This is a genomic window from Nocardia sp. NPDC055002, assembly GCF_053608825.1.
This window is the reverse complement of sequence record NZ_JBSGWE010000003.1, coordinates 622,412-679,732: the sequence shown is the minus strand read 5'-3', so window position 1 is coordinate 679,732 and position 57,321 is coordinate 622,412. Positions and strand designations below refer to the sequence as shown.

Annotated in this window: 49 protein-coding genes and 5 tRNA genes (2 of these 54 only partly in view); 24 read left to right on the top strand and 30 right to left on the bottom strand. The window is 68.4% G+C overall.

Going from position 1 to position 57,321, the window contains the following annotated elements; genetic code table 11:
• A protein-coding gene (locus ACWF99_RS15300) for an ATP-binding cassette domain-containing protein (protein WP_452536621.1) crosses the window boundary here: on the top strand, positions 1–966 show its 3' portion. 729 nt of this gene lie to the left of the window's left edge; 966 of the gene's 1,695 nt are visible here — the last part of the coding sequence; its start codon lies beyond the left edge, outside the window; it ends in the stop codon at positions 964–966.
• A 330-nt stretch (positions 967–1,296) separates the two neighbouring features.
• Here the strand turns inward: ACWF99_RS15300 and ACWF99_RS15295 are convergent, their stop codons facing one another.
• The 6 genes from ACWF99_RS15295 to ACWF99_RS15270 form a co-directional block, all read right to left on the bottom strand.
• Positions 1,297–1,989, bottom strand: coding sequence for an FABP family protein (locus ACWF99_RS15295; RefSeq protein ID WP_378631803.1), 693 nt, complete (start codon positions 1,987–1,989; stop codon positions 1,297–1,299).
• A gap of 179 nt (positions 1,990–2,168) precedes the next feature.
• Positions 2,169–2,474, bottom strand: a complete 306-nt coding sequence (locus ACWF99_RS15290) for a DUF1416 domain-containing protein (RefSeq protein WP_056818727.1) — start codon at positions 2,472–2,474, stop codon at positions 2,169–2,171.
• A gap of 5 nt (positions 2,475–2,479) precedes the next feature.
• Positions 2,480–3,313 carry a sulfurtransferase gene (locus ACWF99_RS15285; RefSeq protein ID WP_056818725.1) on the bottom strand — a complete coding sequence of 278 codons (834 nt, stop codon included), beginning with the start codon at positions 3,311–3,313 and terminating at the stop codon, positions 2,480–2,482.
• A 29-nt stretch (positions 3,314–3,342) separates the two neighbouring features.
• Entirely contained in the window at positions 3,343–3,888 is a 546-nt protein-coding gene (locus ACWF99_RS15280; RefSeq protein WP_378631806.1) for a DUF4395 domain-containing protein, read from the bottom strand.
• 272 nt (positions 3,889–4,160) lie between these two features.
• A complete protein-coding gene (locus ACWF99_RS15275; protein WP_378631809.1) occupies positions 4,161–4,595 on the bottom strand; it encodes a thioredoxin family protein in 435 nt (144 codons plus the stop codon).
• Positions 4,592–5,440: an LmeA family phospholipid-binding protein gene (locus ACWF99_RS15270; protein ID WP_378631811.1), complete on the bottom strand. Its 849-nt coding sequence runs from the start codon at positions 5,438–5,440 to the stop codon at positions 4,592–4,594. Before ACWF99_RS15270 ends, ACWF99_RS15275 begins: the two co-directional genes overlap by 4 nt.
• Before the next feature lie 200 nt (positions 5,441–5,640).
• On the opposite strand from ACWF99_RS15270, the gene ACWF99_RS15265 reads away from it, so the two are divergent.
• The 6 genes from ACWF99_RS15265 (at position 5,641) to pstB (ending at position 11,517) form a co-directional block, all read left to right on the top strand.
• Complete coding sequence (locus ACWF99_RS15265; protein ID WP_101464573.1) at positions 5,641–6,405, top strand: winged helix-turn-helix transcriptional regulator; 765 nt, start codon at positions 5,641–5,643, stop codon at positions 6,403–6,405.
• A gap of 21 nt (positions 6,406–6,426) precedes the next feature.
• Positions 6,427–7,335, top strand: coding sequence for a mycothiol synthase (gene mshD / locus ACWF99_RS15260; protein ID WP_452536360.1), 909 nt, complete (start codon positions 6,427–6,429; stop codon positions 7,333–7,335).
• Positions 7,336–7,631: 296 nt separating this feature from the next.
• Positions 7,632–8,747: a phosphate ABC transporter substrate-binding protein PstS gene (gene pstS / locus ACWF99_RS15255; RefSeq protein ID WP_378631817.1), complete on the top strand. Its 1,116-nt coding sequence runs from the start codon at positions 7,632–7,634 to the stop codon at positions 8,745–8,747.
• A gap of 91 nt (positions 8,748–8,838) precedes the next feature.
• Complete coding sequence (gene pstC / locus ACWF99_RS15250; RefSeq protein WP_378631819.1) at positions 8,839–9,816, top strand: phosphate ABC transporter permease subunit PstC; 978 nt, start codon at positions 8,839–8,841, stop codon at positions 9,814–9,816.
• The gene (gene pstA, locus ACWF99_RS15245; protein WP_378631822.1) at positions 9,816–10,721 is read left to right on the top strand and encodes a phosphate ABC transporter permease PstA; all 906 of its coding nucleotides are present in this window, start codon (positions 9,816–9,818) and stop codon (positions 10,719–10,721) included. Before pstC ends, pstA begins: the two co-directional genes overlap by 1 nt.
• 19 nt (positions 10,722–10,740) lie before the next feature.
• Positions 10,741–11,517 carry a phosphate ABC transporter ATP-binding protein PstB gene (gene pstB, locus ACWF99_RS15240; protein WP_101464568.1) on the top strand — a complete coding sequence of 259 codons (777 nt, stop codon included), beginning with the start codon at positions 10,741–10,743 and terminating at the stop codon, positions 11,515–11,517.
• A 625-nt stretch (positions 11,518–12,142) separates the two neighbouring features.
• Here pstB and phoU read toward each other — a convergent pair.
• The 3 genes from phoU to dusB all read right to left on the bottom strand — a co-directional run bounded on the left by phoU (position 12,143) and on the right by dusB (position 16,386).
• A complete protein-coding gene (gene phoU, locus ACWF99_RS15235; RefSeq protein WP_378658005.1) occupies positions 12,143–12,808 on the bottom strand; it encodes a phosphate signaling complex protein PhoU in 666 nt (221 codons plus the stop codon).
• A gap of 89 nt (positions 12,809–12,897) precedes the next feature.
• On the bottom strand, positions 12,898–14,985 hold the full coding sequence (locus tag ACWF99_RS15230) for an LCP family protein (RefSeq protein ID WP_378631828.1): 2,088 nt from the start codon (positions 14,983–14,985) through the stop codon (positions 12,898–12,900).
• Positions 14,986–15,231: 246 nt separating this feature from the next.
• Positions 15,232–16,386 (bottom strand): tRNA dihydrouridine synthase DusB, encoded by a 1,155-nt coding sequence (dusB, locus tag ACWF99_RS15225; protein ID WP_379315294.1) that lies wholly within the window; start codon positions 16,384–16,386, stop codon positions 15,232–15,234.
• 204 nt (positions 16,387–16,590) lie between these two features.
• Here dusB and ACWF99_RS15220 point away from each other — a divergent pair, with 204 nt between their 5' ends.
• Entirely contained in the window at positions 16,591–17,160 is a 570-nt protein-coding gene (locus ACWF99_RS15220; RefSeq protein WP_452536358.1) for a hypothetical protein, read from the top strand.
• Between the two features lie 93 nt (positions 17,161–17,253).
• Here ACWF99_RS15220 and ACWF99_RS15215 read toward each other — a convergent pair whose 3' ends face one another.
• From ACWF99_RS15215 to ACWF99_RS15205, 3 genes are all read right to left on the bottom strand, one after another.
• On the bottom strand, positions 17,254–18,210 hold the full coding sequence (locus ACWF99_RS15215; protein WP_378631836.1) for an acyl-ACP desaturase: 957 nt from the start codon (positions 18,208–18,210) through the stop codon (positions 17,254–17,256).
• A gap of 230 nt (positions 18,211–18,440) precedes the next feature.
• Entirely contained in the window at positions 18,441–19,037 is a 597-nt protein-coding gene (locus ACWF99_RS15210) for a DUF937 domain-containing protein (protein ID WP_378657997.1), read from the bottom strand.
• Positions 19,038–19,175: 138 nt separating this feature from the next.
• Positions 19,176–19,251 (bottom strand) — tRNA-Lys (locus tag ACWF99_RS15205).
• Between the two features lie 733 nt (positions 19,252–19,984).
• Between ACWF99_RS15205 and ACWF99_RS15200 the strand changes: the two genes are divergently transcribed.
• The 4 genes from ACWF99_RS15200 (at position 19,985) to ACWF99_RS15185 (ending at position 21,036) form a co-directional block, all read left to right on the top strand.
• Positions 19,985–20,656 (top strand): TetR family transcriptional regulator, encoded by a 672-nt coding sequence (locus ACWF99_RS15200; protein ID WP_378657991.1) that lies wholly within the window; start codon positions 19,985–19,987, stop codon positions 20,654–20,656.
• Positions 20,657–20,747: 91 nt separating this feature from the next.
• Positions 20,748–20,820: transfer RNA gene (locus tag ACWF99_RS15195), tRNA-Glu, on the top strand.
• Positions 20,821–20,858: 38 nt separating this feature from the next.
• Positions 20,859–20,932, top strand: a tRNA-Asp gene (locus ACWF99_RS15190).
• 30 nt (positions 20,933–20,962) lie between these two features.
• Positions 20,963–21,036 (top strand) — tRNA-Phe (locus ACWF99_RS15185).
• Positions 21,037–21,098: 62 nt separating this feature from the next.
• On the opposite strand, the gene ACWF99_RS15180 is transcribed toward ACWF99_RS15185, so the two are convergent.
• The 7 genes from ACWF99_RS15180 to ACWF99_RS15150 all read right to left on the bottom strand — a co-directional run bounded on the left by ACWF99_RS15180 (position 21,099) and on the right by ACWF99_RS15150 (position 30,108).
• Positions 21,099–21,788 carry a TetR/AcrR family transcriptional regulator gene (locus ACWF99_RS15180; protein WP_378631844.1) on the bottom strand — a complete coding sequence of 230 codons (690 nt, stop codon included), beginning with the start codon at positions 21,786–21,788 and terminating at the stop codon, positions 21,099–21,101.
• Positions 21,789–21,795: 7 nt separating this feature from the next.
• Positions 21,796–22,782, bottom strand: a complete 987-nt coding sequence (locus ACWF99_RS15175) for an NADPH:quinone oxidoreductase family protein (RefSeq protein WP_452536354.1) — start codon at positions 22,780–22,782, stop codon at positions 21,796–21,798.
• 71 nt (positions 22,783–22,853) lie between these two features.
• Positions 22,854–23,900 carry a phosphotransferase family protein gene (locus ACWF99_RS15170; RefSeq protein ID WP_452536353.1) on the bottom strand — a complete coding sequence of 349 codons (1,047 nt, stop codon included), beginning with the start codon at positions 23,898–23,900 and terminating at the stop codon, positions 22,854–22,856.
• Positions 23,893–24,675 (bottom strand): SDR family oxidoreductase, encoded by a 783-nt coding sequence (locus tag ACWF99_RS15165; protein WP_452536351.1) that lies wholly within the window; start codon positions 24,673–24,675, stop codon positions 23,893–23,895. Before ACWF99_RS15165 ends, ACWF99_RS15170 begins: the two co-directional genes overlap by 8 nt.
• Position 24,676: 1 nt before the next feature.
• Positions 24,677–25,891, bottom strand: coding sequence for an acyl-CoA dehydrogenase family protein (locus ACWF99_RS15160; protein WP_378631855.1), 1,215 nt, complete (start codon positions 25,889–25,891; stop codon positions 24,677–24,679).
• Positions 25,892–25,906: 15 nt separating this feature from the next.
• Positions 25,907–26,728 (bottom strand): SDR family oxidoreductase, encoded by an 822-nt coding sequence (locus ACWF99_RS15155; RefSeq protein WP_452536350.1) that lies wholly within the window; start codon positions 26,726–26,728, stop codon positions 25,907–25,909.
• Positions 26,729–26,874: 146 nt separating this feature from the next.
• Positions 26,875–30,108 (bottom strand): carboxyl transferase domain-containing protein, encoded by a 3,234-nt coding sequence (locus ACWF99_RS15150; RefSeq protein ID WP_452536348.1) that lies wholly within the window; start codon positions 30,106–30,108, stop codon positions 26,875–26,877.
• A 333-nt stretch (positions 30,109–30,441) separates the two neighbouring features.
• Here ACWF99_RS15150 and ACWF99_RS15145 point away from each other — a divergent pair.
• Positions 30,442–30,515 (top strand) — tRNA-Asp (locus ACWF99_RS15145).
• A 62-nt stretch (positions 30,516–30,577) separates the two neighbouring features.
• Here the strand turns inward: ACWF99_RS15145 and ACWF99_RS15140 are convergent.
• The 3 genes from ACWF99_RS15140 to ACWF99_RS15130 are packed head-to-tail and all read right to left on the bottom strand — an operon-like array spanning position 30,578 to position 33,243.
• Positions 30,578–31,606, bottom strand: a complete 1,029-nt coding sequence (locus ACWF99_RS15140) for a hypothetical protein (protein WP_378657975.1) — start codon at positions 31,604–31,606, stop codon at positions 30,578–30,580.
• A gap of 9 nt (positions 31,607–31,615) precedes the next feature.
• Entirely contained in the window at positions 31,616–32,926 is a 1,311-nt protein-coding gene (locus ACWF99_RS15135) for a hypothetical protein (protein WP_452536346.1), read from the bottom strand.
• Positions 32,926–33,243, bottom strand: coding sequence for a hypothetical protein (locus ACWF99_RS15130; protein WP_378631867.1), 318 nt, complete (start codon positions 33,241–33,243; stop codon positions 32,926–32,928). The genes ACWF99_RS15135 and ACWF99_RS15130 overlap by 1 nt, the downstream gene beginning before the upstream one ends.
• 212 nt (positions 33,244–33,455) lie before the next feature.
• On the opposite strand from ACWF99_RS15130, the gene ACWF99_RS15125 reads away from it, so the two are divergent.
• Together ACWF99_RS15125 and ACWF99_RS15120 are read left to right on the top strand one after the other, a co-directional pair.
• Positions 33,456–34,142, top strand: coding sequence for a GAP family protein (locus ACWF99_RS15125; protein WP_378631870.1), 687 nt, complete (start codon positions 33,456–33,458; stop codon positions 34,140–34,142).
• Positions 34,143–34,265: 123 nt separating this feature from the next.
• Entirely contained in the window at positions 34,266–34,985 is a 720-nt protein-coding gene (locus ACWF99_RS15120) for a polyprenol monophosphomannose synthase (RefSeq protein ID WP_228536832.1), read from the top strand.
• Positions 34,986–35,043: 58 nt separating this feature from the next.
• Here the strand turns inward: ACWF99_RS15120 and ACWF99_RS15115 are convergent, their stop codons facing one another.
• The gene (locus ACWF99_RS15115) at positions 35,044–35,478 is read right to left on the bottom strand and encodes a DUF6069 family protein (RefSeq protein ID WP_378631873.1); all 435 of its coding nucleotides are present in this window, start codon (positions 35,476–35,478) and stop codon (positions 35,044–35,046) included.
• 152 nt (positions 35,479–35,630) lie between these two features.
• Between ACWF99_RS15115 and ACWF99_RS15110 the strand changes: the two genes are divergently transcribed.
• From ACWF99_RS15110 to ACWF99_RS15100, 3 genes are all read left to right on the top strand, one after another.
• Positions 35,631–36,179, top strand: a complete 549-nt coding sequence (locus ACWF99_RS15110) for a hypothetical protein (protein WP_452536344.1) — start codon at positions 35,631–35,633, stop codon at positions 36,177–36,179.
• A 93-nt stretch (positions 36,180–36,272) separates the two neighbouring features.
• The gene (locus ACWF99_RS15105; RefSeq protein ID WP_378631878.1) at positions 36,273–36,833 is read left to right on the top strand and encodes a copper chaperone PCu(A)C; all 561 of its coding nucleotides are present in this window, start codon (positions 36,273–36,275) and stop codon (positions 36,831–36,833) included.
• Positions 36,826–38,031, top strand: coding sequence for a Dyp-type peroxidase (locus tag ACWF99_RS15100; protein ID WP_378657964.1), 1,206 nt, complete (start codon positions 36,826–36,828; stop codon positions 38,029–38,031). The genes ACWF99_RS15105 and ACWF99_RS15100 overlap by 8 nt, the downstream gene beginning before the upstream one ends.
• 38 nt (positions 38,032–38,069) lie before the next feature.
• On the opposite strand, the gene ACWF99_RS15095 is transcribed toward ACWF99_RS15100, so the two are convergent.
• Entirely contained in the window at positions 38,070–39,482 is a 1,413-nt protein-coding gene (locus tag ACWF99_RS15095; RefSeq protein ID WP_452536342.1) for an HAD-IB family hydrolase, read from the bottom strand.
• Positions 39,482–41,899 (bottom strand): glycerol-3-phosphate 1-O-acyltransferase, encoded by a 2,418-nt coding sequence (locus ACWF99_RS15090; RefSeq protein ID WP_452536341.1) that lies wholly within the window; start codon positions 41,897–41,899, stop codon positions 39,482–39,484. Before ACWF99_RS15090 ends, ACWF99_RS15095 begins: the two co-directional genes overlap by 1 nt.
• A 248-nt stretch (positions 41,900–42,147) precedes the next feature.
• Between ACWF99_RS15090 and ACWF99_RS15085 the strand changes: the two genes are divergently transcribed.
• Entirely contained in the window at positions 42,148–43,449 is a 1,302-nt protein-coding gene (locus ACWF99_RS15085) for a salicylate synthase (RefSeq protein ID WP_452536339.1), read from the top strand.
• Positions 43,450–43,565: 116 nt separating this feature from the next.
• Here the strand turns inward: ACWF99_RS15085 and ACWF99_RS15080 are convergent, their stop codons facing one another.
• On the bottom strand, positions 43,566–45,203 hold the full coding sequence (locus ACWF99_RS15080) for a (2,3-dihydroxybenzoyl)adenylate synthase (protein WP_452536337.1): 1,638 nt from the start codon (positions 45,201–45,203) through the stop codon (positions 43,566–43,568).
• Between the two features lie 125 nt (positions 45,204–45,328).
• On the opposite strand from ACWF99_RS15080, the gene ACWF99_RS15075 reads away from it, so the two are divergent.
• The 3 genes from ACWF99_RS15075 (at position 45,329) to ACWF99_RS15065 (ending at position 50,608) form a co-directional block, all read left to right on the top strand.
• Entirely contained in the window at positions 45,329–49,105 is a 3,777-nt protein-coding gene (locus ACWF99_RS15075) for a non-ribosomal peptide synthetase (protein WP_452536335.1), read from the top strand.
• Between the two features lie 82 nt (positions 49,106–49,187).
• The gene (locus tag ACWF99_RS15070; RefSeq protein ID WP_378657949.1) at positions 49,188–50,051 is read left to right on the top strand and encodes an oxidoreductase; all 864 of its coding nucleotides are present in this window, start codon (positions 49,188–49,190) and stop codon (positions 50,049–50,051) included.
• 86 nt (positions 50,052–50,137) lie between these two features.
• Entirely contained in the window at positions 50,138–50,608 is a 471-nt protein-coding gene (locus tag ACWF99_RS15065) for a carboxymuconolactone decarboxylase family protein (protein ID WP_378631916.1), read from the top strand.
• Here the strand turns inward: ACWF99_RS15065 and ACWF99_RS15060 are convergent, their stop codons facing one another.
• Complete coding sequence (locus ACWF99_RS15060; RefSeq protein ID WP_452536334.1) at positions 50,609–51,418, bottom strand: NmrA family NAD(P)-binding protein; 810 nt, start codon at positions 51,416–51,418, stop codon at positions 50,609–50,611.
• A 313-nt stretch (positions 51,419–51,731) separates the two neighbouring features.
• On the opposite strand from ACWF99_RS15060, the gene ACWF99_RS15055 reads away from it, so the two are divergent.
• Positions 51,732–52,820, top strand: coding sequence for a 3-deoxy-7-phosphoheptulonate synthase (locus ACWF99_RS15055; RefSeq protein WP_378631921.1), 1,089 nt, complete (start codon positions 51,732–51,734; stop codon positions 52,818–52,820).
• A gap of 52 nt (positions 52,821–52,872) precedes the next feature.
• On the opposite strand, the gene ACWF99_RS15050 is transcribed toward ACWF99_RS15055, so the two are convergent.
• Positions 52,873–53,490 carry a LysE family translocator gene (locus ACWF99_RS15050; RefSeq protein WP_378631923.1) on the bottom strand — a complete coding sequence of 206 codons (618 nt, stop codon included), beginning with the start codon at positions 53,488–53,490 and terminating at the stop codon, positions 52,873–52,875.
• Positions 53,491–53,551: 61 nt separating this feature from the next.
• Between ACWF99_RS15050 and ACWF99_RS15045 the strand changes: the two genes are divergently transcribed.
• A complete protein-coding gene (locus tag ACWF99_RS15045; protein ID WP_452536332.1) occupies positions 53,552–56,212 on the top strand; it encodes an ATP-dependent RNA helicase in 2,661 nt (886 codons plus the stop codon).
• Positions 56,213–56,364: 152 nt separating this feature from the next.
• On the opposite strand, the gene ACWF99_RS15040 is transcribed toward ACWF99_RS15045, so the two are convergent.
• A complete protein-coding gene (locus tag ACWF99_RS15040) occupies positions 56,365–56,895 on the bottom strand; it encodes a class I SAM-dependent methyltransferase (RefSeq protein WP_452536331.1) in 531 nt (176 codons plus the stop codon).
• Positions 56,885–57,321, bottom strand: partial view of a GNAT family N-acetyltransferase gene (locus ACWF99_RS15035; RefSeq protein ID WP_378631931.1) — the 3' portion only. Its footprint extends 148 nt past the window's final position; the window shows 437 of its 585 coding nt (coding positions 149–585); the start codon falls outside the window, past its right edge — the gene reads right to left on this strand; the stop codon is at positions 56,885–56,887. The genes ACWF99_RS15040 and ACWF99_RS15035 overlap by 11 nt, the downstream gene beginning before the upstream one ends.

Here is a 57,321-nt window from a genome sequence, read left to right as displayed (position 1 = left end):
GTCGCGGGGCGGCTGGATGCGGCACTCTCGGTGGCGCACAGGGCTTCGCAGCGCGCGGTGATCGCCGAGGATTCGGCTGCCTCGCGGAGTGCGTGGGCGGCTGCGGCCACTCCGCTGTCGATCGGGGTGAGTGCGTTCGGTGCGCTGCTGGTCGGCATCGCCGCCTACGGTCCGACCGGTGGGCTACCGGGCGGCATGACCCCGATGGCTCTCACGATCCTCGTCCTGGTGCCGCTGTCCGCGTTCGAAGCCGTGGGTGCGCTGCCCGCCGCCGCGACAGCTCTCACCACCTCGAGGGCGGCTCTGCACCGGCTCCGCGGGATCTCGGCGGCGGCACCGGGTACGGGCAGCGACACCGGCGCGGACCGCGAGCGGATCGCCATGCGGGTACCGATGCCGGAAGGGCGCCGGGTGGTCGTTGTCGGACCGAGTGGGGCGGGGAAGACGACGTTGCTGATGGCATGGGCGGGGTTGTTCGATACGCCCCGGGACGGTGTCACGTTCTTCGCGGAGGACGCGCATCTGTTCGGCACCTCGATTCTGGAGAATCTGCGGGTGGCGCGTGGTGACCTCACCCTCGACGAGGCCGAAAGCGCCCTGCGCACAGTCGGTCTCGGGCCGTGGCTGGATACGCTGCCGGACGGTCTGCACACCTCGCTCACCGCGGGCGCGGCCGCCGTATCCGGTGGTCAGCGCCGCCGCATCCTGCTGGCCCGCGCCCTGGTGGCCCCGGCGCACACCCTGCTCCTCGACGAGCCGACCGAACACCTGGCCGCCGCCGAAGGCGATCAGCTGCTGCTCGACCTCCTCGACGCGGACAGCGGTCTCGTGGCTCCGGATCGCACTGTCGTCGTTGTCACCCACCAGCTCCCGCGCGGGCACGGTGCCGACACCGTCGTCACCGTCGATGCGAACGGCACCTGCCACATCGAGCATCATCACGCCACGACAGCTTCGGCGACCTGACGCATTCACCCAGGTCAGAACCGCAATTAAATCAATTGCCGAGCGCGCCGAGCGCGGATAGATTCATCAGTACACAAGAGAGGAGGTGGTCTGAAGAATGTATGTTCATCGGATGCGTGAGGTGGCTGCCCGCTAGCAGCTCCACTGCGGGAGATTCCCCAGCGGTGCGCTGAGCGAATCCCAGGCAGTCACCCGACCCCCGAGCCCCCGGAAGATCCAACCGGGACCATCGCGTTCACAGATCGCGGTGGAACGGCTCGGGGGTCGCTCCATTTCACAACGAGAACGGCCCGCCCAGAAGTGTTCTGGACGGGCCGTTCGCGAAGAATCTCAGCCGATGTAGCGGACCAGCCGCGCCGACAGGCGGGGGACGAGCGCGCCGTCGGGGTCCACGCGTTCTTCCACGTAGGCGAGATCGCCGTTGTCGACGATGCCGTAGAGGCGTTTGGCGCCGCCCACCACCGCGCCGGAGGTGCTGCGGATGGAGACGTCGGTCGCGAGCTCCCAGGACGCCTGGTTGCGGGCCTTGCCGTAGTACAGCTCGATGACGCCGTTACTGTGGGTGAGCAGGAGCTCGAGCAGCTCGTCAGTGCCCTCACCGCCGACCCGCCAGTAGCCGCTCTCGCGCAGATCCGGGCCGGTGTACTTGCCGTCCGCGTCGAGCTTCCAGGTCTGCGATTCCCAGGCCAGATAGTCGCCGCCGTCGTGGGAGACGATGATCTGCTGGCCGAAGCGGTAGTCGCCCTCGGCGGGGTGGTGGCCTTCGCCCTCGCCGCGCCACACGCCGACTAGCGGCAGCAGGGCCAGCATGGCGTGGTTCAGATCCGGGCCGAGCCGCAGATTGGCCGTGTCCTCGGGCAGGGGGAGGCCGGGCAGCACCGAAATGTTTCGGGCGCCGGTTTCCTTCGCCCGTTCGGCGGCGACGTTGACTGCCTCGTCGCCGCTACGACGCTCGGCCGGAGCGCCTTGCTCTGTGCTCGCTCGCTCGGCCGGTTCGTTACCTTCGCCAGCGAGCCCGCTCATGACTCGGTGAAGAGCCGGTAGAAGACGTACAGGCCGAACCAGCCGATGAGAATCGACACGGCGACAAGGAGTACCTCGAAGAAGATGACCACAATCGGAGTCTAGCCAGTCCTCGCAACAGATACGAAAACGGCCCTGGTAGTTCCCGCACAGGAACTACCAGGGCCGTTGTGAGCTTCTTACTTGGCGACCGCGACGTCGACGGCGTGAATGCCGGCGCCCTCGGGGCTGATCTCGGCGGAGCCGTTGCCCGACGAGCTCAGCGCGCGCAGGGTCCACGAACCCGGCGCGGCGAAGAAGCGGAAATCACCGGTGCCCGAGGCCACGACCTCGGCGGTGAAGTCACCGTTGCCGTCGAGCAGACGCACGAACGCGCCGCCGACGGGCTGGCCGTCGGTGCTCAGGACACGGCCGGTGATGACCGTTTCCTTCTCCACATCGACGCCGGCCGGAATGGCCTGTCCCTGGGTAGGTGCTGCACACATATTGATTACGCTCCCAACTCGATAGGCGCTCCGACGAGGGAACCGTATTCGGTCCAGCTGCCGTCGTAGTTCTTGACGTTCTGGTGGCCGAGCAGCTCCTGCAGCACGAACCAGGTGTGCGAGGAACGCTCGCCGATGCGGCAGTAGGCGATGGTCTCCTTCTCGCCGTCCAGGCCCGCGTCCTTGTACAGCTCGGCCAGGTCGGCGTCGCTGCGGAAGGTGCCGTCCTCGTTCGCGGCCTTGCTCCACGGCACGTTGATCGCGCCCGGGATGTGGCCGGGACGCTGGCTCTGCTCCTGCGGCAGGTGCGCGGGGGCGAGGATCTTGCCCGAGAACTCGTCGGGGCTGCGCACGTCGACCAGGTTCTTGGTGCCGATGGCCGCGATGACCTCGTCACGGAAGGCGCGGATGCTCAGGTCGGGAGCGGCGGCCTTGTACTGGGTGGCCGGGCGCGAGACCGCGTCACGCGAGAGCGGACGACCGTCGAGCTCCCACTTCTTACGGCCGCCGTCGAGCAGCTTGACGTCGTTGTGGCCGTACAGCTTGAAGTACCAGTAGGCGTAGGCCGCGAACCAGTTGTTGTTGCCGCCGTAGAGCACCACGGTGTCGTCGTTGCCGATGCCGCGCGCCGAGAGCAGGTCGGAGAACTGCTCCTGGTTCACGAAGTCGCGACGGACCTGATCCTGCAGGTCGGTCTTCCAGTCAAGGCGGATGGCGCCTTCGATGTGGCCACCCTCGTAGGCGGAGGTGTCCTCGTCGACCTCGACGAAGACGACGCCGGGGGCGTTGAGGTTCTCTTCGGCCCAGTCAACGGAGACCAGGACATCGGAGCGAGCCATGTTGTTCCTTTCAGAGACGTGCAAGGGGGTCAGTTCGGTGCCGGAGCGGCGGAGTTGGACTCAGGCCCGGAGGAGGCAGCTTGCGTAACCACGGAGGGCCGGCCAGTTCCGCCAATGTGTGGAGCTGACCGGCGGAAGCGAGCTACCAGCGGATAGATCTGGCAGCCCAGGCAGACCCCGAACGCCGCGTTCAAGAACGCCGCGAACAGGGCGAAGCCGGCGAACACCGCGCCGACGATCGAGGAGCCGAGCGCGAAGCCCAGCAGGGAGAGACCGGCGAACACGAAGCCGAGCGCTTGCGCGAAACGCAGCGGCGGCACGGGCTCGGTCTCGGTGGGCGGACCATTGCGCGGCGCGACGAACGCGGCGTAGATCCGGCCGTAAGGGTGCTTGGCGGGGCCACTGATCGCGCCGATCGCGAAGACGACGGCCTGCAGGCCGATCAGGATCGCGGCCGCGGCGGTCGAGAAGGCGCTGACGAGAAGCACGAGAACCAGCACGCCGGTGGTGATCCAGGCCACGAAACGCGGCCCGCGGACATCGACGCGAGGGGGAGATTCAGAGGAACGGGTCATTGTGCGAACTCCTGGGCTTGTGTAAGTCAGGGGGATCTGCCTGGTCACCGGGGGATCTAGAGGATCACTCGCACGGCGGGCATAGATCGACGTCAGAAATCTCGGGAGAGAAAAAGCCGATCGTTCAGCAGCACAGGCAGCAACAACCACCGAGGCGACACAGATCAACTGTGCGGCGTCGGGTGAGCATCAGCTCGTGGTCGGTTTGCACGAGAAGTAGTTTACCCGGTCATACCGGAGAATGTCTCGGCCCCCCTGGATATGGGGCTAGATCACACCGTCAGGGGCTCGAGGGCGGTGCGAAGGTCGCCCGCCTTGGGGACGCCGGAGATGCGGAAGCGCTCCTTGCCCTCGGCGTCGAAGACGAAGGTCGTCGGCAGCGAGAGGACATTGAGCTCGCGGGCCAGCGCGGGATCGGCGTCGATGTCGATCTCGATGTCGCGCGGGGCATTCGGGGACTCCGACAGGTCGGCGGTGACGCCGGCGACGACCCGGCGGACCGCGTCACACGGGCCGCACCAGTCGGCGGAGAAGTGCAGCACCGCGGGGGCCGCACCGGTCACGCCGGCGGCGTCGAGCAGGCGGGCGCGCTGCTGGGTCTCGGGGTCGAGGGTGGCGGGACGAACCTGTCCCTGCCTGCGCGACAGGTAGAAACCGACCGCGACGGCGGCCGCGATGACGGCGGCCAGGATGACGATCTCGATCATGGTTGCTGCAATCGGTCCAGGTCGATGGTGACGTTGCGGCCGACACCCTCGACAACGATCTGGCCGCCGAGCGCCGACACCTCGGTCGGTGCGACACCGAACGGCAACTCCTTGATATCGATCGTACGGCTGAAGCGGGCGAGCACTGCGGCGTGATCGGTCTCGGGGATCTTCGAATCGGTCTTGACCGCGGCGGTGGTGTCGACCGTGCTGGTGGTGTCGGTGTAGAAACCGGTCGCCTGGATACGGACCTTGTCGCCCTCGAGCAGCAGGTCGGCCTGGATCTGCACCGGCACGCGGGTCGCGGAACTGGACGGGGTGACACCGGCGGGCAGGACGCGGCCGTTCGCCGCGGTCGGCAGGGTGCCCTTGAGGACGAGGACGCCCGCGGTGGTCATTCCCGACCCGCCGGAGCCGCCCGTGCCGTCGGACTTGTCGGCCGGCGGGGTGTGGACCTGCAGGTCCGGGATGCCGAAGAGTTTGCCGAGCTCGGTGGGCTCGAAACGCATCAACGCGTCGATCCGGTCGACCTGCGCCGTGCGCGCCGCACCGTCGAGCAACTCGCTGGCCGTGGCGTGCAAGCCCTGCAGCTTGGCCTCGATGCCGACCTCGCCGGGGATGTCGGGCCGCACGGCGCGGGCACGGATCGTCACGTCGTCGTAGCGGCCGCTCATCGCCTGGGCGGCGAACGGGAATCCGTGGAACGTGACTTCCGGGTCGGCGGACAGATCCGCGCCCGCCCGCAGTTGACGGGAGACGTGGTACTCCGAATAGGCGGCGGCGCCGAAATCGATGACCACCGCCAAACCGGCCAGGCAGAGAAGCCCGATGATCAGCTTGCGCATGCTCTGACACTAGCGGCTGGCGCCGGGGGTCGCGGGCCCCTGGTCCCACCGAGGTGAGGGCGAAGAACACAAAACGGACGCCGTGTTGCGAGGTAGTGGCTGTAGAGGCGCTAATGTTGCACACGACTTAACCTGTGTTTCGGCGACGTAGCTACGCGGCTGCTGTCGTCCGCGGAGCAACGAGATAGGAGGAGAGCCCCATGGAGCTGCTCCTACTGACCTCCGACCCCAACCCCGACGCGGTCCTGCCGTCGTTGACGCTGCTGGCGCACAACGTCCGGCCCGCGCCGACCGAGGTGTCGTCCTTGCTGGAGGCGAGTAGCGCCGATGTCGCGCTGGTCGATGCCAGAACCGACCTGGCCGCCGCGCGCGGCCTGTGCCGGCTGCTGGGCAGCACCGGGTCCTCTGTTCCGGTGGTCGCGGTCCTGACCGAGGGCGGCCTGGTGGCCGTCAACGCGGATTGGGGCCTGGACGACATCCTGCTGCCCGGGACCGGCCCCGCCGAGCTCGACGCGCGCCTGCGGCTGCTGGTCGGCCGCAACGGTGGGGTCGCCAGCCCGGAGAACACCGGCAAGATCACCCTGGGTGAGCTGGTGATCGACGAGGGCACCTACACCGCGCGCCTGCGTGGCCGCCCGCTCGACCTCACCTACAAGGAATTCGAGCTGCTCAAGTACCTCGCGCAGCACGCGGGCCGGGTGTTCACCCGCGCCCAGCTGCTGCAGGAGGTCTGGGGCTACGACTTCTTCGGTGGTACCCGCACCGTCGACGTGCACGTGCGGCGCCTGCGCGCCAAGCTCGGCACCGAGTACGAGTCGCTGATCGGGACCGTGCGCAACGTCGGCTACAAGGCGGTGCGCCCGGCCCGGACGGCCACGGCCAAGGGGGAACCCGCGGTGACCTTCGTCGACGAGGACATCGACGGCGACGACTCCTTCGCCCCGCTCAACGGCACCGCGCAGTAGCAGCGCACCGAGGAGATGGCGATGCCGGACACAGCAACCCTCACCTGGACCGATCGGATCGAGCCCGACACCGCGAACAAGGTACGCGCACTGCTCGACCGCGCGGCTGCCGCCGACGGTGTCGCCCCGGTCTCTGAGCAGGCGGTGCTGTCCCTCGCCGAAGCCGATCCGTCGACCCGGCATCTGCTGGCGATCCGCGCGGGCGAGGTGGTGGGCTACGCGAATCTCGTTGCGGCACATGACGAACATCCCGCGATGGCCGAGGTCGCCGTCGACCCCGCCGCACGTGGCGCCGGCATCGGCGCCGACCTGGTCCGTGCCGCACTGGCCGAGGGTGGCACGGGCGCCAGGGTCTGGGCGCACGGTGACCTGCCCGCCGCCACAGCGCTGGCGACCGGACTCGGACTGGTCACGGCTCGCGAGCTGTGGCAGATGCGCCGCTCGCTGGCAACCCCGGAGCTACCGGAACTCGAGCTTCCGCGAGATCTCATCCTGCGCACCTACGCGGGCCCCGTCGACGACCTCGAGATCCTGCGGGTGAACAACGCGGCATTCGCCTGGCACCCCGAACAGGGCGGCTGGACCGAGCGCGATATCGCCGCTCGTCGGGCCGAGTCCTGGTTCGAACCGGCTGGTCTGTTCCTGGCGTTCGACGCCGCGGACCCGAACCGCCTGCTCGGTTTCCACTGGACCAAACAGCACCCGGACGCCGCTCCCGCCGGTGAGGTGTACGTGGTCGGGGTCGACCCGTCCGCGCAGGGGCGTGGCCTGGGCAGACTGCTCACCCTGGCCGGTCTGCGACACCTGCGCGCGGCCGGCTCCACGGAGGTCCTGCTCTACACCGAGGCCGACAACACCGCCGCCGTGAACACCTACACCAAGCTCGGATTCGCGCCCGCCCACATCGACATCGCGTACTCCCTGCCCTGATGCGAGTCACCTCACATTCGAGGTGAATTCTGGTGCGCGAGGAGAATATTGCGCGGATGACCGGGTAAGCGCGAGTAAAACTGGGGCTAACGTCACATTCGCGGCATTGATCGCGCCGGGCTGTTCATTCTCCGTTAACCCACATCGGGCCAACTGTCAACCGGACGACCTTAGGTTACTTCTGGGCGGCACAGTCGTCGCCTGGTGCGCGCATTCCTCGGGGATAGCGAGCACCAGCCAGCCTCGCTCGGGCCGGTGAGGGACCGAGTGAGACACCCAGCATTGTCGGAGGAAAAGTGAACTTCAAGCGCACCAGTGCCCTGGTCGGCGTCTTCGCCGTGGGCGCCATGACCCTGGCCGCCTGTGGCAGTGACGACAACACCACCAGTGGCGATGCCAGCAATGCCGCCAACACCAGCGTTGCCTGTGGTGGCAAGAAGGCGCTCAAGGCGTCCGGTGCCTCCTCGCAGAAGAACGCCATGGAGCGTTTCGTCGCGGCCTACGAGAACAACTGCGACGGCTACACCCTGAACTACACCTCGAGTGGCTCGGGCGCCGGCGTCAACGAGTTCCTCGGCGCCCAGACCGATTTCGGTGGCTCCGACTCGGCGCTGAGCTCCAAGAAGGAAGAGCCGGCCAAGGCCGCGGAGCGTTGTGGCGCTCCCGCGTGGAACCTGCCGACCGTCTTCGGCCCGATCGCCATCACCTACAACGTCGACGGCGTCACCGACCTGGTGCTCGACGGCCCGACCGCCGCCAAGGTGTTTAACGGCTCCGTCGCCACCTGGGATGCCCCCGAGATCAAGGCGCTCAACCCCAACGCCAAGCTCCCCTCGGAGAAGATCGCCGTGATCTTCCGCTCCGACGAGTCGGGCACCACCGACAACTTCCAGCTCTACCTCGACGCGGCCTCCGACGGCGCGTGGGGCAAGGGCGGCGGCAAGACCTTCAACGGTGGCGTCGGCGAAGGCGCCAAGGGCAACGAGGGCACCTCGGCCGCGATCAAGAGCACCAAGAACTCGATCACCTACAACGAGTGGTCCTTCGCCAAGGCGCAGAACCTGTCCATCTCGCAGATCGTCACCTCCGCGAGCAAGGACCCGGTCAAGCTGTCGGCCGAGTCGGCCGCCAAGGCCATCGACGGCGTGAAGATCAAGGGTGAGGGCAACGACCTCGTCCTCGACACCAGCTCGTTCTACAAGCCGACCGCCGCCGGCTCGTACCCGATCGTCATGGCCACCTACGAGATCGTGTGCTCCAAGTACGCCGACGCCGAGACCAGCAAGGCCGTCAAGGCCTTCCTGACCTCGGCCGTCACCAACGGCCAGTCCGGTCTGACCGAGGCGGGCTACGTGCCGCTGCCCGACGCGTTCAAGACCAAGCTGACCACCGCGATCAACGCCATTTCCTGATCGCATCCTGGCCATGACCATGCACCCTGAGGTGACCGCAGTGGGCTCGTCGAATTCGACGAGCCCACGGGCGGCCGGAGATACTGCGAATATGCCGACCGAACCGAAAATCGACAAGGCCCCTGACGGGGGTCGTACCGGCCGCCTGAACGCCGAGACGATCTTCCGGTGGACGGCCACCGCGGCCGGCGCGACGATCGTCGCCGCCATCGCGTTGATCGCGCTGTTCCTGCTGATCCGCGCGGTTCCCTCGATCAGGGCTGACGAGGTCAACTTCTTCACCAGTACCGAATTCTCGACCGGCGACGCGAACAACCTGCGCTTCGGTATCCGCGACCTGTTCATGGTCACGGTGCTGAGCTCGGTGTTCGCGCTCGTCGTCGCGGTGCCGATCGGTGTCGGTATCGCGCTGTTCCTGACGCATTACGCGCCGTCGCGGCTGGGTAAGCCGCTCACGATGCTGGTCGACCTGCTCGCCGCGGTGCCGTCCATCGTGTTCGGTCTGTGGGGCTTCCTGGTGCTGGCACCCAAGATCGTGCCGGTCCAGGAATTCCTGAACGAGAACCTCGGCTGGTTCTTCCTGTTCTCCCACACCGAAGGCGGAATCTCGATCAGCGGTGGCGGCACGATCTTCACCGCCGGCGTCGTGCTCGCTGTCATGATCCTGCCGATCATCACCTCGGTGTCTCGTGAAGTGTTCTCGCTGACTCCGCGCGCACACATCGAGGCAGCGCAGGCGCTCGGCGCGACCAAGTGGGAAGTCGTTCGCATGACTGTCCTGCCGTACGGCCGCAGCGGTGTGATCGCCGGTTCCATGCTCGGCCTCGGCCGTGCGCTCGGCGAGACGATCGCCGTCCTCGTCGTGCTGCGGACGGCTTCGGTGCCCGGCACCTGGTCGCTGTTCGACGGCGGCTACACCTTCGCCTCCAAGATCGCCTCGGCTGCTTCTGAATTCAGCGCCCCGCTGCCGACCGGCGCCTATATCGCCGCAGGCTTCGTCCTCTTCGCGCTGACCTTCGTCGTCAACGCACTGGCCCGCCTGGCCTCCGGTGGAAAGGTGAACGGCTGATGACCACCACAACGACCCTCGACAAGCCGGTAAAGGCTCGGACCTTTCGTGAGGTCAGTACCGCCCGGCGGATCAAGAACAACGTCGCCACCGGCCTGGTCACGCTGTGCTTCGTCATCGCGCTGATCCCGCTGGTGTGGGTGCTCGGCCTGGTGGTCACCAAGGGCATCACCGCGATCGCGTCCGCTGACTGGTGGATGAACTCGCAGAAGGGCATCCTGCCGGATCAGACCGGCGGCGGCGTCTACCACGCGATCTACGGCACGATTGTGCAGTCGCTGGTCGCCTCTGTCATCGCGGTGCCGCTGGGCATCATGGCCGCGGTGTACCTCGTCGAATACGGTCGCGGTCGGCTCGCCAAGGTGACGACGTTCATGGTCGACATCCTGGCCGGTGTGCCCTCGATCGTCGCCGCGCTGTTCATCTTCGCGCTCTGGATCGCCACTTTCGGCATGCCGCAGAGCTCCTTCGCCGTCTCGCTGGCGCTGGTGCTGCTGATGCTGCCGGTGGTGGTGCGCAGCACCGAGGAAATGTTGAAGCTGGTGCCCGACGAGCTGCGCGAGGCTTCCTACGCGCTCGGTGTGCCGAAGTGGAAGACCATCCTGCGGATCGTCGTCCCCACGGCGGCGCCCGGCATGATCTCCGGCATCCTGCTCGCCGTGGCCCGCGTCATGGGTGAGACCGCGCCGGTGCTCGTGCTGGTCGGCTACAGCAAGTCGATCAACCAGAACATCTTCGACGGCAACATGGCCTCGCTGCCGCTGTTGATCTACCAAGAGCTGGCCAACCCGGAGGCTGCCGGCCGCGAACGTGTCTGGGGTGCGGCGTTCACGCTGATCCTCATGATCGCCCTGCTGTACCTGGCTGCCGCCGGCGTCAACAAGCTGCTCACCCGGAACCGATAGAAGCGAACGGAATACTCAGATGGCCAAGCGGATCGACGTCAAAGATCTCAACATCTATTACGGCAGCTTCCACGCCGTGGCGAATGTGGAACTGACCGTGCTGCCGCGCAGCGTCACCGCCTTCATCGGTCCCTCCGGCTGTGGCAAGTCCACCGTGCTGCGCTCGCTCAACCGCATGCACGAGGTGACCCCGAACGCCCGCGTCGAAGGTGCCGTGCTGCTCGACGGCGAGGACATCTACAGCTCCTCGATCGACCCGGTCGGCGTGCGTCGCACCATCGGCATGGTGTTCCAGCGCCCGAACCCGTTCCCCACCATGTCGATTCGCGACAATGTGGTGGCCGGGCTCAAGCTGCAGGGCGTGCGCAACAAGAAGGAACTCGACGAGGTCGCCGAGCGCTCGCTCAAGGGCGCCAACCTCTGGAACGAGGTCAAGGACCGCCTCGACAAGCCCGGTGGCAGCCTCTCCGGTGGTCAGCAGCAGCGTCTGTGCATCGCCCGCGCCATCGCGGTCTCGCCCGACGTCCTGCTGATGGACGAGCCGTGTTCGGCCCTGGACCCGATCTCCACCCTGGCGATCGAGGACCTGATCACCGAGCTCAAGAAAGAGTTCACGATCGTCATCGTCACCCACAACATGCAGCAGGCCGCCCGGGTGAGCGACCAGACCGGTTTCTTCAACCTCGAGGCCCAGGGCAAGCCCGGCAAGCTGATCGAGATCGACGACACCGAGAAGATCTTCTCCAACCCCACCCAGCGCGCCACCGAGGACTACATCTCCGGCCGCTTCGGTTAAAGAGCACAGGCAAAGCCCCGCACTCCTTCTGAAAGAAGTGCGGGGCTTTGCTGTGCAACTCAACGGGAGTCCACGCAAAACGCTCGACCGGGAAACCTCGGCCGAGCGTTCTGCGTGATCTAGCTACCGCCTGTTATCAGCGGTGTTGCGACGATCCCAGAGTGTGAATGCCTATCAGGCAATGATCCATCCGTACGCGCCCTGGCCGTATGAATAGCACAACCACTTCGTCCCGCCCTCGTACTGGACGTCGCCAACGTGGTACGCATCGCAAGGCGCTGTCGGTGCGGCCGCAGCTTGCGGGGCAAGCAACGTCGCGGTCAAGATCGTGGCGGCACCGAGCAGTGCACCAGAAAGCAATCGTATTGCCATCGCGAATCCTCTTCCATTTCAATAGATCCCCACAGAGGTTGCGCTGATTCCAACCCCCCCTTGTTACGTAGCCTACCGAACCGTGTTGGCGGAAACAATGGCTGTCGACAATCGAAATGACCAGGGCGGCAGCAGAATCCGGCTAAAAAGGGTCGACTACCTGCACGGTTTTGCCCGACGCGTTCGAGCCGATTTTCGTTGTGCGGCCGACACGAAAAAGCCCCCGCGGTGGGCGGGGGCTGACTCGCGGTTCTCAGCTGGTCTCGAGGTCCTCGTCGCCGGGCAGGACGCCCGTTACCAGGAAGATCACGCGACGGCCGATCTCCACGGCGTGGTCGGCGAAGCGCTCGTAGTAGCGGCCCAGCAGGGTGACGTCCACCGCGGCGGCCACGCCGTACTTCCAGTCCCGGTCCATCAGGAGGGTGAACAGGTGGCGGTGGAGGTCGTCCATCGCTTCGTCGTCCTGGTTGAGCTGGGCGGCGCGCTCGGGGTCGCGGGACTCGAGTACCTCTTTGGCGCCCGCGCCCATGTTGACCGCGATGCGGCCCATCTCGGCGAAGTAGCCGTTGACCGACTCGGGCAGGGCGTGGGCGGGGTGGCGGCGGCGGGTCACCTTGGCGACGTGCAGCGCGAGCGCGCCCATCCGGTTGACGTCGCCCACGATCTGGATCGCGCTGACGACCTGGCGCAGGTCGCCCGCGACGGGGGCCTGCAGTGCGAGCAGCGCGAAGGCCTTCTCCTCGGCCTCGGTGATCATCACCGAGATCCGATCCTGCTCACCGATGACCTGCTCGGCCAGACCCAGGTCGGCCTGCAGCAGTGACTGGGTGGCCTGTTCCATGGCCTGGCCAGCGAGACCGGCCATCTCACCAAGGAGGTTGGCGAGGTCGGCCATTTGCTCGTTGTAGATGACACGCATGATTGCAGACCCTAGTGGGTACCCGGACCCCTGTCACCCAACGCTGGGTTAATGCCACGTGGCAGTGTCGTGGCAGGTCAGCGGCTGCCTTACTTGCAGGTGTCGTCGGCGGCGTTCATGTGCTCCAGGTCGGAGGGCAGTGCGACCGGGGCCGCGCTGTGCGGCTGCCCCATCGGCACGGACGGCAGTTCGGTGCCGACCGGTGTCGCCGTGCGGACCGTGCCCGCGAAATCGGTGCCGACCACCACTTCGATGATGCTGCCCAGCTCGTTGGCCTGCTCCAGGACCGCGCCCGGGATCGCGCTCGCCACGGTGGCGGCCTCGGCTTCCAGACCCGCGGCGTAGCGGATCGTCGAGGTCGACGCGGTACCACCGGAGTAGTTGCCGGTGTTGTAGATCCCGAAGCCCTGGTAGCTGAGCTTGGAGGCGACCGTCTTGGCCGCGCCCACCGTGCCCGAACCGTTGGACACCAGCAGCGACATCGTGCTCGGGGCCACCGCGTACTGCTTGGGCGCGGCAGGGGCCGGCGACGGGGCCGAACTCTGTACCTCGGGGGCCTTGGTCTCACCGGGCAGCGGCTGGTCGTCGATGACGGCGCGGAAGATGGCCTTGATGTCGGATTCGCGCGGAATCTCGTTGCCGTAGGAGGTGGTGCCCGCCGTCGGGATGGTCAGGAACGTCACCGCGCCCGCGTCCATCTTCTGCAGGGAACGGCCGAGCAGCAGCAGGTCCTGGGGCGTCACCTTGTCGACGAAGGTGTGGGCGGTGAACGCCTGGATGAACCCGTTGAGCTTGCCCGGATCGAAGAGCACCTTGCTCGACAACGCCCCACGTAACAGCGACGCGAGGAAGCGCTGCTGGCGGTTGATCCGGTCGTAGTCGCTGCGTTCCTCACCGACCACGTGCCTGGCGCGCACATAGTTGAGCGCGGTCTCGCCGTTGACCCGCTGCTTGCCCGAGGTCTCTAGCACCGGGCCGAGGACGCCGTCGATGATCGGCTTGGTCGAGCACACCTCGACGCCACCGATCTGATCGACCATGGCCTCGAAACCGGCGAAGTCGATGCCGATGAAGTGGCCGATGGTTAGGCCCGACATCTTGCGAATCACGTCGACCAGGCACTTGGGCCCGCCGCGGGCGTAGACGGCATTGAGCTTGTCGCTCATGGCCGAGGGGAGTTTCTGGTCTGTATAGGTGGCCGTGTCGTTGTCCCACTCCGAGCACACCGGACGGGAGACGTCCAGGTCGCGCGGGAACGACACGACCACCACACGCGAACGGTTCTTCGGGATGTGCACCAGCATCGCCGTGTCGGCGCGGGCGCCCTCGGTGTCGGCGGCGGAGCCCGCGCCCATGTCGGCGTTGACGCCAGCTCTGGTGTCGGTGCCGACGATGAGGTAGTTCTCGTCGCCGAGCTGCATGTCACCGTCGAGCACGTCGCCGGTGGCGCCGCCGCCGAGTGCGTCGACCTGGGTGAAGCTGCTGTTGGTGGCTTGGAGGTAGCTCCAGCCGCCGCCGGTGATCACCAGCGTGAGCACCGCGACGAACGTGAGCGTGACGCGTCCCGCCATCCGGGCCTGCTTGTTCCGGCGCTCTCCTGTGCCCGCACGGCCGTCCGGGCGACGTGGCGGTGCCGCGGACGCGGATTTGACCGGCCGGGCGCGCTCGGGCTCGGCGGCGGGGTTCACCGTGGGCAGGATGTCGGTGGGCGGATCGACCGGACCGCCCACCCGCCGGGCCGGGACGGCGGTGCGTACCGGCTCCTTCGACTGGGCGGGCAGCGCGGTGGTCGCGGTGCGGTCGGCGGGGGATTCGGCTCGGTGGGGTGGGTTGCCCGCGATGTCGTCGACGACGGGGGAGCCGTCGGTGCGGGGGGCGATGTCGGGACGTGGGGTGGGGCGCGGCGCCTGTTCGCGGGCGCGGCGGCCCGCGCGCGACGCGGGCTCGGCGCTCTCGGCGGGCGGAACGCGTCTGCCGCGCCTGGTGCGTTCGCTGTCGACCCGGTTCACCAGGTCGGCCACCGTCAGCGGCGCGGAACCGGCGTCCGGCGTCGCGTCGGCGTGACGCGAACGTCGCGAGCCGTTTTCCGGTTGCTCGGTGGGTTCGGCCGTCGGGTATCGCTCCCAGGGGGCGCGATTTCCGGGCCGGGGCGTACGCCCGCGCCGATCGTCACCCACCAACGAACCTCACTTCTCTATCTGGCGCAGCCTGCGCGTCACCGCCCGGCTCCGATTCGAACCAGAGTCGAACGATCCCGCAATGATAACGATTCCGCCACGAGAGGCCACTCCAGTGCACACGGGAATCGCTGACGATTTGATTGCGAAGCTCGAATCGCCGACGAAAAGCCCTGCTCGAGACAGTGTGTTCGGAGGAAACCGCAGCGGCTTACGAATTGATGTCGACCCGTTATCGGTGGCTGGTCAGCCGCCGCTGTGCATCACATCGGCCGCGGCCGGGACGGTGTCGTCCTCCGGGTCGTCGAGCCAACCCTCCGGAAGCACCACCTTGGTCTGCGGCGAACCCTGCCGTCCGCGCGGTCCGAGCGCGTCGGTGGGGAACGGCACGGCCGGGTCGAGCTGCCCGACCAGGTCCTCGATCTGCGACAGCTTCGACACGGTGGCGAAGCTGCGCCGCAGCTGCGAGCCGACCGGGAAACCCATCAGGTACCAGGCCATGTGCTTGCGGATATCGCGCATGGCCTTGTCCTCACCGTCGTGCTCGGTGAGCAGGGTGGCGTGGCGCACCAGGATCTCTCCGACCCGGCCGAGCGTCGGCCCCTCCGGGATCGGTTCGCCGCGCAGGGCCGCGCTGAGTTCGGCGAACAGCCATGGCCGGCCGAGGCAGCCGCGGCCGACGACCACGCCGTCGCAGCCGGTCTCGTTCATCATCCGCAGGGCGTCGTCTGCGGTGAAGATGTCGCCGTTGCCGAGGACCGGGATGGAGGTGACGGCTTCCTTGAGCCGGGCGATGGCCGACCAGTCGGCCGCGCCCGAGTAGAGCTGGGCCGCGGTGCGCGCGTGCAGCGCCACGGCGGCGGCGCCCTCGGCCTCGGCGATGCGGCCGGTGTCGAGGTAGGTGTGGTGGTCGTCGTCGATGCCGATGCGGAACTTGAAGGTCACCGGAACGCCGGCCGGTTCGGCCGCGGCCACCATCTCACGGACGATATTGGCGAACAGCCTGCGCTTGTACGGCAGCGCCGAACCGCCGCCGAGCTTGGTCACCTTGCGGACGGGGCAGCCCAGGTTGAGGTCGATGTGGTCGGCCCAGCCCTCGCCGACGATGATCCGCACGGCCTCGCCGAGCGTCTTGGGATCCACCCCGTAGAGCTGCATCGAGCGCGGATGTTCGTCGGCGTCGAACGACATCATGTGCAGCGTCTTCTCGTTGCGCTCGACCACCGCGCGGGCGGTGATCATCTCGCACACGTAGATCGAGGTCGCGCTACCGAACTCCCGGCACAGCCTGCGGAAGGCACGGTTGGTGATGCCCGCCATCGGCGCGAGCACAACCGGCGGATCGACCGGGTAGGGCCCGATCCGCAGCGCGGTGGGCGCCTGGGGCAGCGTGGTAGTCACGCACACGATTGTCTCATCCGCCCCGATGTGATCGATCTCGCGTCCTGCTGCTTATCCGCGGGTCATCGCCGCCACTGCGACCGAGATGACACCGTTTACCTGCTACGCCGTGTCCGGAACAGGTCCGCGACGTCAGTAGCCTTACTCTGCTGGCATCGTCGCCTCCGGCGGTGCGCTGTCCCCACGTAATCGGAGAAGACCCCCATGGAAGACGCCACCGACCTGACGAAAACCCCTGCCACGCCCGACAAGGGCACGGTCGCCGTGCGCGTCTCGTCGCTGGTGGGCGGTGCCGTGATCGCCGTCCTCGCGATTCTCGCGCTGGTGCTCGGCGTGCTGCTCGGCTCGGCCCGTTCCGAGATCTCCGACATGAAGGAGCAGGCCGCCGACGACGCGAAGGCCGAACAGATCGCCCTCGACTACTCGGTCGGCTCGGCGACCCTGAACTACCAGGACGTCAACGCCTGGGTCGCCAAGCTCAAGGCCGGAACGTCGCCCGAGCTGTCGAAGAAGTTCGATGCCACCGGCGCGAAGCTCGAGCAGATCATCATCCCGCTGAAGTGGACCTCCACCGCCACGCCGATCACCGCCAAGGTGCTCTCGCACGAGGGCGAGGTCTACAAGGTCGCGGCGTTCGTGGACGTGAGCACCACCAACGCGCAGAACCCCGACGGCCTGCGCAACACGGTCACCTACAACATCACCGTCGACGCGGGCCAGGACTGGAAGATCACCGACGTCGGCAGCGCCGACGGCGCCCTCCCGATGAAATAGTTCGCGTACCTGGATCGCCGTACATCGGTAGACATCCACACAAAAAGCGCTGCGCACCTTTGCGATCAAGGTGCGCAGCGCTTTTATCGAAACCTAAACTGCGACCATTTCGCGGCGCTTGGCTTCGCGAGCGAGCATCTTGTCGCGCTGCTCCTCGAACTTCAGCACGTCCTGGCCCAGCTTGTCCAGGAAGCCCGCCAGCCGCTCACGGGTGGCCTCGCCACGCGCGGTGAAGTCGGTGCGGTCGAAGACGTTCCACTTCTTGAGCACCGGCTGCACGACCTCTTCGAGGTGCTGACGCAGGTCGTAGATGCCGTGCTTGGCCATCAGCACGCCGTTGCGGCGGAAGTTCGGCATGCCCGCGCCGGGCATCTGGAAGTTCTCGACGATCATCGAGATGGCCTCGATGGTCTGGTCGGGGCTCAGGTCCATCGCCGCGCCGCAGAGGTTGCGGTAGAAGATCATGTGCAGGTTCTCGTCGGCGGCGACGCGCTGCAGCATGCGGTCGGCGATCGGGTCGTCACAGACCTTGCCGGTGTTGCGGTGGCTCACGCGGGTGGCCAGTTCCTGGAAGGTCACGTAGGCGACCGAGTGCAGGAAGCCCGCGTCGACCTCGGCGGGGGAGGCGAAGCCGTTGGTCATGTGGATCATCCGGGCCTCTTCGAGGGCGACCGGGTCCACGCCGCGGGTGACAACCAGGTAATCGCGCATCACGATGCCGTGCCGGTTCTCCTCGGCGGTCCAGCGACCCACCCATGTACCCCAGGCGCCGTCCTGGGAGAAGTTCTCGGCGATCTCACGGTGGTAGGACGGCAGATTGTCCTCGGTGAGCAGGTTGGTGATCATGGCCGCCTTGGCGACCTCGCTGAGCTTGGACTGCTCAGGATCCCAGTCGATGCCGCCCATGGCGGCGAAGTTGCGGCCCTCGTCCCACGGGACATAGTCGTGGGGGTGCCACTCCTTGGCCAGCGACATGTGCCGGTTGACGTTTTCCTCGGCAACCGGCTCCAACTCCGTGAGCAGTTCGAGTTGAGTCAGATCCCTTGCCATGTAAAAACCCTTCGCTGTCGTGCTTGCGGTCGAACGTCGCGATGCGGCCATACCTTACGGCACCGTAGGTGTGATGCGAAACGCAACAGAGCGGTTTTCCGACGATGTTGAGCAACGCCACAACTCGTCAGTAGATCCGATGGTCGTGCTGACGAGTCTAGGTGCTCGGCCCGCAGCATAGGGACTATCGCTGCGGGCCTCGCGACGTTAACTACAGGTAGATGAACATCTCAGCGCTTGCCGCCGAGCAGGCCGCCGAGCACGCTGCCCAGCGCACCTCCCGCGTTCTTCGACAGGGCGTCGCCGATCATGCCGCCGAGCCCGCCGGTGTTGCTGCTGCCGCCGAGCAGGCCGCCCAGCAGATCGCCGAGACCGCCGCCGGAGGCCTGCGTCTGCTGCGGTGCCGGTGCTGCGGCGCCGCCACCGCCGGTGAGCTGTTTGGCCAGGTAGGCGAGCACGATCGGGGCGAGAATCGGCAGCAGCTTGCCGATGAGGTCGTTGCCGCCGGTTCCGCCGCCCGCGCCGAGCGCGCTGATGACGGTGTTCTTCTCGTCACCGAAGACGTTGTCGACGATCTTCTCGCCGTCGCCGACGTCCACCTGCTGCAGATTCACCGCGCCTTCGCCCTCGACGAGGCCGCCGTGGTTGTCGAGCGCGCCGAGCAGTGCGGCCGCGCCCTGCGGCTGGGCGGCGTTGGCCTGGAGGCCGCCGAGCAGCGTCGGCAGCGCGGCCTGCACGGCCGTGGTGGCGGTCGCCTGGTCGACGCCGAGCTGGTCGGCGATCTGGGCGATGGGTACTTGGGAGAGCAAATCGTCGAAGGAAGTCATCTCACTCCGCCTGAGGTAGTGGGCGCCCGGAAGCCCGGGTCGCGCTCAGGGTAGGTGAATCCGCGCACGAAACCCCTGGTTTCGGCGGCGTCTGCGGGTTGGCGCGTCGCCACGTGACGATGGTCACGGTAGTAGTCGTGGTGCCCCCTGTAGGACTCGAACCTACGACCTAGTGATTAAAAGTCACCAGCTCTACCAACTGAGCTAAAGGGGCGCGCAGCGGAGTCTAGCGGACGCTGTGCCGAAGGACCGAACAGTGGTCCCCGGGTCGAGTCGCGGGCGGCTGATCGCCGCTGGTGGCGGCCGGTAACAACGTGGACGTGGGCGACGATTCCCGGTAAACACCCGGTGCCCCAGCGGTGTTCGCGTTACGGGTTGCGTATGGTCATCGAATACTGTTGTATCGCAACATCTTTCGACAAGCAGGGGTGCAGCAGCGATGGAGAGGTCCAAGGTGGGCGCCGGTCTCGCGACCGTTCGGCGAACGTCGGCGGTGCCGGCGCGGTGGTCAACCGGGCTGCGCGCCTATGGAATTCGTACCCGAAGTAATCATTCCGGTTGCGCTTCGTTTGCTGGTTTGGATAACCGGATCGGATGTTCGGATGGGTACTCCAATCGCCGCGTGTCGACTCGCGAATACGGGTACGGTGATCGCCTGGTGAATTTCGAAACAATCACCGGTGCCGCGTTTTCCGTGGCTCCGGTGCAGGGTGTGGCGTTTCGGGAATTCACCGGCAGATCGCAGGCCGAGGTGATCGCGATGGGTGCGCGAACTCCCGGCAAAGGGGTAGTCGTTACCGCAGGAGGAGGCGGTTCTCACTGGTGGCGGGGCCGCTGTGCGAGGCACCGCGGGTCTTTCATACCGAAAGTTTGAATTAAAACCACAATTCGCACCAACGGTCTGTATTCGACCGTCGGCGTCGAGAAGGTTCGGAGGCGTTTCGAGCATGGCACGGCAGCAAGAGCGGGCGCGCCGGACACGCGCGGCGATAATCAAGTCCGCGGCCGTCGAGTTCGGGAAGAGCGGATATGCCGCGGCATCGCTCAACCGCATTCTGGAAGGTTCGCGCGCCACCAAGGGCGCGATGTACTTCCACTTCGACTCCAAGGAAGACCTGGCGCGCGCGGTCCTCGAGACCGCGGTCGAGCGGTACCGGATCTGCGCGGAGCGCTGGCTCGCGCGCGCCGACCTGGGTCCGCTCGACGTGCTGCACGGCATGGTCGACGAGATCGCCCTTCGTCTGGAACACGACACCATCGTGCAAGCCGAGTACCGCCTCGTAATCGAACCCGACTTCCATCGCGACACCGGCAACGGCGGCGGGCGCATCGTCGGCCGCGCCACCCGCGTGCTCGCGGTCCGCGCCATCGATGACGGCCAGCTGCGCGCCGACGCCGACCCCGACCGCTTCACCCGGACCCTGTCCGCGGCGCTGGCAGGCCAGCGCTATCTGGTCGACCCGATCTCCAACGGCTCCGCCGCCGACCTGCGCGCCCGCTTCGCCGAGGTGCTGGAGGTTATCGTGGAGGCGATGGCCACCCCGCTGTGGATCCAGAACTTCCGCACCGAGGGCTGGCGGGAGCAAGCACGCCTGGATGACCTCGGTTTGGGCGCCTGACCAGGCGATTTGGAACTCTGCGCACACCTGTCATAAGCTATGCGAGCTCCCAACGGAAACGTTGAAGCCGCCCCGGAGAGATTCGGAACGAGCCCCCTTCGTCTAGCGGCCTAGGACGCCGCCCTTTCAAGGCGGTAGCGCGGGTTCGAATCCCGTAGGGGGTACAGTCTTCGGACTGTGTCTAGCAGTACTGCAGAAGCATGGCCCTGTAGCGCAGTTGGTTAGCGCGCCGCCCTGTCACGGCGGAGGTCGCGGGTTCGAGTCCCGTCAGGGTCGCACGTAGTACCAGAGCAATCCGGTACTTCCGGCCAGGTAGCTCAGTTGGTACGAGCGACCGCCTGAAAAGCGGTAGGTCGCCGGTTCGATCCCGGCTCTGGCCACCTTCGATCCCCTCACCAGATAACTCGGTGAGGGGATTTTTTCGTTCGACCGCGCCGGTCGGTCAGTTCTTCAGCGGCATCCGCAGCGCGTTCGCCCAGAGCCGGGTCACCGTGAAGACGAGCTCCTCGATCGGGAGCGGCTTGCCGTCGAGGAGCCCGTCGCCGGTGACGAAATAGTTGAAGGCCAGCCTGCTGACCATCCCCGACAGAGCCCGTGAGGACAGCATCGGGTCCAGTTCGGGATCGGCGAGACCGCGCTGCTGGAGATCGGCGATGCTGCGGGCATTGCGGCGGATGAACGCGTCGGCCCGTTCCTGGCGGAGCTTGCTGAACTCGGGATCGATATTGGCGACCTGTTCGAGCAGTCCCATCAACTTCGCGTTGCGCTTGTAGGCCTCGAAGTACGCCAGATTGCTGGCCTCGATGATCGACACGGGATCGTCGTCACCCGTCACGTGCTCCATCCCGGGGTGCATCATGTCTTCCTGGGCGTGCTCCAGGATCGCCGCGAAGATCTCCTCTTTCCCGGCGAAATAGGTGTAGAAGGTGCCCGAGGAGCATTTGGCCTCCTGGGTGATGTCCACGAGCCGGGCATCGAGATACCCCATGCGCTCGAACACCTTCCGTCCCGCGTCGATCAGCGCTGTCCTGGTTCGCAGCCCCCGCGGCGTGGCGGGCAGCTCGCGCAGCAGCGAGGTGCGCGCCATCGAGGGTGGCGCGCTGTCGCCTGCGGTCTCCGCACGTCGTTCCATGCCCTATTTATAGCCGGGGGTGGAAGACGAGCCTGCCGACGGTGTCGCCGTCGCCGAGGCGGCCGAGGCCGTCGGGGACGTCGCCGAGCGAAAGGCGTTCGCTGATCAGTGGTCTCACCTCACCCGCCGCGGCCAGCCGCGACAGCTCGGCGTGGCAGTCGGCGATCGCCTGCTGGTTGTACTGCTTGTAGAGCCCCCAGTGCAGGCCGATGATCGAGTAGTTCTTGATCAGCGCGTGGTTGAGCGCGGGCTGGGGGATCGTGCCGCCCGCGAAGCCGATCACCAGGATGCGACCCTCGAAGGCGATGCATTTGGTGGACTTGGCGTAGGCGTCGCCGCCGACCGGGTCATAGATCACGTCGGCGCCACGGCCGCCGGTGAACTCCTTGACGATCGGCACGAAATCCTCTGTGCGCCGATCGATCACGAGGTCGGCGCCGAGGCGGCGGCAGTAGTCGGCCTTGTCCGGCCCGCCGACGACACCGATCACCCGCGCGCCCGCCGCCTTGCCCAGCTGCACGGCGGAACTGCCCACGCCACCCGCGGCGGCGTGCACCAGCAGCGTCTCGCCGGGTTGCACCCGAGTGCGCCGGTGCAGGGCGAACCAGCTCGTCTGATAACCGATGACCAGTGCGGCGGCCTCGGCGTCGTCGAGGGAGTCCGGTGCGGGAAACGCGCTGTCGGCATCGAGCACGGCCAGCTCGGCGAACGCGCCACCGGGCAGGTTCGTGGTGCCGACGATCCGGTCACCGACCGCGAAATCGGCGCCGTCGCCGACCGCCACCACCTCACCGCACAGTTCGACGCCGGGCGTGAACGGCAGCGGCGGCTCGACCTGGTACTGCCCACGACACAGCAGCACGTCGGGGAAGTTGGCCGGCGCCGCGAGGACACGCACCAGCACCTGCCCCGGTCCGGCGACCGGATCGTCGATGTCGTTGAACTGCAGCACATCCCGTGGTTCGCCGAGTTCGGTTACCTGCCATGCTTTCATCGTCGATCAGTCCTTCGGTCCGTCGGCGACGAAGACGACCTGGCCGGCGACGGTCTCGATAGCCGTGCGTGTCATGTCTGCTCCTGTCCGGATGTGTTCGTGAGGTCGAGTGCCTTGTGCACGATCGCGTCGATGCGTTCGACGGTCGGGGTGCCCGCGGCGGCCCTGTTCTGCGGCGTGTCCCGCGCTCGGCGCAGCACGCCCTCGGCGATGACGGCGAGTTTCCACAGCCCGAAGGCGTGCCAGTAGCGCAGGGCGGCCGGGTCGCGCCCGGTCAGCGCGAGGTAGGCCGCCGACATCTGCGCGCGGTTCGGGAAACCGGGCAGCGCCGACGCGGGAAAGTCGCCGCCGGTGTTCTCGCCCGGTTCGGTCCAGTAGGCGAGCAGGCTGCCCATGTCGGCCAGCGGATCGCCGAGGGTGGACAGTTCCCAGTCCAGCGCGGCCACGACTTCGCCGGTGTCGTGGCTGGTGATCACGTTGCGCAGGTGGAAGTCGCCGTGCACGAGGGTCACCTCCCGCTGCTCCGGGATGTCGGCGGTCAGCCTGCGGGTGAGCTCGTCGAGCTCCGGCAGCTCCCGGGTCTTGGATTGCTCCCATTGCCCGCCCCACCGTTTGAGCTGGCGGGCGGCGTAGGGCTTGTGACTCGCCAGATCGGCGAGGCCGACGGCGGTCAGATCGACCGCGTGGATCTTCGCCAGCGTGCGCGGCAGTGATTCGGCGATGGCCCGGCGACGCTGGGGGGTCAGCGATTCCACGATCGCCATGGTGTCGACCACCTGCCCGTCGACGAATTCCATCAGCACCATCGATACATCCGACACCGCCGGATCGTCGACGACACCGAGAATCCGCGGCACCGGGACATCGGTGGATTCGAGCGCCGCCATGATCCTGGCCTCGCGCACCACATCGTGCGCGGAGGCGAGCAGGTGCCCCAGCGGCGGCCTGCGCAGCACCCATCGGCGGTCCGCGTCGTCGCGCACCAGGTAGGTCAGGTTCGATTGGCCCAGGCCGATCCGGTCGAAACGCAGTGGCGCGGTGTGTTCGATGCCGATCGCGGCGAACCATCGTCCGATGGCGACCGGGTCGACGCCGACCACCTCGTGCGCGTCAGGCACCGACCGAGGCTCCGCTGCGGAACGGGGCGACGTCGCCGAGCCGCTGGCCGCCGTCGATCACCATGGTTTCGCCGGTGATCCAGCTCGCCGCGTCGGAGACCAGGAAGGCCACCGCGGCGGCGACGTCGTCGGGCTCGCCGATCCGGTCCAGCGCGGTCGCGGCCGCGAGCTCCTGTTCCTGCTCCTGCCACAGCGCTTCGGCCAGCTTGGTCCGCACCACGCCCGGCGCGATCGCGTTGACGCGCACCTGCGGCGAGAGTTCCATCGCCAACTGCTTGGTCAGGTGGATCAGCGCCGCCTTGGACGCGTTGTACAGCCCGATGTTCGGCTCGAGACTCAGGCCGCCGATCGAGGTGGTGTTGACCACGGCGCCGCCGTGCTCGCCCATCCACGCGCGGGTGACCAGCTGCGTCCACAGCACGGGAGCCCACAGATTCACGTCGAAGATCTTCGCGAACCGGGCGTGATCCTGGTCGATCGTCGGGCCGAACGCCGGGTTGGTGCCCGCGTTGTTGACCAGGATGTCGACGCTGCCGAACCGTTCGATGGTCAGCTCGACGCAGCGCCGCGCGGCGTCTTCGTCCACGACGTGCGCGCCGACGCCGATCGCGGTGCCGACGATCTGTGCCGCGGCCGCGTCAGCGGATTCCTGTGTGCGCGCGGTCAACACGACGTTCGCGCCCGCGGTGGCCAGCGCCTGGGCGATCGCCAGTCCGATGCCCCGTGAGGCGCCGGTGACGATGGCGGTGCGGCCGGTGAGATCCAGTCCGGTCATATCAGTTGCTCTCCTTGTACTTGCGCAGTTCCTGCCGTGCGATGGCACGCTTGTGGACTTCGTCGGGGCCGTCGGCGAGCCGGAGAGTGCGCAGGTGCGCCCACGCGGCCGCGAGCGGGAAGTCGTCGGTGACACCGCCGGCGCCGTGTACCTGAATGGCTCGGTCGACGACCTTCAGCGCGATGTTCGGCGCGGCCACCTTGATGGCGGCGATCTCGGTGCGCGCCGCCTTGTTGCCGACGGTGTCCATCAGATGCGCGGCCTTGAGCGTGAGCAGCCGGATCATCTCGATCTCGATGCGCGACTCGGCGATCCAGTCCTGGATGTTGGCGTTGTCGGCGATGGGCGTGCCGAAGGTGACCCGCGCCTGCGCGCGCTTGCACATCATCTCCAGCGCGCGTTCGGCCATCCCGATGCTGCGCATGCAGTGGTGGATGCGGCCGGGTCCGAGCCGGGCCTGGCTGATCGCGAAACCCTCGCCCTCGCCTTTGAGCACGTCGGTGGCGGGCACGCGCACGTCGGCGAAGTCGATCTCGGCGTGGCCTTCGCGTTCCTGGTAGCCGAAGACCGGCAGCCCGCGCAGGATCGTGACGCCCGGCGCGTCGATCGGGACCACCATCATGGTCTGCTGACGGTGCGGCGCCGCGGTGGGATCGGTCTTGCCCATCACGATCATCACTCGACAGTTCTTGTGCAAGGCGTTGGTGGCGAACCACTTTCGGCCGTTGAGCAGGTAGTCGTCGCCGTCGCGCACCATCGACAGTTCGATATTGGTGGCGTCGGAGCTGGCCACCCGCGGTTCGGTCATCGCGAACGCCGACGCCATGGTGCCGTCGAGCAGCGGCTTCAGGTACTTCTCTTTGTGCTCCTCGGTGCCGAACAGCTCGAGCACTTCCATGTTGCCGGTGTCGGGGGCGTTGCAGTTGCAGGCCTCGGCGGCGAGGTGGCTGCGGCCCATGATCTCGGCCAGCGGCGCGTACTCGAGGTTGGTGAGGCCGGGGCCGCGCCCGGGGTGTGGGTGGAAGAGGTTCCACAGGCCGCGCCGCTTGGCCTCGGCTTTGAGCTCTTCGAGGACGGGCGGCTGGAAATGGGGGTCGCCGGATTCGCGCATCTGCGTCTCGTAGACGGCCTCAGCCGGGTAGACGTGCGCGTCCATGAAGTCGAGCAGGTCTTCGGAATACTTCTTCGCGCGATCGCTCAGATCGAACAGTGACATGGCTTTGTCTCTCGCTCAGTGGGTTTCGGCCAGCAGCGACGACTGGTAGCGACGCATGCCGCGTAGCCAGCGGTCGTAGTCGGCGCCTTTGTGGCGGTACATGTCCAGCACCTGTGGATGGGGCAGGATCAGGAATTCCTCGGCGGCGACGGCCGTGAGCACAATGTCGGCCACGTCGGCGGGTTCGAGGACATCGCCCGCCGAGACGACGGCGCGGGTCGCCGTGGCGCCGAGCTCCTCGCCCGAATTCTGGCCCGCGTACAGCAGTTTCGTGTTGACGCCCATCGGGCACAGGCAACTGACGCGCACGCCCTGGTCGCCGTAGGTGACACTGAGCCACTCGGCGAACCCGACCGCGGCGTGCTTGCTCACCGAGTAGGTGGCCGAACCGATCTGGGTGAGCAGTCCCGCCGCCGACGCGGTGCTGACGAAATAGCCCGCACCGCGTTCGACCCACTCGGGCACCAGCAGCCGCGCGGCACGGATGTGGGCGCGCAGGTTCACGTCCAGCGAGCGGTCCCACTCGTCGTCGGTGACGTCGAGTCCGGCGGCGCCGACGATGCCCGCGTTGGCGAAGTACAGATCGACGGGCCCGAAGTGCTGCTGCGCCACCGCGATCAGACCGCGGATCTCCTCGGTGACAGCGGCGTCGGCGCCGACGCCGACGGTAGTGCCGGGGTGATCGGCGTTGATCCGCTCCGCCACCGCCAGCGCGGCGGGCTCGTCGAGGTCGGCCACCACTACCTTCGCGCCCGCCGCGGCCAGTGCGGCGGCCAGCGCGGCGCCGATGCCCGCGCCGCCACCGGTCACGATGGCCACTTTGTCGGTAACTCTCATGAGAATCCTTCCGTTCGATCAGTGGCTGCTCGGTGAATCCGCAGTCCTGAATCTATTGAAAGTTGACGTCAACTTCAAGTCTGAGCGCATGCTCGGTGTGACCGGCTGGAAATATGCCGTAAATCACACAGAGAGCGAAGGGGGTATCAAGTGGCCGAGCTGTCCCACGACCCTCCGCGCGCCCGGCCGTCGACGAGGGTGGCGATCCAGGTGCGGGTGTCGGCGGGGTCGATCACATCGTCGAGTTCGAAACCCGTGGCAGCGGTGAGCGCCTTGCCCTGCTGGTAGGCCATGGCGAGCAATTGCTGGAACAGCGTCTCGCGCTCGTCCGGATCCGTAACGGCGGCGAGCTCTTTGCTGAAGCCGAGCCGAACGGCGCCCTCCAGCCCCATGGGCCCGATCTCGCCGGTGGGCCAGGCGACGGTGAACCGCGGCGCGTGGAAGTGGCCCGCCGCCATCGCCATCGCGCCGAGTCCGTAGCCCTTGCGCAGGATGATGGTGCCGAACGGCACGCTCAGTTGCGCGCCGAGCACGAACAACTTGCTGAACCGGCGCACCGTCGCGGTCTTCTCCGCCTCCGGTCCGACCATGAAACCCGGTGTGTCACAAAGGGAGACAACCGGCAGCCCGAACGATTGGCACAGCGTGAGGAACTCGCCCATCTTGTCGGCGGCCTCGGCATCGATCGCACCGCCCAGGTGGTGGCTGCTGTTGGCGATCAAGCCGAACGGTTCGCCGTGTACCCGCACCAGCGCGGTGACGACGCCGACCCCGTAGTCCGGCCGCAGCTCCAGCGCCGAGCCCACGTCGACGATCGCGTCGATGGCGCGGTGGATGTCGTAGGCGCGCAACCGGTTCTCCGGCACCACGTGCCGGGCCAGCCGTGGATCCGGTGCCTGGACATCGTCGACCCTGCCCTGGAAGTAGCCCAGGTACTGCTTGGCCAGTGCCACCGCGTGCGCCTCGTCGCGGGCGACCAGGTCGACGACACCGTTGCGTCGCTGCACCTCGACCGGGCCGATGTCCTCCGGGCGGCAGGCGCCGAGCCCGCCGCCCTCGATCATCGCCGGTCCGCCCATGCCGATATTGGCGTCCGGCGTCGCGATGATCACGTCGCAGACACCGGCCAGGGCGGCGTTGCCCGCGAAGCAGCGGCCGGACACGATCGTCACCAGCGGCACCTTGCCGCGTAGCGCGCCGAGCGCGCGGAAGGTCGTCACGTCCAGGCCCATGCCGGTCCCGTCGGTGTCACCCGGCCTGCCGCCGCCGCCCTCGGCGAACAGCACCACCGGAATCCGCTTGCGTTCGGCGAGTTCGAAGGCGCGGTCGGTCTTGGCGTGGTTGTTCTTGCCCTGGGTGCCGGCGAGCACGGTGTAGTCGTAGGAGACCACCACTGCCTCGGCGTTGCCGAAGCGGTCGGCGCCGATGGTCGCCAAGCCGGTGACCAGGCCGTCGGCGGGGGTGTTGGCGATCAGGTCCGCTTCGGCGCGTCTGCTGCGTTGCGCGGCGAACGCGAGCGCGCCGTATTCGACGAAGCTGCCCTCGTCGACCAGGTCGGCGATGTTCTCCCTGGCCGTGCGGCGACCGAGCCGGTGCCGTTTGTCCACGGCCGCCGGGCGGGACTCGTCCAGCGTCACGAGGTGCCTGGCGCGGATTTCGTCGACATCGGCGCGAACGCGGTCGGGATCCAGCTCGGTGTGCGCGCCGCCGGATTCGTCCGCGCCGGTGCGGGTGATGATGACCAGCGGATCGCCCGGCGCGACGACCTGGCCGGGGCGGACCAGCACCCGGACGGCTCTGGCGGCATCGGGTGAGGCGGCCACGTGCTGCATCTTCATGGCCTCGAGCACGGCGAGCTGACCGCCCGCGCCGACGTCGGCACCCTCCTCGGTTACCTCGACCACCGTGCCCGCGAGCTGAGCGCGCACGGCCTCCTGCCCTGGATACAGCTCGATCGCGGTGATCGCGACCTCGGGCTGATCGGTCTGCGCCGCTGCCGCCAGTTCGGTCAGCCGCTCGGTGAGGAAGCCGGTGGTGGCGAGTCCTGACTGGAAGGTGCTGTCGGCGAGGATCTCGCGCAGGAACGAGATGTTCGTACCGATGCCGGTCACGGTGAACTCGGCGAGTGCCGTCGCGGCCTTGCGGGCGGCGGCGGGGAAGGACTGTCCGCGGGTGCGGGTGATCACCTTGGCCAGGAGCGAGTCGTAGCGCGGGCTCGGGGTCAGCCCGGAGCGGCCGAAGGTGTCGACCCGCACGCCGGGGCCGGTCGGCGGTGCGAAGGTGGTCAGGGTGCCCGCGGTCGGCACCGTCGAACCGTCGGCCGTCATCGTTTCCATGTTGACCCTGGCCTGGATCGCGATGCCGTCGGCGGCGGACGGCTCGCCGGTGGAGCCTGTTCCGGTGGAGACGATTCCGCTCGGCAACCCCAGTTCGCCGAAGGGCGTGCCCTGGGCGATCGCGAGCTGCACGGCGACCAGATCCACGCCGGTGACCTCCTCGGTCACGGTGTGCTCCACCTGGATTCGCGGATTCACCTCGAGGAACACGAATTCGCTGTCGGAGACCAGGAATTCGACGGTGGCCAGCCCGCGATAGTCGACGTGGGCGCACAGCCGGGCCGCCGCCGCGTGGAGTTCTCGGCGCTGGGTGTCCGAAAGTCCCTGCGCGGGCGCGATTTCGAGCAGCTTCTGATGCCTGCGCTGCACACTGCAATCGCGATCGCCCAGTGCCAGCGCTGTGCCGCCGGTGGCGACGATCTGGACTTCGATGTGCCGGGCGTTCTCGAACAGCGTCTCGGCGAAGACCGCCGGATTGCCGAAACCGAGCCGCGCTTCCGCGGCGCACTGCCGGTACGCGTCGTCGATCTCCTGCGCGCTCCGCACCACCCGCATGCCGCGGCCGCCGCCACCGGCCAGCGCCTTGATCATGATCGCGCCGGGACGCGTGCCGAAGAACGCGTGAACCTGCTCGACGGTGGTCGGTCCCTCGGTCGCCGGCAAGACGGGGACGCCGGCGGCCACGGCGGTCGCGCGGGCCGAGGACTTGTCGCCGAACAGGTCGAGCACCGAGGGATCGGGGCCGACGAACGTGACGCCGTCGGCCGCGCACGCACGGGCGAACTCGGCGTTCTCGCTGAGGAATCCATAGCCGGGATGCAGGTAGTCGGCGCCGGATTCCTTGGCGGCGGCCAGGATCGCGGAGTGGTCGAGGTAGGACGTCGCGCCGGTGCCCGTCAACCGGATCGCCTCGCCCGCCGCGTGCACATCGGGATTGTCGGCGTCGTCCTCGGCGTACACCGCCACGGTGTCGATACCGAGCTCGGCGGCGGTGCGCAGGACGCGCAGGGCGATCTCGCCGCGGTTGGCGATGAGCAGCTTCACTGGATGTCCTCGGATTCGGTGGCGGTGCGGGTCGGGCCGGGGAAGCCGATCAGTCGTTCGGCGATGGCGATGTGGTCGGTGATGGACCACTCGCGCCGATCGCGGGATCGCTCCCCGCCCGGTGCTCGATCAGCGCCACCAGCGCGCCATCGGCGAACACGGACCCGCGCTGCCCTTGCGCGCCGACCCGCCCCGCTCCCGCGCCTCGCTTGTGGTCACCGTCACAAGTTTTATTGACGTTGACGTCAGTGTCAACACGCGATTCTCCGCCTGACCTGTTCGGTTACCGAAACCGATGCCCACCGGGTAATATCCCCCGACGTAACGATGCAAGGCCCTGTAGCGCAGTTGGTTAGCGCGCCGCCCTGTCACGGCGGAGGTCGCGGGTTCGAGTCCCGTCAGGGTCGCAACACGGCAAAGTCCCCCACACCGATCCCGGTGCGGGGGACTTTCGCGTTCGAGGACGTGGTCAGATGCGGTGGTCGATGCTGGTGATGCGGTGGCGGCCGGGAGCTACCTCGGTGGTGCGCATGACCTGGTCGATCTTCTCGGTGGTGGCGTCGCCCGGCCATTTCTGGTGGATGGTGACGTTCCAGAGGGTGGGGTCCGCGGCGTCGGCTTTGGTGATGTGGACGCAGTATTTGACGTCGAGGGGCAGCGAGCCGATGCCTTCGGCCAAGGCCGAGGCATTGCCCACATGCGCGTTGTCGGTGACGAACGAACGGGCCTTGGCGGCGTCGCGGTCGACGTAGTAGCTGTATTCGAAGCCGAGGATGGCGCCCTCGGGACTGGCGGTGTCGCCGCGCTCGGCGCTGATGGTGATCGAGGGAGTGCGGAAGGACTCGCAGCCGGACAGAGCGTGGGCGGGGAGCGGGGGAACCACGGTGGACGTGGTCGCCCGCGAGCCAGGGACGGCGGCCTGGGTGGTGGTGCTCGTCTTGTCGGCGGGGCCGAGAAAGATGGTGGCGGCCACGCCGAGCACGACGACGAAGGCGAGCGCGCCGACCACACCCTTGATCGCAGCGGCGGCCTTCGCCCGGCCGCCGCTGTCGTCGTAGCGTTCGTCGTCGAAGTTCTTGCGGGGCCGCCGTGCGATCTGGCCGCCGCCGCCGAAGTCCTTGAGTCGCGGCAATACCGGCATCTCTACGTGGTCGCCGCTCTGTTCGGTGGCGGTGGCGGTGGCCCAGTCGTTCCAGTCGACATCGTCGCCGCGCTGTGTCTCGACCGGCGCGTCGCCGTCGTTCCAGTCGTTCCAGTCGCCGGTGAACCCGTCGTCGTCGGCGGGGTTTCGATATACCGGCTGGACGGGTGCGGGCTCGAACGGGTCGTTGCTGTCGAACGGTTCCGGGTCGGGTGGCGGCCAGGTCTCGGGGTTCGTGCCGATCGTCTGCGGCTCGGCCTCTCGTCGCCGCCTGCGGCGCCGTTTGCCCTGCGGGCGACGGCGACCGGGCGGCGTGGCATCCGGCGACGTGAAGTAGGCACCGAACGGATTCTCCATCCGGGGGTCCTACGCCGGCGCCGGGACGACTCCCGGTTGACCGTGTTTAGGTGCGGCGGAGGGCTTCTCGGTCTCCTGATCCTGCTGCGGACGGCTGCTGGGCGGAACCACCCCGCCCTGCATCGGCTGCTGGGCCGGCGCCGGTGTGCTCGGAGCCTGTTGGGGCTGTTCGGTTTTCGGCGTCTGGTTGGACTGGAACGGCGCGGACGGCGCGGGGGTATCCGGCTTCGCCGACGCGCCACTGTCGCTGTTCGCCCCGGTGCCGGTGTTGGCGCCACCGCCGGAGCTGGTACCGCCGCCGGTGCTGGCGCCGCCACCCAATCCGCCGAACAAGGTGTTCGTGCCGGTGCCGCCGCCGTTGGTCGACGGCGCGGCGGGTGTGGTGCCCGCGGGGGAGGTGGAGGTGGTGCCCTCGGTACCGGTGACATTCGCGGCGAGAGTGTCGATTCCGGTCGTCGCCAACTCGGAGCCCTTGTCGATCCCGTGCATCGCGACTTCGGCGATCTTGTCGATCAGATGCGTTCCGAAGGTGACACCGGCGTCGATCGCCGCGGTTCCCAAGGACACCCCACCGTCGATCAGGGCCTCTTGCAACGCGATCTGCGCCGCTGTCGCCGGATCGATGTTGTCGTCCTCGTCATCCCACGAGGAGTCGTCCCACGACGACGTATCGGATCCGCCGGTGCCGAGTACATAGACCCCGGGCGCCACCTCCGTCGCGCCGGTGGGCACGGTTACCCCGTTGGTCCCGCCGAGATCGCTGGTGAGCCCCTTGGTGTCCCGGGTGTACTGATCCATCTCGGTGCTGGCATTGCCCACCACCCCGACCGCTTCCGAAATGGCCTCCTCGGCCAGCTCGACGATGGCGTCCAGGTTGTTCTCGTTCACCGCGGGCGCGGCCTTCTTCGCCTTGGCCCGGAAGTCGGCGATGATCGCGTCGACCTTGGCGGCCGCGGTCGACTGTGTCGAATACGCCTGCCCGAGCAGCGAGCTCAAACTGGTCCCACGATCGGCCGCGGCCGAGACCTCGGTCGCGGTCTGCCGCAGCGCGGGCGTGGCCGGCGCCGCGGTCTCGGTCGACTCGAGCGCGTACAGCCCGAGCCGATGCGGGTCTTCGGTAGCCGTGGTCGCGGCGGACGCCGACGTCAGCGCGGCGACGACGGACGCGTCGGGATCGGCGGAAGTGTTGCTGCCCAGCGATCTCCGCAACTCGAGCAACGGCACTTCGAGCAGCGCGATCACCGGCTCGATCTTCGCCTCGGCCTCGGCGGGGGTGATCGTGCTGACCGTGGTCTCGGTGACCAGCGATTTGGAACGCATCACGCCACCTCTCCCTCGGCTGCCCGCAGATCGCCCGCCAGCCCGGAATCGATCCCGGTCACGCTGGCGCCGAAGCGATTCAAGATGTCCTGATAGGCGGTGACCAGGTTGCCCGCCGTGCTCAGTGTCGACGCGTGGTCGCCCGCGGCCTGTGTCCAGGCGGCGGCGAATTCACGCCCGAGCACGCCGAGCCCGGACAGGTCGACCCCGGCCGCGGTCGTCGTATCTGTGGCCGCTGTGCCAAGAAGTTCGGAAACCCGAGCTGCCGCACGCTGATAAGCGTCGAGCGCTGACGGGTCGAATGACATTTCTGCCACGATGTCTGCCCCTTCACGATCGCGGATCCCGGCACAGCCGGTGCTGAAAAGCGTAACCACCCAGCGCCGTTTGCGGGGGAGTCCAGTCCAGATGGCAGGATCGATCTCGAGACCGCGCAGGTCAAGGACTTTCCACACGATGTCCGGGTGGTGCTGGTGTGACTGACGGGTCGGCGATCGAAATATGACCGGCGAGTAGGGTCAGCCACGTCATGGATGGGTATCGACTGTTGGCCCTGCTCGGGTTCGCTCTGCTCGACGCGCTCGACGTGCTGCTGGTGGCGATCACCACGGCCGTGGTCGCCGACGCCAGGCTGACCCGGCGCTCGCCGATGACAGGTGTGCTCAGCTTCCTCGGCGGTGTTTTCGCGATCTCCGTGGTCTTCGGCGTGTGCACCGTACTCGGCATCGACTTCCTGGTCCGGCTCCTCGACTTCGAGCTGACCCCCACCCTGCGGTACTGGGGTGAGCTGGTGATCGGCCTGGTGCTGATCGCGGTCGCCGCGCTGCCGGTGGACACCACCGTGTCCACCGGTGGTCGCTGGGTCGAGCCGGTGCGCAAACACCCGTGGCTGATGGGCGTGATCGGCTTCACGCTGGGTCTGGCGAAGGTGCCGACCTCGGTGCCCTACCTCGCGGCCCTGGCACTGCTGTCCGCACAGCGCCCGCTGCCGGTGGTGTGGCCGGTGATCGTGGCCGGTTACTGCGCGATCGCCCTGATCCTGCCGCTGGTCGTGCTCGCTGTCGCCATGCGGCGGACACCGCGCGCGCGGCGGGTATACCGCCTGCTCGTGCGGGGCATCACCCGCTTCGGGCCGCCGGTCATCCGGGTGCTTTTCGTCGTGTTCGGCCTCGGATTGATCATCGACGCGCTGGTCCACGCGGGTCGGCTGTGGTGAGCGCCCGCACGGCCACTCAGGAAAGCGTCAGGACCATCGAGTACCGTCATAACGAATCGATGACATGCCCCGTGCCCGCATCCTGGGCCGCGGGGCTATCCAGGTGAGCAGGGAGGGCGACCCTTGAGGGTTACCGTTGTTGTGCCGACCTACAACGAGCGGGAAAATCTGCCGGTGGCGGTGGAGCGGCTGACGGCTCTGCCGGTGTCCGATCTGCACGTGCTGGTCGTAGATGACAATTCACCCGACGGCACGGGTGATGTCGCCGACAAACTGGCCGCTGAGCTGCCGAATGTGGTGAGCGTGCTGCACCGCACCGAGAAGGACGGCCTCGGTCGCGCCTACATCGCGGGCATCACCGCGGCGCTCGACGAGGGTGCCGACGTGGTGATCCAGATGGACGCCGATCTGTCGCATCCCGCCGAGGTGATCCCGTCGATGCTCGAGAAGCTGAGCTCCGACGATGTCGGCGTGGCGCTGGGGTCGCGCTACGTGCCCGGTGGTTCCACCGCCGCGGAGTGGAAGTGGTACCGCAAGGCCCTGTCGGCCTGGGCCAACTTCTACGTGAACCTGATCCTGCGCCTGGGCGTGAAGGACGCGACCGCCGGTTTCAAGGCGTGGAAGGCCGACACCCTGCGTGCGATCGACGTGGCGTCGATCCGCAGCAACGGCTATTCGTTCCAGGTCGAGATGAACTACCGCGCGATCAAGAAGGGCTACACGATCGCCGAGGTGCCGATCCGCTTCGAGGAGCGCACCGTCGGCGCGTCGAAGATGAGCCTGAAGGTGCAGCTCGAATCGGCGCTCATGCCGTGGAAGCTGCTGTTCGGTCGCTCGGTCTAGAACCCGGCACGCGAAAGGCCCCGCCGTTCCTCGGCGGGGCCTTCGCTGTGTGTTCGGGTCACTTCGCGGTGATGCCGCGACGCACACCTTCCAGCGCGATCACCATGACCGGCACCAGCACCACGTGCATCACCGACAGGGCGATGGTGGAGGCGGTGTCGAAGTCGGCGGCCACGGTCAGCCCGATGGTCGCGATCGACAGCACCGATCCGACCACGGCGGCGGTCCGCAGCACGCCGGTCCACACGTAGGACAGCAGCACGGCGACGGTCAGCCCGATCAGCACCGGCACCGCCGACATCATGATCACGCCGCCGGGTGCGGCATCGGTGACCTTGCCGTCGGCGATCGTGGTGAACGTCCCGCCCGCGGCGGCGCCGACGGCCCAGACGATCAGGTTCAGCACCACGGCGGTGGCAGCGGCGCCCAGCACGGCCACGGGCCGGTTCAGTGCGGGAACGGTGTAGGTGGCGGGGGCGGTGGTGGTGGTCATGATGTTCTCCCTCATTCGGTGGTGAGACCATCATCAAACCCAAACAATGGTTAAGGTCAAGTCCTTCTTCGGAATTCGGGTGCGGCGCCGATGAGATCCCGGTCATACGCCCTGATCCCGATATCTACGACACGTAGTCGTAGCATGGCTGAGTGCGTTCACCGACGGATCACACCGCGCGCTTACGCGGCGCCGCGGTGGGTGCCGCCTCCGGTGCGGTCGCCGTACTCGCGCACGGACTCGGGGGCGCTACCGCCCTTCCCGCCGGCTCGTCGATGGTCCTGCTGTTCGCCGCCTGCGCCCTGATCGGTGTCGTGGTCTCCGCGCTGCCACGCGGGCACAGTCCGGTTTCGACCATGGTGGTGCTGGCTGTCGGCCAGTGTGCCGGGCACACCGCGATGTCGCTGGGACATGTCCAGCACCATCCCCTTTCGGCCGCGATGGTGCTCGCGCACCTGGTCGCGATCACGGTCGGCGCGATCGCGATTCGCGCCGCCGAAGTCGGCGTACGCCGGGCGATCACCAGCGTGCGTCAGCTGGTTCTCGTGGTGGCCGGGGTCGGGTGCCCTCCCGCGCGTCCGGTCCGGCTACCCGCCGCCGACGAGCGCGCGGTAGTCCGGCAACTCCTGCTGCGACCGGATATCGGGCTGCGTGGTCCGCCCCGACGGGGCGCGACCGCACTCACCCCCGTACCGGCGTAGCTCGACGCCGCTGAATCCCACCGTCCCGGTGGATGATTCGCTGTGCCTGCAGACCGGTCCGGGGCCCACCTCACCCGATGATCGGAGTTCTTCATGTCCGCGTACACGCGTACCCACCTGCGTTCACCCCGCGCTGCCCGCCGTCTCGGCGCCGCGACCGCACTGTCTGTCCTCGCCCTCTTCGCCACCGCCTGCTCGGGTTCCGAACCCGCACCCGATGCCCCCGCATCGGCGGGTGACCGGATCACGATGAGCGACCAGTGGATCAAGGCCGCCGACTCCGGCATGTCCGCCGCTTTCGGCAACCTGCGCAACACCGGGGACGCGCCGGTCACCCTGGTCGCCGCGACCAGCCCGGCCTCGGACCGGGTCGAGATCCACGAGGTCGTGCCCGACAGCACCGGGGCCAAGACCATGCGTCCCAAGGAAGGTGGCATCACCATCCCGGCGCACGGTGAAGTGACACTGAAGCCCGGCGCCGAGCATCTGATGTTCATGGATCTGAAGCAGCCATTGCGTACCGGTGCGCAAACCTCGCTCACCCTGACCTTCTCCGACGGCTCGAGCACCGTCATCAGCGCCCAGGTGCGCGATTTCGCCGGCGGCAAGGAGAATTACACGCCGGGCTCCGAGAACCCCACGCACGGTGGCTGATCCGCATGCCGGGCTCTCCCGCCGCCGGTTGCTCGGCGGGGGAGCGGCGGCAGCGGGTGTCGTCGGCGCGGCCGGAATCGGCTGGGGCGCGGCCGGTCTCCGGGATCGGGAACGAGAACCCGACGTCGGGCGCGAGGTTGTTCCGTTCTACGGCACGCACCAGGCCGGCATCGAGACGACGCCACCCGGCCACGTGGCTTTCGCCGGTTTCGACCTCGCGCCCGGGGTCGGACGCGAGGACGTCATCGGCCTGCTCCGGATCTGGACCGACGACGCAGCGCGGCTCACCCAGGGCGTTCCCGCGCTGGCCGACACCGAACCGGAACTCGCGGCCCGGCCTGCCGGGCTCACGGTCACGGTCGGTTTCGGTCCCGAGCTGTTCACCGTCACAGGTCTCACCGCACGACGACCGAGGTGGCTGCGGCAGCTGCCGCCGTTTCCCGTCGACCGGCTGGAGCCCGCCTACACCGGCGCGGACCTGGTACTCCAGGTCTGCGCTGGGGAAGCGACGACGGTCGCGCACGCGGTGCGGGTGCTGTCCAAGCATGTGAAGTCGCTGGTGACGGTGCGGTGGGTGCAGCGCGGCTTCCGGGACGCGCCACGCGGCCAGACCATGCGCAACCTCATGGGCCAGGTCGACGGCACCGTCAACATCGCCCCGCGCACGGTCGACTTCGATCGTCTGGTGTGGGACGACGGGGCGTCGACGCCGTGGCTGACGGGCGGCACCTCGCTGGTGCTGCGCCGGATCGCCATGGATCTGGACCGCTGGGACGAACTCGACGCCGACGGCCGGGAACTGACCGTCGGCAGGAAGGTCACCACCGGTGCGCCGCTCACCGGCACCGCCGAGAACGACGAACCCGATCTGGCGGCGGTAGACCGCAACGGCATCCCAGTGATCCCGCCGTCGTCGCATGTCGCCCGCGCCAGGCACACCCACGACGGTGAACGGTTCCTGCGGCGCGGTTTCAACTACGACGAGGCGCCCGCCCCGGGGCAGCTGTCGAATTCGGGACTGCTGTTCGTCGCCTATCAGCGCGACGTCGACGCCCAGTTTCTGCCTGTGCAGCAGCGGCTGGCGGAGTTCGACGCGCTGAACGAATGGACGACACCGGTGGGCTCGGCCGTCTTCGCGATCCCGCCCGGCGTCCCCGCTGCCGGGAACTACCTCGGACAGCAATTGTTCGAGAGCTGAGAGAGTCCGGCCGGGCGCACGCCACGCCCGGCCGGATCTCAGTCGGGTTCCGGCCAGTTCAGCAGGGTGGTTTCGAACAGCTGTCGCACGCCTTCCACCTCGGCGTCCATGTCGGCCGGGTCCCAGCCGGAGACGTCGATCGGCGCCAGCACCGCCACGTCGACGATGCCGGGCCGGGCGATCGGTGAATCCCGCCAGGCGATCTCGCCGGCGTTGCGAACGACCACCGGGATCACCGGCACGCCCGCCTGGATGGCGATATGGAAGGCGCCCTTCTTGAACGGACCGACGCCGGGGGTGAACGAGCGCGTTCCCTCCGGGGCGACCGCGATCGAGAGCCCGTCGCGCAGGGTCGAAACGACCGGGGCGAGTGCGGCTTTCGCGCGCTCGGTGTCGGTGCGGTCGATGAAGGTGACCCCGACGAACCGCATCAGCGGGCCGAACAGGGGATGGTTGGCGAGTTCCTTCTTGCCGATGCCGGTTACCGCACCGTCGAGCACCTTCGGGACGATGATCACGTCGAACTGGCTCTGGTGGTTGAACAGGAACACCGCGGGCCTGGGTGCGCGGGCGTTCTCGGCTCCGACCACGCGCAGCTGTACGTCGATCGCGCGCAGGGTGGCGGTGGTGGCGTCGTGCATGAGCGCGTCGGCCATCGTCTGGCGTTTGCCGGTGTAGGACTTGCGAAGTACGCCGATCAGCGCACCGCCGATGAGCCCGGCGAATCCGGCGATGGTGCGCAGGTAGTCGACGGGGCGTGGAGCCCGGCGCAGCCTGAACGTCAGGATGGGCCAGTCGTTGCCGACGGCGATCGCGGCCAGCGCCGGGTCCGGGTCGACCACGGTCGGCCGGGTGGCGAGTTCGAGCAGGGGCAGGTCGGTCACGCTGTCGGCATAGACGTAGCCGATCTCCAGGTTCGCGGCGAATTCGGCTACCGCCGTGGCTTTTCCGGCGCGCCACACCGGGGCGCCCGCCGGGCGGCCCGTGAGAACACCGTCCTGGACGGCGAGCTCCGTGCACACCACGTTGTCGATGCCGAGCCGCTCGGCCACGGGCCGGACCTGGAATCGGGTGAGCTCGCTGACCACGATCACGGTGTGCCCGGCCAATTGGTGCGCGCGGACGAGCTGCCACGCCTCGGGAAACAGCCGCCCGTAGATCTCTTTGGCGAAAGCCTTGCGGCCCAGCTGCTCGAGCTCGGATTCCGAGGCGCCCGCCCAGGTCTGTTCCACGGCGTGCAGGAAGCGTCCGTAGTCACCATCGGTGCCACCGCGCTGGATGCCGCCGAGCAGGGTGGCCAGGCGTCCGTCGCCACGACGGAACACCTTGCGTGCCAGTCCACGTCGTGGCAGGCCGTCGACGACGGTGCCCCCGAAATCGAACACCGCGGCGATCCGCGCGCCCTGCGGACCCGACCGGATCGCGGACACTGCTTCGGCGAGTGTGCTCATCAGTTCGTGTTCCTGTTCGACGGATCGAGCGAGGCCGCCCGGGCGATGCGTTCTCCGAGATCACGCAGCTGGTCGGCGAATTCCTGGCGCTTGCTGATCAATTCGGCCTCGGCCCCTGTGGCCACGGGCGCGATGAGGCCGTGGTTGTCGGCCAGTTTCCACGCACTGGTGAACAATTCCGACGACACCGATTCGGGGCTGTGCAGCCGCTGCTGCAACAGCATCTGCTTGCCGACCGCCACGCATTCGTCGATGAATTCCTTGCGATCGATCGTCGCGTCGGCAGCGCGGGCGACCAGACGCTCGGCCACCACCAGCTGTGCGTCGAAGAACGATCGCAATACCCGGTGGGCCATCACGAACCCGGATTCGGTGACAGCGCCGAGGAATTGGCGATCCAGCCGATCGTCGGGGGTGTGCTCGTCCCATTCGGGCACGATGAGGCGCACTTCCTCGATGATCTGTTCGGCGAACTCCTGCCGTTCCGGGAAGAAGAATTCGAACTTGAGCAGATCGCGCAGCGCGAAGGCCGCCTTCCATGCCGCCCGCAGCGGATCGTCACCCGGCTGTTCCACCGCGGTCAGGGCGGCCAGCTCGAGGATGGCCCGGTTGACGAACCAGTGCACCGCGCTGTTGCGGTAGAACGCCGCCTCGAGGTGTACCCCGGGTTCGATCGCGTACACCGGCTCCAACCCGCCGCGGTACACGGTGACAACACCCGCGAGCGCGAGCTGCTCGAGCACCACCCGCAGGCCCTGTTCGTCACGCAGCGTGGACAATTCGCCGCTCGGCAGCCCGCGCACGGCGATGTAGCCCAGCACCGGGTCGAGCACCGTGCGCACCTGCCCGAGGGTGAGCGCGCGTTCGTGCACGCCCAGCAGGGCCAGGGTGACCAGCGCGTTGACGGTGATCGGGGTGACCGCGTTGATGCCGACCGCGACGTCGAAAGCCAGGCGCTGCACCGCTTTGTGCTCGGCGTCGGCGACGGCTTTCTCGTCGGGAACGGTGGCGGAACCGGTCTCGGTATCGCGCAGCGGAATGGTCACCGGGCGCTGATCGAGGGGGTCGCCGTGCACGCCGAGGCGCTCGCGTGCCGAAAGAGCCTCGCCGAAGCGCACATACACCCGTCCCGCCGAGTGCTGCTGAAGCCGGACATATTTCGCGAGCCAGCCGATGCCCTCGGCCTTCTTCGTGCCGCCTGCCTGTTCGCTCGCGATCGCCCCGAGCTCGTTGAGCCGCTCGTAGGTGATCGAGACCGGCACCAGCATCACGTCGTCGACGCGCCGCGAACGGACCGCGGCGGCAAGGTAGTTGAGTAGTCCGTAACGCGGCGGGCGAAGCTTGCCCGTCCTGGTGCGCCCGCCCTCGAAGTACCACTCCATATTGAACCGCTTGGCCAGCAGGTAGGCGAAGTACTCCTCGACGACCGCCTTGTAGACCTCGTCGTCGCCGAAGCTGCGCCGGATGAACACCGTGCCTGTGCGTCGCGCGATCGGTCCCATCGGCCAGAAGTTGAGGTTCGCGCCGCCGATCACGTGGTTGGGTGGAAAGTCGTTGCGCGCCAGCACATCGCCCAGCACGAACGCGTCGACATAGGAGCGGTGCGAGGGCAGGAACACGAGCGGGTGCTTGCGGTTGAGCTTGCGCAACGCGTCGAGGCCGCGCAGATCGGTGTCGACCTTCCAGGTCGAGGCGTGTACCGGTCGCATCGCCTGGGTGAACAGGTCCGAGACCAGCCGGCTCTGCGCGGCGACCAGCTCGCGCAGCGCCTTCTCCGCGTTGCGGTACACCTGGTCGGGTTCGGAGCCGATCTCGTCGGCGATGTAGTCGAGCTTGCGCTGGAATTCGGGGGAGTCGAGGATCTCCTCGGCCACCAGCTGGGGCACCTTGTATCGATCGCCGATGACGGTGCGTTCGGCACGTTCGAGCGCGACCACGGCGGCGCGCACGACCGCGCGCGCGAACGGATCCGCCGAGCCCGCGCGCAACAGTGCCGCGGCCTCGGGATTGTTGGTGCGCAGCGCGCTGAGCCGGGCGGGTGCGCCGACCAGCACGCGGTGGCGGTCGGGTTCGGTGCGCAGCAGCCTGCGCTGGACGAGCCGGTTGGGTTTGCGCGGATTGGTGAGCATCGCCAGGTCGGCGAAGGTCACCCGGCGCACGCCGTCGCGTTCGGGCGGCAGCCACAACACCCGGACCGGCACCACCAGCGGGTCGTCGTGCCTGCCGACAAGGCGTTTGGTGATGGCCTTGGCGTCGAGGTCGAGCTGGGTCACCGGGGCCGTGGAGTCGATCTCCCTGCCGAGACCACCCTGGGCGATCCAGTCGCCGATCACTGCGCGTTCGACGCCGGAGGCCGCGTCGACCAGGGCGACCACCGAGTCTGCCTGCGGGCCGCGCCGCCCACCTTTGTCGATCATTGCTCCATTCAAGCCGCAGATCTGGTTCGGCGCACCGAACTCGGTCCACAGCGCGTTGCGCGACGCGCGGGCAGCGGGCGATGTCCGGTGCGCGCGGCAGTGCTGGTGGTTTGCCCGCTGGAGCGGAAGTGGCGAAGAATACCCAACACGGGTCTGGTCAAACGGCGAGGTAATGCTAACCTAACCAAGCAAAGTTAGGTCAGCTTTACCTTGGAGGATCGTTGTCGTCGACGGAACAACCCGTACGGGTGGAGTATGTGACCGACCCGGCGGCAGCGATGTCACGTCTGGCCGTCTCGGATCGATTCGGTGAGTACGTGATGTACGAACAGCCCGGTGTGTGGGTGTTTGCCGCCGATCCGCTCGGCAGCGTCGAGCTCGATGCCGGTGAGCTGCGCACTGTCTGGGGCGGTGAGACCACCGCACGCGCCTGGACCGGCAGCCCGGCCACCGCCATCGATACCGCGCTGGCAGGCCTGCCGCTCGACGGCCGCAACGCCTACGGCTGGATCGGCTTCGAATTCTGCGCCTACTCGCTGTCGGCGACGCACTATCTCAATCCGCTGACCTCGTTGGCGCACCTGATGATTCCGCGAATCGAGGTGCGCGTCGACGCCACCGGCGTGCGGATCAGCGGCGCCACCCCGAGCGAGGCGTGCGACATCCACGATCTGATCGCCGGCTCGCAGGGCGTGGACCTGCCGGTGCCGACGCCGGTCGACGTGCGATCCGACTCGACGAACTACGAACAGCGCGTGGCCACGGCGGTCGCCGAAATCCGTTCCGGCAGCTACCAGAAGGTGATTCTGTCGCGCAAGGTCGAGCTGCCGTTCCCGGTGGACGTGCCGGCGACCTATCGCCTCGGCCGGGCCAACAACACCCCCGCCCGCTCGTTCCTGCTGCGGCTGGGCGGGCTCGAAGCGGCCGGGTTCAGCCCCGAGCTGGTGGCCTCGGTCGACGACGATCGCATCGTCACCACCGAACCGCTGGCGGGTACACGGGCGTTCGGGCTCGGTGCCGAAGCCGATGATGCCGCCCGCGCCGACCTGCTGGCGGACCCGAAGGAGATCGTGGAGCACGCGATCTCGGTGCAGACCTCCTTCGCCGAGATCGCGGAGGTGGCCGTGCCGGGCACGTCCGCGGTCTCCGATTTCATGGCCGTGCGCGAGCGCGGCAGTGTGCAGCACCTGGCGTCCACCGTGCGTGGCACCCTGGCCGCCGACCGCACCGCGTGGGACGCGCTCGAGGTGCTGTTCCCGTCGGTGACCGCCTCCGGTATCCCCAAGCGCGCGGGCGTCGACTCGGTGTTCCGCAACGATCACGATCCGCGTGGGCTGTACTCCGGTGCGGTGGTCTGCGTTTCGCCGACCGGCGCGTTGGAGGCGACGCTGGTGCTGCGGGCGATCTACCAGACCGGTGAGGGTGCGTGGTTGCGCGCCGGCGCCGGAATCGTGGGGCAGTCGCGTCCCGAGCGTGAGTTCGAGGAGACCTGCGAGAAGCTGGGCAGCGTGGCGCCGTACGTGGTCAAGGCTCATACCGCCTCTCCGTGACTTCTGCCGGCCGTGGGGTGCGTGAGGCTTGGGCGCCGGGCCGACGGAATCGATCATGGGTAACTTGCCGGGCGTACCCGGCGAGTTACCCATGTTCTTGCGAAATCAGTTGTCACTCAACTGTGCAGGGCTCGCAGCGCCTTCTTGTCGATCTTGCCGACCGCGGTGATCGGCAGCGCGTCCGCCTGCCGGACCAGGTCGGGGAGCTTGTAGGTGGCCAGGCCGCGTTCGGTGAGGAAGGTCTTGATCTCCCCGAGGGCGGGCAGTTCGCCGGTGACTACCAGGACCACGCAGGCCTTTTCGCCCAGCGAGGCGTCGGGCAGGCCCACCGCGGCGGCATGGCGGACGGCGGGGTGGGCGAGCAGGTGCTCCTCGAGTTCGTCGCAGGAGATGTTCTCGCCACCGCGGTTGATCACATCTTTGATCCGGCCGCTCACGACGAGGTGGCCGCTGGGCAGCTGGCGGACGAGGTCGCCGCTGCGGTAGAAGCCGTCGGGAGTGAAGGCGCGCGCGTTGTGTTCGGGCGCACGGTAGTACCCGCGCAGCGTGTAGGGGCCACGGGTGAGCAGTTCGCCCTCTTCGCCCTGGGCGACGTCGTTGCCGTCGGCGTCGACGACGCGCAGTTCGTCGGCGGGGGAGAGCGGGCGGCCCTGGGTGGTGTACACCAGTTCTTTGTCGTCGTCGAGACGGGTGTAGTTGAGCAGCCCCTCGGCCATCCCGAACACCTGCTGCAAGGTGCAGCCCAGCGCGGGCTCGACCTCGCGGGCGTTCACCTCGGCCAGCCGCGCGCCGCCCACCTGCAGCAAGCGCAGCGAGCTCAGTTCGGCGTCTTCCCAATCCACTGCCGCGCTCCACAATTGGGCCAGCGGCGGTACGACGCCGGTGACGCTCACCCGGTGCTTCTCGATCGCGGCGAAGGCGGCCTCGGGGCTCGGGTCGAGGGTGAAGGCGACGGCGCCGCCGGTCGCGACGGTGCCGAGGATGCCGGGGCAGGCCAGCGGAAAGTTGTGCGCCGCAGGCAGTGTCGTGAGGTAGACGTCGTCGGGGGTGAGCTCGCAGATCTGCGCGCTGGCGGTCGCGTTGTAGACGTAGTCGTCGTGGGTACGCGCGATCAGCTTCGGCAGGCCCGTGGTGCCGCCGGAGACCAGCATCACCGCGATATCGGACGGCTCGATCTCGGGCAGCGAATCACCGTCGCGAGCAACCGAATCCAGGGCGAGGAATCCGGATGTGGTGCCGTCCCCGGTGTTCGGATCTCCCGCTACCAGTACGTGGCGCAGGCTCGGCACCGCCTGCTGCACGGTGGTGGCCAGTTCGCGGTAGTCGAAGTCGCCGACGTGGTCGGGGATGAGGTAGGCGACCGCTTCGGACAGCGCGGCCAGGTGCTCGATCTCGGCGCGGCGGTGCGCGGGCAGGGTGAGGACGGGGATGATCCCCGCGCGCAGCACACCGAACAGGGCCGTCGCGAACTCGGGGATGTTCGGCAGCTGCACGATCACGCGGTCGCCGGGATTGATGCCGAGGGCCAGCAATCCGTGCGCCATCCGATCGGCGGCGGCATCGAGTTCGGCGTAGGTCTGCGCACCGGCGTCGCTGAGCACCGCGGGTCGCTGCGGCTGGGTCCGCGCGGTGTCGCGGAGGAGGTCGCCGAGCGTTCGCCCGGTCCAATAGCCCGCGGCCCGGTACTCGTGCGCGGCGGCCTCGGGAAATGGGACGTAGCCCTCGCGGTGGCCGGTTGCCGATGTCGACGTCACGTACTGCCTCACTCGAGTCTCGCTACACTTGCAAAGGTTAGGCAACCCTATCTCAATGGAGTAGGCTGCCGCCGGGCAGTACCGAATCCGTCCCGGCTGGGCGGCGAGCAAGGAGTGATCGGCAGATGGAGACAGCACCCGCAGGCGGCGCCGGGATCGACCGCGCCGAGATCCGTGCCGCGATCGCCCGCCATCTCGACATCACCCCCGAGGCCGTCGCCGAGGCCGACGACCTGATCCAGCTCGGCCTCGACTCCATCCGCACCATGAAGCTCGCGGGCGCCTGGCGCAAGCGCGGCATCGCCGTGAACTTCGCCCTCCTGGCCGCCCATCCCACGGTCGACGCCTGGCACGCCCTGCTCAACGGGGCGGACCCCGAGGACCTCGCGGCACGTGGCGGCGTCCCGGACGCCGTCGATCCGGCCGCCGGGGAATCCGCCCACGCGGTCGACACGTCCGCGAGCGAACCCCTGATCGTTCCCGACGACGGCACGCCGTTCGCGCTCGCGCCCATGCAGCACGCGTACTGGATCGGGCGCTCCGACGCGCAGGAACTCGGCGGTGTCGCGGCACATCTCTACGTCGAATTCGACGGTGCCGATGTGTATCCCGAGCGGCTCGAGCAGGCGGTCGAGCAACTGCTGTCTCGCCATCCCATGCTGCGCACCAGGTTCCTGCCCGACGGCACCCAGCAGACTCTCGACCGGCCCGGCCGCGCGGTGTTCGGCGTGACCGACCTGCGCGAAGCCTCCGCCGACGAAGCCGAGCGGCGGCTGGCGCAGTTGCGCAGCGCGCGGACGCATCAGCGGATGGCGGTGGAAGACGGCCAGGTGATCGATATCGCGCTCACCCGCCTCGCCGACGGCCGCACCCGCCTGCACCTCGATGTCGACATGCTCGCCGCCGACGCGATGAGCTACCGCATCCTCATCACCGACCTCGCCCGGCTCTACCACGGCGAACAGCTTCCGCCGCAGGACTACACCTTCCGTCAGTACCTGGCCGAGCACCGGCAGCCCGACGCGGCCGCCGGCCCCGGGCAGGGCGCGAGCGCCCTCGCCGACGAGCGGGCCCGTGACCGTGCCTGGTGGCAGGATCGCCTGAGCGAGCTGCCGGGTGCGCCGGAACTGCCACTGGCCCAGCACATCTCGGAACCCAACCGGACGATCCGCCTGCACCGCTGGCTCTCCCCACAGGCCAAAGCGCAGGTCTTCGACGCCGCCCACGCCCGCGGCATCACTCCGGCGATGGCCCTGGCCTCGGTGTTCGCCGAAACCATCGGCGGCTGGTCGGCCCAGCGCCGCTTCCTGCTGAATCTGCCGCTGTTCCACCGTGAACCGGTGCACCCGCAGGTCGACGGTGTCGTCGGCGACTTCACCTCCTCGGTCCTGCTGGAAGTCGATGTCACCGCGCCCGCCACCGTCGCCGACCGTGCCCGCGCCCTGCAGCAACGCCTGCACGAGGCAGGCGCGCACTCCGCGTACTCGGGCCTGGAGGTCCTGCGCGACCTCGGCCGTCACCGCGGCGAACCGGTCCTGGCTCCCATCGTCTACACCAGCGCCCTCAACCTCGGCGAACTCTTCCCCGACACCGTCACCGACACCTTCGGCGACCCCGTCTGGATCATCTCCCAGGGCCCACAGGTCCTCCTCGACGCCCAGATCACCGAGGTCCGCGGCGGTCTGCTGCTGAACTGGGACATTCGCGAATCCGCCTTCCCCGCCGGCGTCGTCGACGCCATGTTCGCCCGCTACATCGAAGCGATCGAACGTCTCGGCGGCCAGCCTGCCGAACTCGCCGGGGCGTCGGCCGATTCATCGGAGTCCGGCGGGGCGCAGCCGACAGCAGTCGAGCCCACTGGGACCGAGGAGACCTCGCCGGTGGTGCCCGCTGACGCTGCCGGGGCGGCGGCCGGGCGCACTCGATTCGCGGGGGGAGCGGGGTGGCAGGCTGAGGCCGGTGTGCGAATTCCGGTGGAGCAGGCCGCTACTCGGGCGCGCGTGAACGCCACCGCGGGGCCGGTGAGCGGCGGGCTGCTGCACACCGGGTTCTTCGCGAACGCCGCCACGAATCCGTCCGCGCCCGCCGTGCTGTGGGAGCCGACCGGGCAGCTGACCTATGGCGAGCTGGCCGCCGACGCGCTGGCGGTGGCCGGTGCGTTGCGGGAAGCCGGTGTGACTCCTGGTGATTCGGTCGCGGTACAGCTTCCGAAGGGTCCCGACCAGGTCGTCGCGGTGCTCGGTGTGCTCGCGGCGGGTGCGGTGTACGTGCCGATCGGGTTCGATCAGCCTGCCGCTCGTCGCGCCGAAATCCTCAGCACCGCAGACGCTGTCGCCGTGCTCACGGTCGGCGGTGCGCGGATTCCCGACGCGCGCGCGATCGACCTCGCCGAGGCACGCACGCACGCGGAACCGTTGGCGCGCCCCGTCTTCGGCGATCCGGAGAACATCGCCTATGTGCTGTTCACCTCCGGCTCCACCGGCAAGCCCAAGGGTGTCGAGGTGCCGCATCGCGCCGCGATGAACACGATCGACGACCTCAACGAGCGCTTCGGCCTCGGGTCGGCCGACCGGGCGCTCGCCCTCTCGGCGCTCGAATTCGACCTCTCCGTCTACGACATCTTCGGTCTGCTCGCCGCGGGTGGCGCGGTGGTCACCGTCGACGACGCGCAGCGCACCGACCCGGCCGTCTGGGTCGAACTCGTTCGCCGCCACCAGGTTTCGCTGCTCAACTGTGTACCGAGCCTGCTCGACATGCTGCTCACCGCCGCCCCGGCGTCGCAGCCCGACCCGCGCATCGGGTCCACTACCGCCACGCCGGCCGAGCCCCTCACCTCACTACGCACGGTGATCCTCGGCGGTGACTGGGTTGACGTCGCCCTCCCCGCACGTCTGGCCGCAGTGGCCCCGAACAGCCGTTTCGCCGGTCTCGGCGGCGCCACCGAAACCGCGATCCACTCCACCATCTGCGAGGTCGTCGACGCGCGGGTCCCCGTCGAATGGACCGCCGTCCCCTACGGCACCCCGTTGCGCAACGTGCAGTGCCGCGTCGTCGGCCCGGCGGGCAACGACTGCCCCGACTGGGTCAGCGGCGAGCTGTGGATCGGTGGGGACGGTGTGGCCACCGGTTATCGCGGCGACCCGGAACGCACCGCCGACCGTTTCGTCACCCACGAGGGTCTGCGCTGGTACCGCACCGGCGACCTGGCCCGCTACCTGCCCGACGGCGGTCTCGAGTTCCTCGGCCGCGCCGATCACCAGGTCAAGATCCGGGGCTACCGGGTGGAGCTGGGTGAGGTGGAGAGCGCACTGCGCGCCGTGCCCGATGTTCGCCACGCGGTCGCCGCGGTGGTCGGAACGGCCGCCCCGAAACTCGTCGCGCTGGTGGTGCCGACCCCGGGCACCGTCCTCGACGTCGACACGGTGCTCGCCGCGACCGCCGAGCTGGTGCCGGTCTACATGGTGCCGACCCGGCTCGAACTGCTGGCCGAGCTGCCGCTCACCTCGAACGCCAAGCCGGATCGCAAGGCCATCCGCGCGGTCCTCGACAAGGGCGAGGGCAGCGAGGAGTTCGTCGCGCCGCGCACCGATCTCGAACGCGCGCTCGCCGCGGTCGTCGCCGAGGTACTGGTCACCGAGCAGCTCGGTGTCACCGACGATTTCTTCGCCCTCGGTGGCGATTCGGTGCTCGCCACCACCGCGGTGGCCCGCATCCGCGAATGGCTCGATGCCCCCGAGACCATCGTCGCGGACCTGTTCACCGCCCGCACCATCGAAGGTCTCGCGGCACGGATGTTGCGGCGGGAAGCGGAATCCGGTGACAGCGGCAGGCTGGACACGGTCGCCACGATGTACCTGGAGGTCGCCGCGATGACCGACGACGAGATCCTCGCGCAGTCCTGATGACGGCACGCGACGCTGGGGCGAACCCCGCACCGGCACTTGCCGATTCGCGCATTTCCCCAGCGTCGCTAGACTTTCGCCAGTGAGCAAGTGGACTACCGCGAACCTGCCGGACCAGACCGGCCGCACGATCATCGTCACCGGTGCCAACAGCGGTCTCGGCGCCGCCACCGCGCGGGCGCTGTCCGAGGCGGGTGCGCGCGTGATCCTGGCCTGTCGCGACACCGCCAAGGCCGAGCGGGTGGCGGCGGGGTTGCGCGGTGCGACCGAAGTCCGTGAACTCGACCTGGCGAACCTGAACTCGGTGCGCGCCTTCGCCGATTCGATCGAGCGCGTGGACGTGCTGATCAACAACGCCGGTGTCATGGCTCTGCCGTTGCGGCGTACCGCCGACGGTTTCGAAATGCAGTTCGGCACCAACCATCTCGGCCACTTCGCGCTCACCAACCTGTTGCTGGATCGCCTCACCGATCGTGTGGTGACGGTGTCGAGCGTCGCGCACCGGATCGGCAGGATCGATCTGGCCGATCCCAACTGGGAGCAGCGCCGATACGACCGCTGGCTCGCGTACGGCCAGTCCAAGCTGGCCAATCTGATGTTCGCCTTCGAGCTCCAGCGCCGCCTCGCGGGTGAGGGCGCCGCGGTGATCTCGGTGGCCGCCCATCCCGGCTACGCCGCGACCGAACTCATGTCGCACACCGAGTCCATCCAGGACGCGATCATGTGGCTGGGTAACCGCACGCTCGCTCCCACGGCGGCCGAGGGTGCGCTGCCCACGCTGTTCGCCGCCACCGCCGACGTAGTGCCCGGCGCGTTCTACGGCCCCGACGGCTTCCTCGGGCTACGCGGCAACCCTGCCCCCGCGGGCAGTGCGCGCTCGGCGAAGGATCGCAAGGTCGCCACCGAATTGTGGGAGCTCTCCGAGAAGCTCTGCGGCCTGATCTGATTCGGTGATCGGCGTCACACGCGCCGATGTCACACCGCGCGCGGCTGCCTCGTCGTCTCTGTGAACCCCACGACGAAGGAGTCATCATGGAAGCGCGCTTCAACCTCTACGGCAACGCCATCGCCGCGAGCTTCAGCAAGCGAATGGTCATGGCGGGCAAGGTCATCGACGATTCACCGCTGCCCAAGGCCACCTACGAACTGGTGAAGATCCGGGCTTCGCAGATCAACGGCTGCAGTTACTGCGTGGACATGCACACCAAGGACGCCGCCCACGCGGGCGAGACCGCGGTGCGGATCAACCTGGTCGCCGCCTGGCGGGAGGCCAACGTCTTCACCGAGGCGGAGCGGGCCGCCCTCGCCCTCACCGAGGAAGCGACCCGCACCGCCGACGGCGGTCACGTCAGCGACGACACCTTCGACCAGGTCCGCAAGCACTACGACGACGACCAGATCGCGGGTCTGATCGCCGCCATCGCGATGATCAACGCCTGGAACCGGCTCAACGCGATCGCCCACACCCCCGCCGGTGACTACGTCCCCGGTCAGTGGAGCTGATCAACCGAATCGGTGCCCGTGCTCGGCCGCCCACTGCGCGAAGGTGCGCGCGGGTCGGCCGAGCACCTGTTCCACTGTCGGGTCGACCGTGTACGACTCGGGACTCGACTCGGCGTACCAGCCGATCACGTAGTCGGCGTCGGCCTGTGAGACACCCGTCGCCATCAGCCGCTCGACCGCCTGCTGGTGGCTGATCGTGGTGAAGCCGATCTCGCGGCCCGCGGCCTTCGACAGGATCGCCAACCGTTCGTGCGGGGTGAGCGCCTGTGGGCCGGTGAGGTTGTACGCGCGGCCCGCGTGCCCGTCTTCCAGCAGTGCGACGGCGGCCACCGCGCCGATATCGGCCTCGTGCACCAGCGCGCTCGGATGGGCGTACGGCTCACGCACCACGCCGTCGGTGCGGATCGGATCGAGCCAGGTCAGCGTGTTCGACATGAATTCCTGTGGCTCGAGCCGCGTCCACTCCACGCCGGACTCCGCGATCGCCCGCTCGACCGGGCCGACCCCGCCACCCCAGACGACGGTGATGCGGCGTACGCCGGCGTCGATCGCCTTGCCGATCAGCTCGGTCCCCACGTCGGCGAGACCGTTGGTCACCGTCACATGCAACCGGTCGACGCCGTGCCACGCATCGTCGAGCGTCGACGGCACGGTGTGCGTCCCGGTGAACAGTTCCACCCCCGGGCCGAGCAGCACGCGTGCGGCGTCGGCGTCGCGGGTCACTGCCCTGACCTTCTCGCCCCGGCTGACGAGTTCCCGTACCACCTGGCGGCCGGTGTTGCCGGTCGCGCCCGTAACAAGTGTTGTCACAGTCGTTTTCCTTTCCTCGACCACCGACGCTAGAAGCTCGAGCAAGGTAGAGGTCAAGGACTTCGCGCCGGTTCGGCGGAGGGGCGCGATGTGACGGTCCACACTTCGGGCAACCATGGCTCACCTTTCGGCGTTTTACCGGTGGTACAGTCCACGGCATGCAGCGCGCATATTTCTGGTTTAGCTATCCGGCCCTGGGTGGGCCGGTCTGCGACCCTGCGCGCTGACTTCCTCCACCTCGAGCCGGATAACGCCCGGCTCGACGGTAGCGATTTCCGTGGGTCGGCCTCTTAACGCAAAGGACCCACATCTCATGACCACCGCAGCCGATGTCGACTCGCGGCATTCCGATCTCGACGACCAGCGCACCCTCAGCGTGAGCCCTCTGCGCTCGCCCGCCGAGGTCCGCATGGTCCACCAGATCACCGACGCCCTCGCCGACACCGTCCGTTCGGGCCGCAAGGCCACCGTCGACGTGCTCAACGGCGACGACGACCGCCTCATGGTGATCGTCGGCCCGTGCTCGGTGCACGACCCCGCCGCCGCGCTGGAATACGCCCGCAAGCTGGCCGAGAAGGCCGCCGAGCTGAGCGACCGGCTGCACATCGTGATGCGGGTGTACTTCGAGAAGCCGCGCACCACGCTGGGCTGGAAGGGTCTGATCAACGATCCCCACCTGGACGGCTCGTTCGACGTGAACACCGGCCTCGGCATCGGCCGCAAGGTGCTCGTCGACATCACCGCCCTCGGCCTGCCGGTCGCGTGTGAGTTCCTCGACCCGATCACCCCGCAGTACATCGCCGACCTGGTCTCCTACGGCGCGATCGGTGCCCGCACCGCCGCCAGCCAGGTACACCGGCAGCTGTCCTCGGCGCTGTCCATGCCGGTCGGCATCAAGAACGGCACCGACGGTGACGTGCAGGTCGCGGTCGACGGTGTGCGCGCCGCTGCCGCCAGCCACGTCTTCCCCGGCACCGACCTCGACGGCCGCTCCGCGCTGATCCGCACCTCGGGCAACCCCGACTGCCACGTCATCCTGCGCGGTGGCAGCAACGGCACCAACTTCGACGCCGCCTCCTGCGCCGAGGCCAAGCTGCGCCTGGAGAAGTCGTCGCTGGCTCAGCGCCTGGTCGTCGACGCCAGCCACGGCAACAGCAACAAGGACCACAACAAGCAGGTCGACGTCGTCACCGACATCGCCGACCGGATCGCCGCGGGCGAGCAGGGCGTGGTCGGCGTGATGCTGGAGTCGTTCCTCGTCGCGGGTCGCCAGGACCTGACTCTCGGCAAGGCAGGCGACCTGACCTACGGCCAGTCCATCACCGACGCGTGCATCGACTGGAACACCACCGCTACCCAGCTCGACCGTCTGGCCGACGCGGTGGCCACCCGCCGCGGGTAATACCGTCGATCGACAGTGCGGGCCTCGGATTCCGGGGCCCGCACTGCTGTGTCTACTGGTTCTGTACCGCGAGGCGTCCCGCGAGGGCGACGAAGGAGACACCGAACACCCGCCGCATCCACCGGACCACCACCGGTCGCGACAGCACGTAGGTGCGCATCGCGGCCGCGACTGCCCCGTAGCCCGCGAACACCACGAACGTGGCCAGCATGAACAGTCCGCTGAGCTCGAGCATGCGGCCCAGCGCGTTCGGTGCGCCGGTCGGCACGAACTGCGGCAGGAACGCGAAGAAGAAGATCGTCAGCTTCGGGTTCAGGATATTGAGCAACACCGCCGAGGTGACGACCTGCCGCGCCGAGGGCTCCACCGCGGTGCGCTCCTCCGGAATCGCCAGTGCGCCCTTGTCCCGCAACGTATTCCACGCCATGTACAGCAGATACGCGACACCCAGGTACTTCAATGTCTGGAACGCGACCGCGCTGGTGTTCAGCAGCGCGGCCAGCCCCGTGACCGCCGCGATCATGTGCGGAACGATCCCCAACGTGCACCCGAAGGCAGCGATCACGCTCGCCCTTGTCCCTCGGGAAAGCCCCGCCGCCAGGGTGAACAGAACGCCGGTACCGGGCGTGGCGACGATGACAAGCGTGGTCAACGCGAACTCGATGCTCATCTCCCGCAGGGTAACCAGCGATCGCGGATCGGGAAATACCTTTCCGGCAGACTGGTCGGTGATGAAGCTTCCCGAACTTCCTGACCTTCCGGTGCGGCCGGCGCTGGACCGGATCACCGCGACGCTGGCCGAGCGCGGTGTCGCGGTGCTGGTCGCGCCGCCCGGCACCGGCAAGACCACGTTGGTGCCGTTGGCGCTGGCAGCCGGGTCGGCGGGGCGGATCGTGGTGGCCGAGCCGCGGCGGTTGGCGGCGCGAGCGGCGGCGGCGCGAATGGCGGCATTGCTGGGGGAGCGGGTGGGAGAGACCGTGGGGTACGCGGTCCGCGGGGACCGGAAGATCGGCGCGCGGACGCGGATCGAAGTGGTGACCTCGGGGTTGTTGGTGCGTCGGTTGCAGAGTGATCCGGAAATGGCGGGGGTCGGCACGGTGGTGCTCGACGAATGTCACGAGCGGCATCTGGACGCCGATCTGCTGTTGGCGCTGCTGCTCGACGCGCGGTCGGGGTTGCGACCGGATCTGCGGGTGCTGGCAACGTCGGCGACAGTGGCCGCGGATCGTCTGGCACAGCTGCTCGGCACCGGGGAGACCGGGCCCGGAGATTGGCGTGCCCCGGTTCTGGAAGTACACGGGCGGACCTATCCGGTCGAGGTCGATTACCTGCCCGCCCTGCCCCGCGAGCGGATCGAAGCGCAGGTCGCGCGGGCTACCCGCACGGCGCTGGCCACTGTCGACGGTGATGTGCTCGTCTTCCTGCCCGGTGTCGGCGAGATCAACCGCACGGCAGGACTGTTGCGCGAGCTCGACGGGGTCGACGTAGTCCCGCTGCACGGCAGACTCGCGGGCGCGGCCCAGGACCTCGCGCTCCGGCCGGGATCGCGGCGGCGAGTCGTCTTGTCCACCGCCGTAGCCGAATCCAGCCTCACTGTTCCCGGCGTACGCGCTGTGGTCGACTCGGGCCTGTCCCGTGTCTCCCGTGTCGATCACAGGCGCGGGCTTTCCGGCCTTGCGACAGTGCGTGTTTCGGCAGCCGTGGCCGAGCAGCGCACGGGCCGGGCGGGCCGCGAAGCACCCGGCCACGCGTGGCGTTGCTGGCCCGAATACGAACACCAAACCCTGCCCGCCTATCCCGAACCCGAGATCCGGACCGCCGAACTCACCCGTCTCGCACTGGAATTGGCCTGCTGGGGCACCCCCGACGGCACCGGCCTCGCCTGGTGGGACGCACCGCCCGAAGGTGGCCTCGCGGCCGCCCGCACCGTCCTGCGCGCCCTCGGCGCCCTCGACGATGCCGACCACATCACCCCGCGCGGCAAGGCCATGGCCGACCTCGGCCTCCACCCCCGCCTCGCCCGCGCGCTCCTCGACGGCGCCACCCGCGTCGGTGCGAAAGTCGCCGCGGAAATGGTCGTCCTGATGGACGACGACTCCCTCGCCGACACCGCCGACGCGGCGGCAGCCTTGCGTACCCTCCGCATCGAACGCCCACCCCGCTGGACCCGCGAAGTCCAGCGCCTGACACGACTCATCACGAACACGTCATCGGGCGACGAGCCCGGCCAACCGGTTGCCGGCGGCACACCGGCTGACGTCTCGCGGGGGGCGGGTCGGCGCGCGGGGTCGAGCTCCGGCGGGCCGCGGGTCGATGTCTCGTCAGGTGGGTCGAACTCGGGCTCGGTGGCCGGTCGGCCGGGTGATGGTGTCGTCGGTGATGTCAGGAACGACAGTGGTGGCTCCGGAACGGATGTCGCGGCGCTGTTGATCGCGCTGGCGCAGCCGGAGCGGCTGGCTCGACGGCGGGCGAGCGGGTCGTCCACCTTTCTCATGGCGGGTGGTACCGCGGTGACGCTGCCGCCGGGGTCGGGGCTGGCGGCGGCGGAGTGGCTCGCGGTGGCGGTCGCCGATCGTGACCCCGGTCGGGCCGAGGGGCGAATTCGGTTGGCGGCCGTCGCCGATGAAGATCTCGCTCGGGAAGCCGCGCCGGGGTTGGTGGTCGTGGCCGATGAGGTGCGGTGGGACGGCGGTGATGTGGTGGCCCGGCGGGTGGAGCGATTGGGCGCGATCATCCTGTCGGAGAAGCCGATACATCAGCCACCGAAGGCACTGGTGGAACAGGCTGTGCGGCAAGGGCTTCAGGTGGAAGGCCTGGGCCTGCTGCGCTGGAGCGATGACGCGCGGAGCCTGCGTCACCGTCTCGGCTTCCTGCACCGCACCCTCGGCGCGCCATGGCCCGCCGTCGACGACGACGCACTCCTCGCCGACCTCGACACCTGGCTCGGCCCCGAACTGTCCACCGCCCGCCGCCGTGCCGACCTCGCCCGCGTCGACGCGGGCACCGCGCTGCGCCGCCTGCTCCCGTGGCCCGCCGCCGCACGCCTGGACGAACTGGCCCCCGAACGCCTGGAAGTCCCCTCCGGCAGCCGCGTCCGCCTCGACTACTCCGCCGATCAGCCGATCCTTGCGGTCAAGGTCCAGGAGATCTTCGGCTGGACCGACCCGCCCACCCTCGCCGACGGCCGAGCCCCCATCCTGCTGCACCTGCTGTCCCCAGCTCAGCGCCCCGTCGCCGTCACCGCCGACCTGGCCTCCTTCTGGAAGAACGGCTGGCCCCAGGTCCGCGCCGACCTACGCGGCCGCTACCCCAAACACGCCTGGCCCGAAGACCCCACCACGATCTCCGCGCACCGGGGAACGGCCCGCCGAGCCACCAACCGCCCGACCTGACCGTTCACCGCAGGGTTTCGCCGAGGCCGCCACTGCCGCCGGACGCGAGCCACGCGAGAGGGCTGCTTCGCCGCTGGGCGATCGATCACCACGCATTGGCGCAAGCATTGCCCGGGTGGGGTTTCCGCGAATGGTGCTGTTGATCTTGATCGTCAAGAGAGCGGCGTGGCTCGGGCGGCCAGGAGGGTGTCGGTGGTGACCGTTGTGCACTGGTAGCCGGCGGCGGCGAGGCGTTCGGTGAGTTTCGCGGTGGGTGGGGTGGGGCTGTCGGTGGTGCCGTAGCCGTAGCAGAGCCAGATGCGGCCGCTGGGGGCGAGGCATTCGCGGATCGTCGACCAGGCGGCGGTGGCGGGGCCGGTCCAGAACAGGTTGACGTTGACGGCGAAGATCAGATCGAATCGCCGGCCGGGGTCGAGCTGGTCCAGTAGCCGGTCTGCCCTGACCTTTCCGATCTCACCGTCGACCAGGCGGACGCGTCCGTCGGCGATCTCCGTGGCGCAGCGGCGCCCGGCCTGCGCGAGCGCGGTCGCCGAACGGTCGACGCCGACGATCCGCCCGCTTCCCAGCCGGGCCGCGATTCGCGTCAGCGAGGCGCCGGAACCCGGCCCCAACTCGAGCACATGCTCGCCCGCCCGCACGCCCATGGTGTCGGCGAACCAGTCGAACCGCGCGTCATCGGCCATCGGCACCGACCTCGGTCGGCCACCCGCCGACCGGCACGGCGGGGTCGGTGGGCAGGCGCGCCGCGACCCATTCGTCGACCCGCGCTCCGCGCTGCACCCCGCCCGATCGAGCCACGCCCTCGTAGTGGAAGCCGTTGCGGCGGACGGCGGCGGCCGAGGCGATGTTGCCCACGATCGCGCGCCACATGATCCGGTCGAGAGCGAGACCGTCGGCGGCGAAACCGAAGTCGCAGACCAGGTTGATCGTCCGCGACATCAGCCCGCGCCCACGGTGCGCCGGGGTGAGCCAGAAGCCGATCTCGCAGGCGCCGGGCCCGCGCGTATGCAGGCCGACCATGCCCTCGACCCGGCCGTCCTCGGCGGTGCGGATCGCCCAGACCGGCGCGTTGTCCGCCCAGCCGGGGGCCACGACCCGGTCGAGGAATT

Coding starts and splice junctions, on each gene's coding strand:
- ACWF99_RS15295 (WP_378631803.1), bottom strand. CDS start 1,989: ATGAGCGGGCTCGCTGGCGAAGGTAACGAACCGGCCGAGCGAGCGAGC.
- ACWF99_RS15290 (WP_056818727.1), bottom strand. CDS start 2,474: ATGTGTGCAGCACCTACCCAGGGACAGGCCATTCCGGCCGGCGTCGAT.
- ACWF99_RS15285 (WP_056818725.1), bottom strand. CDS start 3,313: ATGGCTCGCTCCGATGTCCTGGTCTCCGTTGACTGGGCCGAAGAGAAC.
- ACWF99_RS15280 (WP_378631806.1), bottom strand. CDS start 3,888: ATGACCCGTTCCTCTGAATCTCCCCCTCGCGTCGATGTCCGCGGGCCG.
- ACWF99_RS15275 (WP_378631809.1), bottom strand. CDS start 4,595: ATGATCGAGATCGTCATCCTGGCCGCCGTCATCGCGGCCGCCGTCGCG.
- ACWF99_RS15270 (WP_378631811.1), bottom strand. CDS start 5,440: ATGCGCAAGCTGATCATCGGGCTTCTCTGCCTGGCCGGTTTGGCGGTG.
- ACWF99_RS15265 (WP_101464573.1), top strand. CDS start 5,641: ATGGAGCTGCTCCTACTGACCTCCGACCCCAACCCCGACGCGGTCCTG.
- mshD (WP_452536360.1), top strand. CDS start 6,427: ATGCCGGACACAGCAACCCTCACCTGGACCGATCGGATCGAGCCCGAC.
- pstC (WP_378631819.1), top strand. CDS start 8,839: ATGCCGACCGAACCGAAAATCGACAAGGCCCCTGACGGGGGTCGTACC.
- pstA (WP_378631822.1), top strand. CDS start 9,816: ATGACCACCACAACGACCCTCGACAAGCCGGTAAAGGCTCGGACCTTT.
- pstB (WP_101464568.1), top strand. CDS start 10,741: ATGGCCAAGCGGATCGACGTCAAAGATCTCAACATCTATTACGGCAGC.
- phoU (WP_378658005.1), bottom strand. CDS start 12,808: ATGCGTGTCATCTACAACGAGCAAATGGCCGACCTCGCCAACCTCCTT.
- ACWF99_RS15220 (WP_452536358.1), top strand. CDS start 16,591: ATGGAAGACGCCACCGACCTGACGAAAACCCCTGCCACGCCCGACAAG.
- ACWF99_RS15215 (WP_378631836.1), bottom strand. CDS start 18,210: ATGGCAAGGGATCTGACTCAACTCGAACTGCTCACGGAGTTGGAGCCG.
- ACWF99_RS15210 (WP_378657997.1), bottom strand. CDS start 19,037: ATGACTTCCTTCGACGATTTGCTCTCCCAAGTACCCATCGCCCAGATC.
- ACWF99_RS15200 (WP_378657991.1), top strand. CDS start 19,985: ATGGCACGGCAGCAAGAGCGGGCGCGCCGGACACGCGCGGCGATAATC.
- ACWF99_RS15180 (WP_378631844.1), bottom strand. CDS start 21,788: ATGGAACGACGTGCGGAGACCGCAGGCGACAGCGCGCCACCCTCGATG.
- ACWF99_RS15175 (WP_452536354.1), bottom strand. CDS start 22,782: ATGAAAGCATGGCAGGTAACCGAACTCGGCGAACCACGGGATGTGCTG.
- ACWF99_RS15165 (WP_452536351.1), bottom strand. CDS start 24,675: ATGACCGGACTGGATCTCACCGGCCGCACCGCCATCGTCACCGGCGCC.
- ACWF99_RS15160 (WP_378631855.1), bottom strand. CDS start 25,891: ATGTCACTGTTCGATCTGAGCGATCGCGCGAAGAAGTATTCCGAAGAC.
- ACWF99_RS15155 (WP_452536350.1), bottom strand. CDS start 26,728: ATGAGAGTTACCGACAAAGTGGCCATCGTGACCGGTGGCGGCGCGGGC.
- ACWF99_RS15140 (WP_378657975.1), bottom strand. CDS start 31,606: ATGGAGAATCCGTTCGGTGCCTACTTCACGTCGCCGGATGCCACGCCG.
- ACWF99_RS15135 (WP_452536346.1), bottom strand. CDS start 32,926: ATGCGTTCCAAATCGCTGGTCACCGAGACCACGGTCAGCACGATCACC.
- ACWF99_RS15125 (WP_378631870.1), top strand. CDS start 33,456: ATGGATGGGTATCGACTGTTGGCCCTGCTCGGGTTCGCTCTGCTCGAC.
- ACWF99_RS15115 (WP_378631873.1), bottom strand. CDS start 35,478: ATGACCACCACCACCGCCCCCGCCACCTACACCGTTCCCGCACTGAAC.
- ACWF99_RS15105 (WP_378631878.1), top strand. CDS start 36,273: ATGTCCGCGTACACGCGTACCCACCTGCGTTCACCCCGCGCTGCCCGC.
- ACWF99_RS15095 (WP_452536342.1), bottom strand. CDS start 39,482: ATGAGCACACTCGCCGAAGCAGTGTCCGCGATCCGGTCGGGTCCGCAG.
- ACWF99_RS15090 (WP_452536341.1), bottom strand. CDS start 41,899: ATGATCGACAAAGGTGGGCGGCGCGGCCCGCAGGCAGACTCGGTGGTC.
- ACWF99_RS15075 (WP_452536335.1), top strand. CDS start 45,329: ATGGAGACAGCACCCGCAGGCGGCGCCGGGATCGACCGCGCCGAGATC.
- ACWF99_RS15065 (WP_378631916.1), top strand. CDS start 50,138: ATGGAAGCGCGCTTCAACCTCTACGGCAACGCCATCGCCGCGAGCTTC.
- ACWF99_RS15055 (WP_378631921.1), top strand. CDS start 51,732: ATGACCACCGCAGCCGATGTCGACTCGCGGCATTCCGATCTCGACGAC.
- ACWF99_RS15050 (WP_378631923.1), bottom strand. CDS start 53,490: ATGAGCATCGAGTTCGCGTTGACCACGCTTGTCATCGTCGCCACGCCC.
- ACWF99_RS15045 (WP_452536332.1), top strand. CDS start 53,552: ATGAAGCTTCCCGAACTTCCTGACCTTCCGGTGCGGCCGGCGCTGGAC.
- ACWF99_RS15040 (WP_452536331.1), bottom strand. CDS start 56,895: ATGGCCGATGACGCGCGGTTCGACTGGTTCGCCGACACCATGGGCGTG.